Raw genomic sequence first — 55,781 nt, 5'->3', positions numbered from 1 at the left:
GCCGAGGGCGTCGAGCTCGCGACCGTGGCCTTCGGTCCCGAGGACTTCGCCGACGCGGACCTCCCCGGAACGGTCGACGCCGGCGCCGCTGACGCCGGCACCGCTGACGCCGGCACCGTCGACGCGGAGCCGGCCGACGACGACGACGCCGACGACGCGCAGGAGGGTGACGACGTCGACGGTGCGCCGCGACGTCGGCGTCGCCGCGGTGGTCGTGGCCGTCGCGGGCGCAACGAGGGCGGTCGGGACGGTGCCGAGGCACCGGTCGACGACGCGGACCCCGTCGAGGAGACCTCGGAGGACGCCGAGACCGACGAGGCTGCCGAGGGCGAGGACGAGAGCGGTTCGAGCCGCCGTCGTCGCCGTCGTCGCCGCGGTGGTCGGGGCGAGCCCGGCGAGGTGACGACCCGGACCCGCCCGCGCGAGCGCAGCCTCGCGGACGAGGTCACGGCGCTCAAGGGGTCGACGCGCCTCGAGGCCAAGCGCCAGCGCCGCCGCGAGGGTCGTGACGCCGGACGCCGCCGTCAGATCATCAGCGAGGCGGAGTTCCTCGCGCGCCGCGAGTCCGTCGAACGCTCGATGGTCGTGCGCGAGACGAACGGGCGCACGCAGATCGCCGTGCTCGAGGACGGCGTGCTCGTGGAGCACTACGTCTCGCAGCAGTCCCAGACGTCGATGGCCGGCAACGTCTACCTCGGTCGCGTGCAGAACGTGCTGCCGAGCATGGAGGCCGCGTTCATCGACGTCGGCAAGGGCCGCAACGCGGTGCTCTACGCGGGCGAGGTCAACTGGGACGCCGCGGGTCTCGAGGGGCAGCCGCGCCGGATCGAGCAGGCGCTCAAGTCCGGCGACCCGGTCCTCGTGCAGGTCACCAAGGACCCGATCGGCCACAAGGGCGCGCGCCTGACGTCGCAGATCACCCTCGCGGGCCGCTACCTCGTCTTCGTCCCGGGCGGCGGCATGACCGGCATCAGCCGCAAGCTGCCGGACACCGAGCGCAACCGCCTGAAGAAGATCCTCAAGGAGGTCGTGCCCGACGGCGCGGGCGTCATCGTGCGCACCGCGGCCGAGGGGGCGAGCGAGGACGAGCTGCGCGCCGACGTCGAGCGTCTGCGCGGTCAGTGGGAGTCCATCGAGGCCAAGGCGAAGAAGTCCTCGAGCGCCCCGGCGCTGCTCCAGGGTGAGCCCGACCTCGCGATCCGCGTGGTCCGGGACATCTTCAACGACGACTTTACGTCGCTCGTCGTGCAGGGCGACGGCGCGTGGACCGAGATCTCCTCGTACGTCGAGGAGCTCGCCCCGGACCTTCGCGAGCGCGTCTCGAGGTGGACGGGCACGCAGGACGTCTTCACCGTGCACCGCGTCGACGAGCAGCTCGCGAAGGGCATGGACCGCAAGGTCTGGCTCCCGTCGGGCGGTTCGCTCGTCATCGACCGCACCGAGGCGATGACGGTCGTGGACGTCAACACGGGCAAGTTCACGGGCTCGGGCGGCACGCTCGAGGAGACCGTGACGCGCAACAACCTCGAGGCCGCGGAGGAGATCGTCCGCCAGCTCCGGCTGCGCGACATCGGCGGCATCATCGTCATCGACTTCATCGACATGGTGCTCGAGTCGAACCGGGACCTCGTGCTGCGCCGGCTCGTCGAGTGCCTCGGCCGGGACCGGACGAAGCACCAGGTCGCGGAGGTCACGTCGCTCGGCCTCGTCCAGATGACGCGCAAGCGCGTCGGGCAGGGTCTCGTCGAGGCGTTCAGCGAGACGTGCGAGCACTGCCACGGCCGGGGGTTCATCGTGCACACGGACCCGATCGAGAAGTCGGGCGGGGGCAACGGCCAGGGCAACGGTGGCGGCGCTCCCGAGGGCAACGGCGACGCGAAGCAGCGCTCGCGCCGCAAGCGCGGGTCGGGGTCCGCCACGGAGCAGGGGACGTCCCAGGACGCCCCGATCACGCTGCCGCACGCGGGCGTCCCGGTGCTGCCGGAGGTCTCGTCGCAGGCGCGCGAGGCGGTCAAGGCGACGCTGGCCACCATCGCGGCCGCCGCGGCTCACGCGCACGACCACGCGCACGAGCACGACGGGATCCTGCCGGAGGGCGAGGTCGTCACGTCCGAGCACGAGCCCGAGCCCGAGCCCGAGCACGACCTGCCCGAGCCCGTCGATCCGGCGGCGCACGAGGCGACCGGCCCGGCCGACGACGCACCCGCGACCGACACCCCGGACGAGGCGGTCGAGGACCAGGCGTGACCGCGGTCCCGACGTACGGCGTCGGGCCCGGGGTGCGGCTGCGCGGGTGGACCCCGCGCGACCTCGCCGCGTTCCGCGAGTGGATGCGACCGCACCACGAGTGGCATCGGTGGGACGGGCCGTACTACCCGGTGCCCGACGACGCGGCGGCCGACGCGCTCGTCGCGCGCCTCACGGACGCCTCGGCGGCGGAGGCGCGCGACCCGCGCGGGCTGGCCGAGGACGGACTGCCGCCGCGTCGCGTCGTCGTCGCCGACGACGAGGACCGGCTCGTCGGGACCTGCTCCTGGTACTGGGAGTCCGCGGAGACGCAGTGGGCCCGGCTGGGCGTGACCGTCTTCGACCCTTCGCTCCGGGGTCGCGGCGTCGGGCGCGAGGCGCTGCGCGCGTGGACGACGTACCTGTTCTCGGTGACGGACTGGGTGCGGCTCGACCTCGCCACGTGGTCCGGGAACGGGGCCATGCTCGGGGTCGGCCACCGCCTCGGGTACGTCGAGGAGGGACGGTTCCGCCGTGCGCGCGTCGTGGACGGCGTCCGGTACGACGCGGTGGTCCTGGGGGTCCTCCGCGAGGAGTGGTCCCCCTCCTCGGGCGACGTTCCGCCGGAGGGCGCGAGCCTGGCATAGTGCCGCCATGGGTTACGACCTCACGGGCCGCCTCGTCGTCGGCGTCGCCTCGTCCGCACTGTTCGACCTGACCGACTCCGACCGCGTGTTCCGGACCGAGGGCGAGACCGCGTACCGCGCGTTCCAGGAGCAGCACCTCGGCGAACCGCTGCGACCCGGTGTCGCGTTCGGCTTCGTGCGGCGCCTGCTGGCCCTCAACGACCTCGCGGCGTCCGAGGACGACCCTCTGGTCGAGGTCATCGTCATGTCGCGCAACTCCCCGGAGACCGGGCTGCGCGTCATGCGGTCCGTGCGCCACCACGACCTCCCCATCACGCGCGCGGTGTTCCGCCAGGGCCACACGCCCTACGAGTTCATCCGCCCCCTCCACATGGACCTCTTCCTCTCGGCCGACGAGGCCTCGGTGCGCGACGCGGTCGCGCTCGGGCTCCCCGCGGGCTACGTGCTCGACCCGACGTTCGCCGACGAGCCGGGGGACGAGCTGCGCATCGCGTTCGACTTCGACGGCGTGCTCGCCGACGACTCGTCGGAGCAGCAGTTCCGCGGTGGGGACCTCGCGTCCTACCGTCGGCGCGAGGCGGCGCTGTCGGACGTGCCGCTCGGCGGCGGGCCGCTGCGGGACCTGGTCGTCGGCATCCACCGGCTGCAGGAGGTCGAGAGGGCGCGTCGCCGAGAGGACCCCTCGTACGACCCGCGCATCCACGTCGCGCTCGTCACGGCCCGGTCCGCGCCTGCGCACGAGCGTGCCGTGGCGACGCTCAAGTCGTGGGGCGTCTCCGTCGACGACGCGTTCTTCCTCGGTGGGATCGACAAGGCGGGGATCCTCGAGGTGCTCCGACCGCACATCTTCTTCGACGACCAGCGCGCGCAGGTCGAGTCCACCCGGCTCGCCGCGCCGAGCGTCCACGTCCCGTACGGGGCGCTGAACCGCGCAGCCGCCACACCCGACGGTGCCCTGCCCGGTCGTCCGGCTCTCCCGCCCGCGCCCGACGACGCGCGGACCGTCGCCACTCCGGCCCCGGGGGTCCCGGTCCCGCCGGCGTCGCCGTCCGGGAGCGGGGCGAGCGCTCCCGACCGCGCGCCCGAGGACCGGATGGAGGACGAACAGCCCGCGGAGGACCGGACCGCGGAGGAGCGCACCGCAAAGGACCAGCCTGCTGACGAGCAGCCTGCTGACCTCGCGCCGGGCCCTCTGCCCGTGCCGGGCGTCGTGCGGGTCTCCACGGTCGTCCCGCAGGCGCGGACCCTCGAGAGGTCGACCGGGACGAAGGAGCTGCCGCTCGTGACGCGGGTGCCCGAGCTCACCGTGCTCGGTGGCGCCCGGGACGAGGACGAGGCCGGGGAGTCGTCCCGGCGCGCACGTCGCGAGGAGGCCCGGCCGTCGAGCGGCGCGACGCCCGCGGACCCGCTGCCGGCGCCCAAGCCGCTCCCCGTCCGGCAGTCGCCGGGCCTCGCGCGGCACCGGTAGGCGGCCGTGGTGACCGGTCGGGTGGAGGTCGTGTCCGGACCCATGTTCGCTGGCAAGACCGAGGAGCTCCTGCGCCGGGTGCGCCGGGCACAGGTCGCCGGGCGGCGCGTGCTGCTCGTGGACCACGTCCTCGACACGCGGCGGGGGAGCGGCACGGTGAGCTCGCACTCCGGCCAGTCCCTCGCGTCGCGCACGGTCCACGACGCGCACGAGCTCGAGGCGGTCGCGCGGGCCGAGGGGCCGTGGGACCTCGTGGCCGTGGACGAGGCGCAGTTCTTCGGTCCCACCCTCGTCGACGTCGTCCAGCGGCTGGCCGACGACGGCTCGGTCGTCGTGGTCGCCGGGCTCGACGTGACCTACGACGCCCGTCCCTTCGAACCCTTGCCGGGCCTCTCGGCGCGCGCTGAACGCGTCGACCGGCTCACCGCGGTGTGCGCGGTGTGCGGCGAGGACGCGGCCTTCCACGTCCGCACCGGAGCCGTCGCGACGACACCCGCGGGCGACGCAGAGGGCGACGCCGGCGACGCGCTGGTCGCCGACGCGTCGCACGTCGGCGGGTCCGAGCGCTACGAGGCGCGGTGCCGGACGCACCTCGTCGTGGCGCCCTGGCGGCGCGGGACGGCGGCGCCGGAGGTGGTCCCCACGGCTCAGCCCGGCGCGTCGTCGGGCGGGTCCTCGACGAGCGGCACGAACGAGTAGGAGCCGTGCTCGCTCGTGCGGACGGCGCCGTCCGCGTCACGCACGACGAGGAGCATCGTGTGCCGGACCGGGACGACGAGCCGACCGCCCGGGGCGACCTGCTCGACGAGCGCGGTCGGGAGCGCCTGGGCCGCCGCCGAGACCAGCACGCGGTCGAAGGTCTCGCCGGGACGTCCCAGCACGCCGCGGCGCGCCGGCTCGAGCGAGGCCCACGGCACGTCGGCCCGCGCGACGTTGGCCGCTCCCCACGCGGCGATCCCCGGGTCGCGCTCGACCCCGACGACGCGGCCGCCGGGCCCGACGAGCCGGGCGAGGAGCGCCGTCGTCCATCCCGACCCGGCCCCGACGTCGAGCACGCGGGCGTCCCGGGGGACCTGCAGGAGGCGCAGCATGGCCGCGACCGTGGAGGGCTGCGAGCTCGTCTGGCCGCCGCCGATGGCGAGCGGGCGGTCCTGCTCGGCGAACCGTCGTTGCGCTCGGGGCAGGAACCCCCGCCGGTCGACGGTCGCCATCGCCTCGTCGACGGGGTCTCGAGGGGTCTCGGACCGGGAGCCCATGGGATCACCTCCGCTCCCGCAAGGCTGGCACGGCGTGGCCCGGCTCGCCGCTCGCGTGCCGAGGGCGGCGCGACCGCCCAGCTGCCCCTCGTCTGCCCGCCGCCTGTCCGCCGCCTGTCCGCCGCGGGGGCGCTCCCGGTGGCGGGCGGGTGCGCACGGCGGGACGCTCGGGTGGAGCGCGGGCGCGCACGGTGCCTGCCCGAGGGAGGGAACGACCATGGCCGGAACGGTGGCACGCGTCACGCAGATCAGCGCGCGGTCGGAGACGAGCTTCGAGGACGCGGTCCGCACGGGCGTGGAGCGGGCGAGCGAGACGCTGCGCAACGTCTCGGGCGCGTGGGTGAAGGAGCAGAAGGTCGAGACGCAGGACGGACGGATCGTCGCCTGGCAGGTCATGCTCGAGATCACCTTCGTCCTCGACTGAGCCTGCGGCCCGCTGTCCGCGGCGTGCGACCGGGCCGACGCCCGCGGCCTGCGACCGGCCCCGCGACCGGGGATCTGCGAGGGCGGCATTTGACCTGTCGGCCGCGGTTCCGTAGTCTTGAACGTCGGCGCGCCCAGGCGCGCCGGTCCCGTGTGCCCACGGACGGTTTCGCACTCGCACGCCGCGGCGTGCCCGAGTTTCCAAGACGTCTCACGCCGTGACGAGCACGCCAAGACTAGGAGAGATGAGCAGCAACGTGGTGTACGCGATCGTCAAGGCCGGTGGCCGCCAGGAAAAGGTCTCAGTCGGCGACATCGTCGTGGTGGACCGGGTGTCCGCCGGCGTCGGTGAGTCCCTCGAGCTGCCCGCCCTCCTGCTGGTGGACGGGGAGAAGGTGACCACCGACGCGGCGAAGCTCGCGAAGGTCAAGGTCACCGCCGAGGTCGTGCGGGACGAGAAGGGTCCGAAGATCACGATCCTGCGGTACAAGAACAAGACCGGTTACCGCCGTCGTCAGGGTCACCGTCAGCAGCTGACCCGCCTCAAGGTCACCGGCATCAAGTGATCTTCGCGGCGTGACGCAGCGGGCCGCACGGCCCCGCCGAACGCCGCCCGGCACCCTCCCTCTCGCACGAAAGCAGGTTCGTCATGGCACACAAGAAGGGCGCGAGCTCCTCGCGCAACGGTCGCGACTCGAACGCCCAGCGCCTCGGCGTCAAGCGCTTCGGTGGTCAGGTCGTCAAGTCGGGCGAGATCATCGTCCGCCAGCGCGGCACGCACTTCCACCCCGGTGAGAACGTCGGCCGCGGCAAGGACGACACGCTGTTCGCCCTCGCTGCCGGCGCCGTGCAGTTCGGCACGCGCCGTGGCCGCAAGGTCATCGACATCGTCACCGCCGAGGTCTGACGACCACCCGGCACGGCTTCACGCAGGAGGGGCGCACCGATGCGGTGCGCCCCTCCTGCCGTACCACCCGGCTCCACCCGGCGGTCGACGCCTCCGTCGCCGCCCGCGCTCCGCGCACCTGCGAGAGGATCTGATCATGGCCACGTTCGTCGATCGCGTCGTGCTGCACGTCTCCGGCGGTGACGGTGGCAACGGCTGCGCGTCGGTGCGCCGCGAGAAGTTCAAGCCTCTCGCCGGGCCGGACGGGGGGAACGGCGGCGATGGCGGGACCGTGCGCCTCGTCGTCGACCCGCAGACCACGACGCTCCTCGAGTACCACCACTCGCCGCACCGCCACGCGACGTCGGGCACCCAGGGCATGGGCGACGACCGCGACGGCGCGAACGGCGAGGACCTCGTGCTGCGCGTCCCCGACGGCACCGTGGTCAAGGACACCGACGGCACGGTGCTCGCCGACCTCGTCGGCGCGGGCGCGGAGTACGTGCTCGCCGAGGGCGGGCGCGGCGGGCTCGGCAACGCCGCGCTGTCGTCCCAGCGGCGCAAGGCGCCCGGGTTCGCGCTGCTCGGCGAGCCGGGCGACGAGCGCGACGTCGTGCTCGAGCTGAAGACGATCGCCGACGTCGCCCTCGTCGGCTACCCGAGCGCGGGCAAGTCCTCGCTCGTCGCCGCGATCTCCGCGGCCAAGCCGAAGATCGCGGACTACCCCTTCACGACGCTCGTGCCGAACCTCGGCGTCGTGCAGGCCGGCGGCGCGCGGTACACCGTCGCGGACGTCCCCGGGCTGATCCCCGGCGCCAGCGAGGGCAAGGGCCTGGGCCTGGAGTTCCTGCGCCACATCGAGCGCACCGCCGTGATCGTCCACGTGCTCGACTGCGCGACGCTCGAGCCGGGCCGTGACCCGATCAGCGACCTCGACGTGCTCGAGGCCGAGCTCGCGTCGTACGCGGGCGACCTGGAGATCGAGGGCGGGCGGGTGCCGCTCATGGAGCGTCCGCGGATCGTCGTGCTCAACAAGATCGACGTCCCCGAGGCGCGCGAGCTCGCCGAGCTCGTCAAGCCCGACCTCGAGGCCCGCGGTCTGCGCGTCCTCGAGATCTCGACGGCGAGCCACGAAGGCCTGCGCGCGCTCACCTACGCGCTCGCCGAGCTCGTCGAGAAGGCGCGTGCGGACGCGCCCGCGCCCGAGCCGACGCGCGTCGTCCTGCGGCCGAGGGCCGTGGACGAGGCGGGCTTCACCGTCACGCGCAAGGGCGGGGCGACCGACTACTGGTTCCAGGTGCGCGGCGCGAAGCCCGAGCGGTGGGTCCGCCAGACCGACTTCTCCAACGACGAGGCCGTGGGGTACCTCGCCGACCGGCTCGCCCGGATCGGCGTCGAGGAGAAGCTGTTCGCCGCGGGCGCCGTCGCGGGCGACGAGGTGCGCATCGGCAGCGACGTCAACGCGGTCGTCTTCGACTGGGAGCCCACGCTCATGACGGGCTCCGAGCTGCTCGGCGGCCCGCGCGGCTCCGACAACCGCCTGGACGAGAGCCTGCGCCCGACGCGGACCGAGAAGCGCCGCGAGCACCACGAGCGCATGGACGCCAAGGCCGAGGCGCGCCGCGAGCTGTGGACCGAGCGTCAGGCCGGCACCTGGACGGATCCCGACGCGGACTGACGAGCGCCGTGGGCAGGAGACGGGCCCGGTTCCGCCCACGGAACCGGGCCCATCTCCTGCCCCCGACGCGGGGTCGGCGTCCTGACTCGTGAAATCCCCAGCGCGCCCGGGGGTGCGGCCGCAATGATGGGGCGGTGAACGCCCTGTCCTCCCGGTCCCAGATCGCCACCGCCCACCGCGTCGTCGTGAAGATCGGCTCGTCGTCGCTCACGGGGGCGGACGGGCACCTCGACCTCGCCGCCCTGCGCGCGCTCGTCGACGTCCTCGCCGCCCGGCGCGCGGCCGGCGGCCAGGTCGTGCTCGTCACGTCCGGCGCGATCGCCGCGGGCCTGGGCCCGCTCGGCCTGACGACCCGCCCGCGCGACCTCGCGACGGCGCAGGCGACGGCGTCCGTCGGGCAGGGCATGCTCGTCGCCCGGTACACGGAGGCGTTCGCGACGCACGGGCTGCGCGTGGGCCAGGTGCTGCTCACCGCCGAGGACACCGTGCGCCGCGGCCACTACCGCAACGCCCAGCGGTCCCTCGAGCGGCTGCTCGACCTCGGTGTGGTCCCCGTCGTCAACGAGAACGACGCCGTGGCGACGGACGAGATCCGGTTCGGGGACAACGACCGGCTCGCGGCGCTCGTCTCGCACCTCGTGCGCGCCGACGCGATGGTGCTCCTCACCGACGTGGACGGGCTGTACGACGGGCCGCCGTCGCGACCCGGGACGCGGCGCATCGCGGAGGTGCGCTCGGCCGCGGACGTCGAGGGCGTCGAGGTGACGTCGCGGGGGAGCTCGGTCGGCACCGGGGGCATGGTGACCAAGCTGGAGTCCGTGACCATCGCGACCGGGACCGGGATCCCCGTGGTGCTCACGAAGGCCCAGAACGCGGCGGCCGCGCTCGCGGGGGACCCCGTGGGCACGTGGTTCGCGGCGACCGGGAAGCGCACGACCCGGCGCCGGCTGTGGCTCGCGCACGCCGCCCGCACGCGCGGGCGCCTCGTCCTGGACGACGGCGCGGTGCGGGCCGTGCAGGGCGGGCGGGCCTCGCTCCTGCCGGCCGGTGTCACCGCCGTCGAGGGGGAGTTCGACGCCGGCGACCCGGTCGAGCTCGTGACGTCCGACGGGCGCGTCGTCGCCCGCGGGCTGGTGGCCTTCGAGTCGCGCGACCTCCCCGGGCTGCTCGGCCGCACGACGGCCGACCTGCGCGAGGAGCTGGGGGAGGGCTACGACCGCGAGGTCGTGCACCGCGACGACCTCGTCCTGGTGCGCAAGCGCGCCCGCTGACGCCGCGCGGGCGCCGGGGACGGGCCCGTGGTCGGTGCCCGCGCGGCGGACGGTGCTCCCGCGACCCGGTCCGTCGGTCGTAGGCTCGGGACATGACGACCATCGAGGACACGGCCGCGGTCGCTCGCGGGGCCGCCGCCGCCGTCGAGAACGGCACCACCGACGTCGCCACCGCGGTCGAGGACGTCGCCCGCCGCGCCAAGACGGCGTCTCGCGCGCTCGCGACCGCGAACCGCGCGACGAAGGACGCGGCGCTGCTCGCGCTCGCCGACGCGCTGGTCGCCGCGACCGACGAGATCGTGGCGGCGAACGCCGACGACCTCGAGCGCGGTCGCGCGCACGGCATGGCACCCGGGCTGCTCGACCGGCTCGCCCTGACGCCGGAGCGCGTCGCCGCCATCGCGGACGCGCTGCGCGAGCTCGCGGGCCTGCCGGACCCCGTGGGCGAGGTCGTGCGCGGCTCGACGCTCCCCAACGGGCTGCGGCTGCGCCAGCTCCGCGTCCCGATGGGCGTCGTCGGGATGATCTACGAGGCGCGCCCGAACGTCACGGTCGACGCGGCGGGGCTCGCGCTGAAGAGCGGCAATGCGGTGATCCTGCGCGGCGGGTCGGCGGCCGCGAGCTCGAACGAGGTGATCGTCGCCGTCCTCGCGCGCGCGCTCGAGTCGCAGGGACTGCCGGGCGACCTCGTGCAGTCCATCGACGCCTACGGGCGGCCGGGTGCCGTAGCGCTCATGCACGCCCGCGGTCTCGTGGACGTCCTCGTGCCACGCGGCGGGGCGGACCTCATCCGGACCGTCGTGCAGGAGTCGACCGTCCCCGTCATCGAGACGGGCGTCGGGAACGTGCACGTCTACGTCGACGCGAGCGCCGACCGGGTCATGGCGCTCGAGATCCTGCTCAACGCCAAGACGCAGCGGGTCGGCGTGTGCAACGCGGCCGAGACGCTGCTCGTCCACGCCGACGCGGCCGACGCCTTCCTCCCGGTGGCGCTCGCGGCGCTCGGCGAGGCGGGCGTCGTCGTGCACGGCGACGAGCGCACGGCGGCGCTCGCGCCCGCCGGGCTCGAGGTCCTCCCGGCGACCGACGAGGACTGGGCGACGGAGTACCTCGCGCTGGAGATCGCGGTGCGGGTCGTCGACGACCTCGACGCCGCGATCGAGCACGTGCGCACGTGGACGTCGGGGCACACGGAGGCGATCGTCACGCGGGACCTGCAGGCGTCCGAGCGGTTCGTCGCGGAGCTCGACTCGGCCGCGATCATGGTGAACGCCTCCACGCGCTTCACGGACGGCGGGCAGCTCGGTCTGGGCGCCGAGATCGGCATCTCGACCCAGAAGCTGCACGCGCGCGGCCCCATGGGCCTCGCCGAGCTCACGACGACGAAATGGGTCGTGCACGGCGACGGTCACGTTCGTCCGTGACGGCCGCTGCGCCCGGAAGTACCCGGTACCGACCGGACCGGGCTCCCACGGGTCCGTGAGACACTGGTCGGCGACCGGAGCCCCTCCGGTCACCCGCAAGCATCCCAGCACGCACCGCCCGGACCCGTCCGGACGGTCGACCCCGTCCGGGGACGACTCTCGAGGAGGACGTCGTGATCCCAGCCGTCGTGAAGGCTGCCGAGGAAGGCGCCGAGGCCGCGTCGCACCTGCCCATCCCGCCGCTCGCCTACGGTCTGCTCGCGTTCGGAGGCCTCGTCGCGCTCCTTCTCGTGACCTACGCGTTCCGCAGCGTGGGCACGCGCCACTGACGGAGAGAACGGGATCCCGTGCCGCGTCCGACGACCGACCGATGAGCTCGCGCAGGCCCCGACTGGGGGTCATGGGCGGGACGTTCGACCCGATCCACCACGGACACCTGGTCGCCGCGAGCGAGGCCGCTGCGCGGTTCGACCTCGACGAGGTCGTCTTCGTCCCCACGGGCAACCCGTCGTTCAAGCAGCACCAGCAGGTCAGCCCGGCCGAGCACCGGTATCTCATGACGGTGATCGCGACCGCGTCGAACCCTCGCTTCACCGTGAGCAGGGTCGACGTCGACCGACCGGGCCTGACCTTCACCGTGGACACGCTGCGCGACCTGCGCGACGCGCGACCCGACGCCGAGCTCTTCTTCATCACCGGTGCGGACGCCATCGAGCAGATCCTGACCTGGAAGGATGCCGACGAGCTGTGGAAGATGGCACACTTCGTGGCTGTCACGCGCCCGGAGCACCGGCTGAGCGTCGAGGGCCTGCCTCCCGGCGTCGTCACGACGCTCGAGGTGCCGGCGCTCGCCATCTCGTCGACGGACTGCCGTCGACGCGCGGAGGCGGGCAAGCCGGTGTGGTACCTGGTGCCGGACGGCGTGGTCCAGTACATCGCCAAGCACGGTTTGTATCGAGGTCAGCACGATGAGTGACAACGGCAGCAACATGCAGCCCGTCCGCCCCCTGACGCGGCGCGAGATCCGTGAGCGCGAGCAGGCGGCCGCGGCACAGCGCACGGCGCAGGCGGGCGGCACGCCCCCGGAGCCCCCCGCCGCGTCGTCGGCCTCCTCCTGGGCCCCGGGCCCCGCCCCGAGACCGCCGCGGCGTACCCCCCTCCGCCGTCGCGGCGCACGCTGCGCGAGACGACGGGTGCGACGGACCATCCGTCCCAGCCCTCCGTCGTCCGGCCGCCCGCGGCGTCCGGCGGGATGCGCGGTCTCGACGAGACCGGTCGCCTGACCCCGGTCCAGGAGACCGCCGAGCGCGTCATGATCCGCCCGCCCGCGCCGACGCCGGCCGTCCCCACCCGGACGAGCTCGCGGCCGCCTGCCGGTGCTCCGCGTCCGACGGCGCCCGGTGCGAGCGGCCCCGTCCGCCCGCCGACCCCGACGGGCGACCCCTTCGCGACGTCCTCCGGACGGACGCCGGCACCCGGTGCGCCCGCGGCGACGCCGTTCGGGCAGGTGTCGGCGCCCGCGCCCTCGACGAACCTGCCGCCGACGAACCAGCCGCAGCGCATGTCCGCGTTCGCGAGCTCGACCGCGGCCGCGACGGCACCGCGCAGCCCGGAGCCTGCGCCGTCCCCGTCGCCCTGGGGCGAGACGCAGGTGCAGCCCGCTGCCCGGGAGCCCGTCGAGGCGCCCCCCGCCCGGCCGACGAGGCAGGCGACGCCACCTCCCGCCGAGCCCGTGGGTTCGGCGCTGCCCTGGGCGGCGATCACGTCGGGCGACGCCCCGGAGCCGGCGCGCGCCGTCGAGAAGCCCGGGTCACCGTTCGGGACCACCTCCGGCGCGCCCGCGGCGGTCACGCCCGCGGCGGCCCCCGCCGGGGACGACCTCTTCCCGCGCGTGAACGCCCGGTCGGCCGAGAGCGCCGACGACGAGGCCGATGACGACGACGAGCCGCGCGGCCCGTCGTACACCTGGCTGCACTACCTCATCCTCGTGGCGGTCGCCTTCGTGCTCGGGCTGCTCGTGTGGGAGCTCATCTCGCGCGACGACACCGCCCCGGCGGTCGACGACGCAGCGGCCGTCGTCGAGACGGTCGACCCCTCGGACCCGGCGTGGGACGCCGCCGGCGCTCTCGGCGCCGTCCGCTGACCCGCACACCCCACCGACGAACGGACAACACGTGACTGCTACCGAACGGGCCGTCGAGCTCGCCGTCACCGCGGCGCGCGCGGCGTCCGACCGCAAGGCCGAGGAGATCATCGCGCTCGACGTGAGCGAGCAGCTCGTCCTCACGGACGTGTTCCTCATCGCGTCCGGGACGAACGAGCGACAGGTGTCGGCCATCGTCGACGCCGTCGAGGAGGCCATGCACAAGGCCGGGGCGAAGCCCATCCGCCGCGAGGGGAAGCAGGAGGCCCGCTGGGTGCTCCTCGACTTCGGCGACGTCGTCGTGCACGTGCAGCACGCGGAGGACCGGGTCTACTACGCGCTCGAGCGTCTCTGGAAGGACTGCCCCGTGGTGGAGCTTCCCGAGGACGCCCGCGGGGGCGACGGGACGGTCGACGCGGCCGACGACACCACGGGCGGGAGCCGCTCCGAGGACGACGGCGCGATCCGCCTCTCGGGGGAGCCGCTCGCGTGACAGCGGGCACCGTCGTCCTCCTGCGGCACGCCCGAACGGCGTTCAACGCCGCGCTGCGGCTGCAGGGGCAGTCCGACATCCCGCTCGACGACGTCGGCCGCTGGCAGGCCGAGCAGGGCGCGAAGGCCCTCGCGACCGCGCACCGGGCCACGCGGGTCGTCACGTCGGACCTCGGACGTGCTGCCGACACCGCCCGTGCCTACGGCGCTGCCGTCGGCGTGGAGCCGACCTTCGACGCGCGCCTGCGCGAACGCAGCTTCGGCGAGTGGGAAGGGCTCACGGGCGACGAGATCGCCGAGCGCTGGCCCGAGCAGCACGCGGCCTGGCGGGCCGGCGAGGAGCCCACGCGCGCCGGGGCGGAGGCGAAGGTCGACGTCGCGGCGCGCATGCTCGCCGCCGTGACGGAGCACGCCGACGCGCTCGACCCCGAGGGCACGCTCGTGGTCGTCTCGCACGGCGCCGCGATCACGCTCGCCGTGACGGCGCTGCTCGGCCTCGACCCCGCCGGCTGGCGGGGGATCAGCGGCCTGCACAACGTGCACTGGTCGCACCTGCACCGCTCCGGGCCCGCCGCTGTGCCCGCGTGGCGCCTCGTCGCGCACAACGTCGGTGCGGGCTTCCCGCTCGACGAGTGGAACGCGGGGCCGGATTGGAACTTGGAGCCGGTTTCTGCGTAGACTAGCGACGCTCCGCAGGACGGGAAACCGGCCGGAGGAGCGTCTTACCTGGACCTTCGGGTCCTCGGGGCTGTGGCGCAGCTGGTAGCGCACCTGCATGGCATGCAGGGGGTCAGGGGTTCGAGTCCCCTCAGCTCCACCGAGAAGTCGTTGGTTCACCAGCGGCATCACCGGTCGACGTCAGGACCATTCCTCCGTCCGCTCCTGCGGACGTCGAGGGTCCGGGTCACGTCTCGGTTCGCGCCGGCGCGACCCGGCGCTGTGCAGCACTGCGAGCAGCGGTCGGCGGCGCGTCCTGCACCTGGAAGCCGTGGAGAGCGGCGGTCAAGGCGCGAGCCATGACGTCGCGGCGGCTGTCCGCGAGCGTAGGGTCCTGGGCTGCGAGCAGGCCGGCGGCCTCCACGGCGCCGATCGCGGCCCCGACCATCGGGGCAACGGTGACGAGGGGCGCGCCGGTGGCGCCGGCGATGCGGCTGGAGAGCCCGCGGGCGAGCTCGACCAGATGCCCGCCGAGCGCACGCGGGACCTGCCCTCTCGCAGCGAGACCGGCACGGGCCTCGGCGTGTCGAGCGACGTTCTCGTCGGTGGATGCCGCGTCGATCATGGCCAGCAGAGCCGCTCGAGCGCGTTCGACGGGGTACGGGGACTCCGTCTCGACGGCGACACGCCACGCGAGGGTGGTGAAGTCCTGCACGTGCGCGAAGAGCACGTCCTCCTTGGACGGGAAGTGCACGTAGAAGGTGCGCTCGGAGACCTTCGCTCCCCGCGCGATCTCCACCACCGTCGTCGCTGCGTAGCCCTTCACCTCGAAGAGGCTCGTGGCGCTGTCGAGGAGTGCCCGACGGGTGCGCTGCCGGCGCGCGTCGTTCCCGTCGGCGGCGCGCTGCGTCATGCCGCGACCCTACCGCGACGGCCCACTCTTTTGCAGATCTGCACTATGTGGCAAGGTGGCCCGCATGGTCTCCAGCTCCAGGACGTACGTCGTGACGGGTGCGGACTCGGGGCTGGGCGAGGCGGTGGCGGACCGCCTGTCGACCGACCACAGGGTCCTGCGGTGCGGTGTCGGCGCCCGTGCGGACGTCCGCGCCGACCTGACCACCCCCGAGGGCCGGGCACATCTCGTCTCGGCGGTCCGTTCGCTGAGCGGCGGTCGCGTGGACGGGGTCGTCGCTGCGGCCGGCACGGGAGCACCCCGATCGGAGACCGTCGCGCTCAACTACTTCGGCGTGGTCGCCGTCGTCACGGGGCTCCGCGATCTGTTGGCGGCGTCGGAGGTGCCCGCCGTGGCCGTCGTGTCGTCGTCCTCCACCCTCCACCGAGGCAGCCGGGCGCTCGTCCGTGCCTGCCTGAGCGGCGACGAGGACGCGGCGCTCGCGACGGCGCGTCGCCTGGTTCGGACGGGCCGCGGGAGCCAGCTGTACCGTTCGAGCAAGATCGCCCTCAACCACTGGGTGCGCTCTGCTGCCGTCTCCGCGGACTGGGCCGGAGAGGCGATCGTGCTCAACGCCGTGGCACCCGGGGTCGTCGCCACGGGGACCGTGATGCAGAGCTGGGAGCGAGAGCGCGCGCTGCTGCAGACGGCGCTGCCCCAGCCGCTCGGGATGCCGGGTCCCGTGGCGCCCGTCGCGGACCTCCTCGCGTACGCGGTCTCACCGACGAACCGGTTCATGACGGGGCAGGTCGTCTACTGCGACGGCGGCACCGACGCGCTCGTCCGCGCCACCCGGCCGCAGAGGGTCTTCCTGCGCTATCGGCCGACGCAGGTCGTGCGGATGCTGCGAGAGTCGCGGCGGATCGCCCGCGCACGATGAGCCGCCCCGGCGTCCAGGCAGGCTAGCAGCGTGCGGTTGCCGCCCGGTAGCTACGACGTGCTGACGTGCACGTGGTCGTAGTGGTTCGCGGTCACGCCGCCGCGGTCCTCCATCGCCCTCCAGGCGCCCGCAGGGTCGCCCGCCATCCACATCTGCTGCTGGTAGATGACGTAGGTGACCCCGAGGGAGCCGGCGTTGGCCTGCACGTAGCGGGCGATGTCCCAGCCGAGATCGCCGCTGATCATGATGTCGACCGCGCGCCCGGTGCCGTGGTCGCCGCTGTCACCCGGGCGCGGCCCGCCGTACGCGGTGACCTGCGGGAAGGCTGCGCACACCGACCGGTAGACCGCGGTCGCGTTGCTCTGCAGACCCGACTCGATCCCGGGGCTGACGGAGCAGGCGGCGCCGGAGGTCCCCGCAGCGCTCGCCGGCGCCGCAGCTGTCGGCTCGGTCTCGGAGAGGAAGCTGGAGCTGACCCACGCGACGGCACCCTCCCAGACCACCTGGTTCCACCCGTCCTGGGCGGTGCCGGTGACGTCGACCACGGTCGCGAGCGGAACCGTCGTGACGCGCTCGGCATCGGCCGACGGCCCGGTCCTGACGTTGACGGAGTCCGTGGTCCAGAGCTGACCGGTGACGGCGGGCAGCGGCGCGGGCGTGGGCGCGGGCTCCGGAGCGGGCTCGGCCGTCGGAGCGGGGACGACCTCGGGCGTGGGGGCGGGCGTCGGCGTGGGGGCGGGCGTCGGCGCCGCCTGGCGGGCCGACTCCCGGCGGCGCGTTCGCCGGAGCGGCTGGCGGCCGGCTGGTCGCGTCCTTCGGCGACCCCGGCGACGGGTGCGACCGCGGTGTCGTCGGCGTCCGCCGGCTGGGGTCCGGAGCCGAGAACTCCCGTTCCGAGGAGCGTGACCAGGGCGAGCGCCGGGAGCCGGAAGGAGCGCTTCGGGGCAGCGGGCGCTGCGTGGTGGCGGCCTCGTGACACGGTGCGCTCCGGGGGGTCGGTGGAGGGGACCGCGCCAGTGTAACCAAAACGTTATGGAAGCCGTCCAATCGCCGGCGGCTCGCTCGTCGTGGTCGATGACCCGCGCCCACCTCTTGACGGGCCCTGCGGAATGCGGTTACCGTGCGGGAAACCGGTTTCTCGCGTGTTCATCGCAGCGCACGCGCATCTCGACGAGGAGATCCATGACACCGTTCGGGCGGACCATCCGCACGTCGCTGGCGGCAGCGGTCGCAGCGGCACTCACCGCCACGTCCGCGCTGACGGCCGTCGCCGTCGGCCCGGGCACGGCGCTCGACGCGAGCGACCTCGCGCCGGGCGACTACGCCACCGTGGTCGACACCGGGACCGACTTCACGATCCACGCGACCGACGCCAAGAAGGTCACCGTCGACGCCACGGACCGTGTCTCCGACCGCGGGGACGTCTACTCCCAGCGCATCAAGCTCAACGGGTCCGGCGGTGCCGACGCTCGCTCCCTGCACTTCACCGTCGGCGCCGAGGACGCACCGACCCAGGTCGTGGTCAACGCCCGCAGCAGCGGCAGCAGCGACCGCGCGCTCGCCCTCTACGGCGCGACCGGAGAGGTCGCCCGCGTGCCCGCGCTCGCCGACGACGAGACGGTGCCCGTCGCGACCGCGACGATCGACATCGCCGTGCCCGGCGACTACTACCTCGCGTCCCCGAGCTCCGGGGTGAACGTCTTCTCGGCGCAGCTCGGTCCCGTGGACCTCGGTGATCGTGCGCCATGGGCCGAGGTGGCGGCCCCGACCGTCGACTCCGTCACCGTCGACCCGGCGGACCCGCGCACGCTGCTCGTGGGCTACACCGGCCTGCTCGGCACCGACGGCGGCGACGTCGCCCATGCCGCCCTCCACGACGCGACGGGCGCCGTCGTCGACCGGGCCATGACCGTCACCGACGGGGCTGCCGGCAGCATCGCGCTGACACCGCCCGCATCCGGCGACTACGAGGTCGAGGTCTCGATCACGCGCTACGGCGAGGACGCGCCGCTGACCTCGGCGCGGGTCGCGCACGCCGGATTCTCCCTCCCGCTCGTCGGTCCGGAGATCGCCTCCGCGCTGACCACCGCGGTCTCCGGCGGCCGGGGCACCGTGTCCACCGAGTGGTCCCCGAGCCCCGAGGCCGAGAGCTACTCCGTCCAGGTCAGCGACGACGGCGCCACGTGGGTCACCGCGGTCGACCGGGTCGTCGGCACCACGGCGGACGTGACCGGGCTCGCCACCGGTGCGACCTACCAGCTCCGCGCCGTCGCGCACCGCGGCGCCGAGTCCGCCGCGGGCGCGCCGTTCGAGGTCGCCGTCGCCACTGCCGTCGAGCGCTGGAAGTTCGCCGACATCGGCTCCAACGCCGGTTCGGGCGGCCAGGTGGTCGAGAACGCGGACGGCACCATCACCTTCGACGCGCGGGCCAGCTCGACCAAGCTCGCCTCGTCCGAGGACGGGTTCCAGTACTACTACACCGAGGTCGACCCGGCGACGGAGAACTTCACGCTCAGCGCCACCTTCCACGTGGACGACGCCGCCACGAAGGACAACCAGTCCGGTTTCGGCGTGCTCGCGGTCGACACGCTCGTGCCCGGGGAGTCGGCGGCCCGCTACTTCAACTCCGCCGGTGCGCTGATCACGCGCTACGGGGAGGGAACCGCGACGGTGCGGGACGGCACGCCCGGAGCAAGGTTCGTGCACGGCTACACCGGCGCCCCGGACGACAGCTCCGCGGGGACGCGGGACACCTCCGATGCCGTGGTCTTCGACGAGGGCTGGCGGGCGGACGCGACCGGTCCGAAGTTCGTCACGGGAGACGTCTTCGAGCTCTCGCTGCGCAGGTCGAACACCGGGTTCCACGCGATCTGGGAGCGCGACGGAGAGGTCCTGGAGGTCATCCAGTACGACCCCGAGATGCTGCTGCAGCAGGACTCGGAGCGCTTCTACGTCGGGATGGCGGTCGCCCGCAAGATCCAGGTGACGGTCACCGACTGGGAGCTCACCACGATCCACCCCGACGACGACGAGCCCGCCCAGGAGCCGCCGACGGAGTACGTGCCGGCCACGCTCGGCGTCGACGTCACCTCGACGACGCCGGAGCGGAGCCTCGACGTCCCGCTCGTGGCGAACATGTACGGCACCGGTCAGGTCCTCGACGCGGCGGGCGACGTCGTCGTCGACGACATCGCCCTCGCACCGGGCGAGCGTGCGCTGGCCACCGTCTCCCTCGAGGACGGGGTGAACGAGCTCACCGCCCGGTTGCTGCCCGACGCCGAGCAGCCCCACCTCGGGGAGCGCGAGCAGATCGAGTCCACCGACCCGGTCGACGTGCCCCTGACCGTCACGGTCGAGCGGTTCGGCGAGCCGGGGCAGTCGATCTGGGTCGCGCCGGACGGCTCGGCCGACGGCGCCGGCACCCGGGCCGACCCGCTCGACCTCCACACCGCGGTCGGGTTCGCGCAGGCCGGCCAGCAGATCGTCCTGACCGACGGCGTCTACATCCCGACGCGCAAGGTCGTCGCCGAGCGCGGCCGTGACGGCACCCCTGACGCGCCGATCACGCTCCTGTCCGAGCCCGGCACCAGGGCGACGCTGGACCTGTCGCAGTCGCCTGACGGCGGCCTCGTCCTGCGCGGCGACTGGTGGCACGTCTACGACCTCGAGATCACCGGCTCGCGCGACAAGGCGAAGCCGATGCTGATCGAGGGCCACCACAACGTCGTGGAGCGCGTGGAGTCGCACCACAACGCCGACACGGGCATCCAGATCTCGGGCCGCAGCGCCGAGCCGCCGTCGATGTGGCCGTCGCACAACCTCGTGGTCTCGTCGGTCGCGCACAACAACGCCGACGCCGGGGGCAACGACGCGGACGGCTTCGCCGCGAAGCTCACCGTCGGCGAGGGCAACGTGTTCCGGCACAGCATCGCCCACCACAACATCGACGACGGCTGGGACCTGTACGCGAAGTCGACCACCGGACCCATCGGGACCGTCGTCGTGGAGGACTCCGTCGCGTACGACAACGGCTGGCTCGAGGCGGACCCCTCGCGGACCGGTGAGGGCAACGGGTTCAAGCTCGGCGGCGAGTCGATCCCGGGCGACCACCTGCTGCGCAACTCGATCAGCTACGGCAACCTCGCCACCGGCGTGACGTCGAACTCCGGCCCGGACGTCCGGCTCGACGACGTCACCTCGGTCGCCAACGACCGCGGCGTCCGCCTGGAGACCAACGCGCCGTCGACCGCCTACGAGGCCCGCGGCGTCGTCTCGTGGCAGAACCCGGCCGTGGACGTGCTGGCCCTCGAGCAGGCCGACACGTCGCTGCTCACCGACCCGTCGAACCACTGGAACCTGGGTGGGGAGTCGGCGGTGGCCGATTCGTGGTTCGTCTCGCTGGACGTCGACGGCGTACGGCCCGAGCTCGCCCCCGACGGCTCGGTCGACATGTCGGGGCTGCTGGAGCTGACGGACGCCGCGCCGTCGGACGCGGGCGCGCGGTTCGCGCCCGTCGAGGAGCCGACCGTCATCGACGTGCTGCCCGAGGTCTCCGCCCCCGAGCCCGGGCCGAACCCCTGGTACGCGAGCACCGTGTACCAGCGCGGCGACCTGGTGCAGCACGACGGCGTCGTCTACGAGGCGCGGTGGTGGACCCGCGACCAGGAGCCGGGCGCGACGTCCTGGTTCGGCGCGTGGGCGGAGGTCGGCCCGGCCGCCGGGGCACCCGCCGTGGCCGAGTGTGCCGAGCCGTGGGACGCGTCCACGGTGTACCTCGGTGGCGACGTCGTGGCGCACGACGGGGTCAACCACCGGGCGCAGTGGTGGACCCGCGGGCAGGAGCCCGGAGCGAGCGTCTGGGGATCGTGGTCGGCCGTCGGACCGTGCGTCTGAGCGCGGCCCCGAGCTTTCCCCGACGACGCTGAGGGAGACGGCGATCGCAGAGGCCGGAGGTCGGGCCGGGACAGCATGCACGTGCTGCCTCGGCCCGACCTGCTCGCGCTCCTCAGCCCGCCGCGGTCCGCACGAGCCGGGCGATCTCCTGCTCGTTCGCGGCGTTCATCTCCGTGAGCGCGAACGACGTCGGCCACATCGTGCCGTCGTCGAGCCGTGCGTCGTCGTTGAAGCCGAGCGTCGCGTAGCGGGAGCCGAACTTCTCCGCGGGCTGGAAGAAGCACACGATCGGGCCGGGCTTGCTGCCCTTGCCCGGCAGGGCGTACGCCGGCTGGCCGTACCAGGTGCGCGGCACCAGGTGGGGCGCCTCGGCCCGCACGATCGAGTGGACGGCCTCGGCGAGGGCCCGGTCCGCGGCGGACATCTCGGCGAGCTTCTCGTGGACCGCCGCCTCGCCGTCGGTCGTCGCCCTGAGCTCCTTGGCGCGCTCCTTCATCGCCGCTCGCTCCTCGGCGGTGAACCCGTCGGCGCTCGTCGTCGTCGCAGCCTTCTGCGTGCCCGTCATCGGACGCTCCTTCTCGGTCGGTCGGTCGGTCGTGTCGATGCCTCGATGCTAGGAACGCGTGCGCCCGCACCGCTTCTCGAATCCTGACCGATAGCCCCGACCCCCCGTTCCTCGCCTCCGTCCGGTCACCCGCGCGCCCGTCAGGGCACGTGGTGTCCCGCGGCGCGGAAGAGCTCGGACCACTCGGCGCGCGTCAGCGGGACGTCGGAGCCCTGCGCCGCGCCGGCGACGCGGTCGGGGCTCGTCGTGCCGAGCACGACCTGCATCTGTGCGGGGTGCCGCGTGATCCACGCCGTGGCGATGGCGATCGGCGGCACGTCGTACTGCGCGGCGAGCCGGTCGATCACCGTGTTGAGCTCGGGGTGCTCGGGCGACCCGAGGAAGACGCCGTGGCCCGCGCCGCCCTGCAGCGGTGACCACGCCTGGACGGTGATGTCGTGCAGGCGGCAGTAGTCGAGCGTCCCGAGGTCGCGGCTGACCGACTGGTCGAGCGCCGCCATGTTGGACGCGACGCCCTGCGCGACGAGCGGCGCGTGCGGGATCGAGAGCTGCATCTGGTTGGCGACGATCGGCTGCTCGACGTACCGGCGCAGGAGCTCGATCTGGCCGGGCGTGTGGTTGGAGACGCCGAACGCGCGGACCTTGCCGGCGGCGTGGAGGTCGGAGAACGCGCGCGCGACCTCCTCGGGCTCCACGAGGGGGTCCGGGCGGTGCAGCAGGAGGATGTCGAGGTAGTCCGTGCCCAGCGCGTCGAGCGACCCGTGCACCGACCCGACGAGGTGGTCGTACGAGAAGTCGAAGTACGGTCCGTCGGGCACGATCCCGGCCTTGGACTGGATGACCCACTCCGCGCGCTCGGCGGGGGACAGGCGCGTCGCCTCCGCGAAGCGGCGCTCGCAGCCGTGCAGGTCGTCGCCGTAGATGTCGGCGTGGTCGAGGAACGTGATCCCTGCGTCTCGCGCAGAGTGCACGAGCGCGCGGACCTCGTCGTCCGTCTTGTCCTGGATGCGCATGAGCCCGAGCACGACGTTCGGGACCACGAGGTCCGTCCCGGGGAGGGTGAAGGTCTTCACGGTGGTGCTCCGTCCGTCGCCGGTCAGGCCGCCGAGAGCCGGGCGACCTCGTCGTCGGTCAGGACGAGGTCGGCGGCTCTGGCGGAGTCGCGGATGCTCTCGGGGCGCGAGGCCCCCGGGATGGGGATCACGACGGGTGCGAGCGCGAGCTCCCACGCGAGCGTGACCTGGTAGACGCTCACGTCGTGGGCGTCGGCGACCTCCTGGAACGCGGCGTGCGTGCTTCCGAGCTCGCCTGCGTTCGCGATCCCGCCCAGCGGGCTCCAGGGCAGGAACGCGACCCCGAGCGCCGCGCAGTGCTCGAGCTCGCCCTGGCTGGACCGGAACCGCGGCGAGAACTGGTTCTGCACGGACACCAGCCGGCCGCCGAGCACCTCGTTCGCGAGGTCGATCTGCGCGACGTCGGCGTTCGAGATACCGGCCATCTCGATGACGCCCTCGTCGAGGAGCTCCGCGAGCGCGCCGACCGAGTCCGCGTAGGGCACGGCCGGGTCCGGGCGGTGGAACTGGTAGAGCCCGATCGCGTCCACGCCGAGCCGGCGGGCCGACTCCTTCGCCGCGTGCTTGAGGTAGGTGGGATCGCCGTTCTTCGTCCATGTGCCGTCGCCGGGGCGCAGGTGACCGCCCTTCGTCGCGACGAGCACGGCCGACGTGTCGCCGCCGTACGACCGGAGGGCGCGAGCGATCAGCTCCTCGTTGTGGCCGACCTCGTCGGCGTGCAGGTGGTAGGCGTCGGCGGTGTCGATCAGGGTGACGCCCGCTTCGAGGGCGGCATGGATCGTCGCGACGGACCGGTCCTCGTCGGGGCGGCCCTCGATCGACATCGGCATGCCGCCGAGGCCGACCGCGGAGACGGTCCAGGATCCGAGAGTGCGCTGCTGCATGGAGAACTTCCTCGGGGTCGGGGGGTAGGAAGGGTGATCGCCCGTGCGGGAGGGAGCTCCCGGGACGTGCTCGTCGAGCCTAGGAACCGATAACCTAGAAGTCCAACAACTGTCGATCGTCAATTCCAGAAGAATGAGTGGTCAATGGATCTACGGCAGATGGAGTACCTCGTGGCGCTCGCGGACGAGCGCCAGTTCACCCGGGCCGCGGCGCTCACCGGCGTGTCCCAGTCGGGCCTGTCCGCCGCGATCCGCAGCCTCGAGGACGAGCTCGGGTCCAGCCTGTTCACGCGCACGACCCGCCGCGTCGAGCCGACCGAGGCCGGTCTCGCCCTGCTGCCGCACGCCCGCTCCATGCTCGCGCAGGCGGCCGCCGCTCGCGACGCGGTCGTCCGGTCGACGCACGCGCTCTCGGGGTCGCTGCACGTCGGGTCGGAGCAGTGCCTCGGGATCGTCGACGTGGCCGCGCTGCTCGAGCGCTTCCACCGGCGATTCCCTCTCGTCGAGATCCACTTCGTCCAGGCCGGTTCGCACGAGCTGGTCGCACGCGTGCGCGAGGGTGGTCTCGACGTCGCGTTCGTCGCCACGACCGAGCACCTCGGTTCTCTCTCCCAGACGGAGCTCGGCCGAGAGCCCGTCGTGCTCGTGTGCCCGCCCGAGCACCCCCTCGCGAGCCTGGGCCGGGTCGACTGGGCCGACCTCGTGGGCGAGGACTTCGTCGACCTGGACCCGTCGTGGGCGGCGCGTCCGGTGAACGACGCGGTCTGCGCGGAGCACGGCGCGCACCGCCGGGTCCGGTTCACGGTGAATGACGTGCACACGCTGCTCGACCTCGTCGAGCGCGGGCTCGGTGTCGCCATGGTGCCGCGGCACGTCGCCGCGAAGCCGCAGGCGGCGCGCCTCACGACGGTCCCGCTCCCCGAGACGGGCACGCCCGGCTGGGTCGTGTCGGTCGTGACCGGGCACCGGGGGACGGGAGCGTCGGCCGCGCCGCAGCTCCTGGAGCTGCTCGCGGACGCGCCCGCCTGCCGGGGTGCGGAGGCCGATGCACGGATCGCAGAGCCGACGGGCGACCCCGCGTGACCCGTCCCGTCGCGAGCCCCGCGAGCACCGGCGGGCCGTTGTTCCCCTTCCGCAGCGTCGTGCTCGGTGCGTTCGTCCCGACCCTCGTCCTGGAGATCGGCGTCGGCGCCATGCTGCCGGTCGTCGCCGTCACGGCGACCGGGCGAGGCGCGAGCCTCACGGTCGCCGGGCTCGTGACGGCGCTCCTGCCGCTCGGCAAGATCCTCTTCGACCTGCCCGCGGGGTCGCTCGCGACGCGGCTCGGCGACCGTGCGGCGATGCTGCTCGCGGGTGCCGTCGCCGTCGTCGCGTTCTCGACGGTCGCGCTGACGAGCGCGCTGTGGGGCCTCGCGGCGGGAGTTCTCGCCCTGGGGGCGTCGTCGGCCGTGTTCAACCTCGCGCGGCAGTCGTACCTCACGGAGATCACTCCGCCGCTGCGACGGGCGCGGGTCCTGTCCACGCTCGCCGGCGTGCACCGCATCGGGCTGTTCATCGGCCCGTTCGCGGGCGCAGCGGTCATCGCCGCGACGTCCGTGCGCGGCGCCTTCTGGCTCGGCGCGGTCTCGGCGCTCGTGGCGGTGGTCGTCGTCGCCGTCGTGCCTCCGGAGCGCGACGGCGACGACGCGCAGGGCCGGAGAGGGCGCGCCGTGCGCCCGCGCGTGAGCATCGCGCAGGTCGCGCGCGACCACCGGCGCCTGTTCGCCACGCTCGGGGTCGCGATCCTCCTCGTCGCCGCGGTGCGCGGCGCCCGGCAGACCGTGATCCCGCTCTGGGGCGAGCACCTCGGCCTCGACGCCGAGGTGACGTCGGTGATCTTCGGGATCTCCGGCGCCCTCGACATGCTGCTGTTCTACCCTGCGGGCAAGGTGATGGACCGGTTCGGCAGGCTGTGGGTCGCGGTCCCGTCCATGCTCACGATGGCCCTCGCCCTCGCGCTCGTCCCGGTCACGCACACTCCCGTGGCGCTCGCGGTCGTCGCGGCGCTCCTCGGCATCGGGAACGGCATGGGCTCGGGGATCGTCATGACGCTCGGGGCCGACGTCGCCCCGGCCGACGTGCGCCCGACCTTCCTCAGCGTGTGGCGACTGTTCCAGGACACGGGCGACGCGATCGGGCCGCTCGTGCTGGCCGCGGGCGCGGCGCTCGGGTCGCTCGCCGCGGGGATCTGGGCCGCCGCGGCTCTCGGCGGCGCCTCGACGGCGGCGCTCGTGCGCTGGGTGCCGCGGTACTCCGCGCTCGCCGACCTCACGGGCCGCGGCGAGCGGCGCCGCAGCGGCGACCGGGCGAGGGCGTGACCACGGAAATGGACGTGCGCTCGCGGCGTCCGCGGGCCTAGCGTCTCCCGCATGCCCGACGACCCGTCCCCCGACCCGTTCGACCACCAGGTCACCCAGGACGGTCGCGTGCGGGTCGCCCGAGGTGGCCGCGTCGTCGTCACGGTCGCGGGCGCCTCGGCGGACAGGTTGGCCGCCGCGCTCGGTCGCGCCGAGGCCCGGGGGGACGAGCGCGAGGTGCAGCTCCTCCTCGCGCGCGCGACGGGGAACTACCGGCGCGGCAACGAGAAGCGGTCGCACCGTCCGTGACCTCGATCCTGACCGCCGTGCGTGCCGGCGGAGAGCTGGTGTGACGCACGCCACGACGGCGAGCGGCCGGATCGTGTCACGACGGCGGGTGCCGGCGTGTCCTCATGGCACCGGCGCGACCACGTGCCGGACCGGAAGGAGCACCCCATGGCCCGCATCTCGCTGGACCCGCCCCGCACGCTGCTCAACCGCACGCTCGCCGCGCTGTCGCGCCGTCGGTACGGCGCGGTGCTCGACCCGTTGGCCGCCGTCGGGCACAACGCCCGTGTCGCGACGACCTACTGCGTGCTCGAGGCCGGCGTGGCGCGATGGCGCGCGCTCGACCCCACGCACGCCGCACTCGCCGTCATGGCGGCGGCCGTGGACATCGGCTGCTCGTGGTGCGTCGACTTCGGGTACTGGGAGTCCGAGCACGGCGACGTCGACCCTCGGCTGCTCCACGACGTCCCGGCGTGGCGCGACAGCGACGTCTACACCGCGACGCAGCGCCGGGTCCTGGAGTACGCCCAGGCGATGACGGCGACGCCGCCGACGGTCTCCGACGAGCTCGCGGCGGACCTGCGGGCCGACCTCGGCGACGCGGCGTTCGTCGAGCTCACGGCACTTGTCGCGGTGGAGAACCTGCGCAGCCGCGTCAACGCGGCGCTCGGTCTGACGAGCCAGGGGTTCGGCGACCGGTGCGCGGTGCCGCCCGCGGGGGCCCTGGGCGCCGCCGGTGGTCACGCGGCCGGTGGCTCCGGCAGGCTGGGGGAGTGAGCGACGACGGCGGGTGGCCCGGGCAGGACGGGAGCGACGCGCTCGTCGCGCCGTTCGCCCGCCACCGCCGGCTGCTCTTCACGGTCGCGTACGAGATGCTCGGCGCCGCTGCGGACGCCGAGGACGTGGTCCAGGAGACGTGGCTGCGCTGGTCCGCGGACGACCGCGACGACGTGGTGGACGCGCGCGCCTACCTCGTGCGCATCACCACGCGTCTCGCGCTCAACCGGCTGCGGACGCTGCGGACGCAGCGCGAGACGTACGTCGGGCCGTGGCTCCCCGACCCGCTGCTCACGACGCCCGACGCCGCGTTCCAGGTCGAGCGTTCCGACGACGTCTCGATGGCGATGCTCGTCGTGCTGGAGACGCTGAGCCCGCTCGAGCGCGCGGTCTTCGTGCTGCGCGAGGTGTTCGCGCTGGACCACGAGGAGGTCGCGCGCGTGCTCGACCGGACGCCCGAGGCCGTGCGTCAGACGGCTCACCGCGCGCGCGAGCACGTGCGTTCGCGACGTCCCCGCTTCACGGCCTCGGGCGACCAGCAGCACGAGGTCGTGCGGCGGTTCATGGAGTCCTGCGCGACCGGCGACCTGGACGCCGTGGTCGCGGCGCTCGCGCCGGACGTCGCCGTCGTGATGGACGGCGGCGGCCGGGTTCGCGCGGCGCTGCGTCCCGTCAGCGGCGTCGAGAAGGTCGCGCGCCTGCTCCTCGGGCTCGCGGCGAAGCCGGAGGTGCGTGAGCTGGCGTCAGAGCCGGCGGAGATCAACGGCGCGGTCGGGATCGTGTGGACGTCCGGCGGCGTGCCCGTCATGGCCGGGACGGTCGAGCTCGACGACGACCGCGTGGCGCGCGTGCTCGTGTTCCGCAACCCGGAGCGGCTCGCCGGGCTCCGCCGTCGCTGACCGCGCGGGCGACGCGGCACGGACGGTCGGGCGACGGCTCGACGCTCAGACGAGCGTGACGACCCCGAGGACGCCGACGGCCACGCCGAGCGCGAGCGACACGCCGATGAGCACGGCATGCACGGTGAGGAACCGCGTCGCGCGGCCGTCGGCGTCACGGGACCTCGGGTCCTTCGCGATGCGCTGCCAGAAGCGCGGCCAGATGACGAGGTTCCACACGCCCGTCAGGACGAGGACCAGGGACCAGGCGAGGGGGAGCTCCACGGTCCGAGCATGCCAGGCCGGACCGGCCGGTCGGCACCGCGGGCAGCGATCGACGGCGCACCGGCCGTGTGGCGTCGAGCACATCGACGCGACGCCGAGGTGAGGTTAGGCTCTCCTGCGATCGCCCCGGGCGGTGATCGGTCGTCCGGCAGCGTGCCGGGTACCGACCCGTGGAGGAACGAGGAGCCGACGGTGGCGAACTTCAAGATCGTCAAGCCTGCCGACGCGCACGTCCTGACGCTCGAGGTCGTCGGGTCGAAGCGCGTCAGCCCGCACGTCGTCCGGGTGACGCTCGGCGGCGAGGGCATGGACCACTTCACCCCGATGGGGTACGACCAGTGGTTCCGCCTCTTCCTCACGCGTCCAGACCAGGACGCGCTGAGCCTGCCGACACGCTCGTCGGGCCTGTGGTACGTCCAGTACCTCGCCACGCCCAGGGCGCGGCGGCCGTTCGTGCGCAGCTACACGGTGCGGGCGGTGCGGCCCGACCTGCGCGAGATGGACGTCGACTTCGTCGTCCACGGCGACGAGGGGCCGGCGTCACGCTTCGCACTGACCGCGGAGCCGGGGGAGCGCGTGGGTCTGCTCGACCAGGGCGTCGGGTACAACCCGCGCGTCGCGCACGACTGGACGCTCGTCGTCGCCGACGAGACCGGGCTGCCCGCCGTCGCCGGCATCTGCGAGTCCCTGCCCGACGACGCGCGGGGCCTCGCGATCGTCGAGGTGCCCGACCTGGCCGACGTCCAGGACTTCCGCGTCCCCGCCGGGGTCGAGCTGCGCTGGATCGCGCGGGCGGACGGTGCTCCGACCGCGGAGGTGCTTGCAGACGTGCCCTCCGCGGACGTGCCCGCCGCAGACGTGCCGGGTGCCGACGGCGGCCACGCTCTGCCCGGTCGGCTCGCGCTCGACGCGGTGCTCGCGGCCGAGCTGCCGTCAGCCCCCGTGTACGCGTACGCCGTCGGCGAGTCGTCGTTGGTGACCGGTGTCCGCCGACACCTCGTCAACGACCGCGGCGTACCCAAGACGCACGTCGACTTCGTCGGCTACTGGCGTCACGGGCACGCTGCGTCGTCCTGACGGCGATTCAGACCTTGCGCAGCTGCTTGAACATGGGGCAGTCGAACGGGTCGCGCGCCGACAGCCCGACCTCGTTGAGGTACCGGACCACGATCGCGTAGGACTGGGCGAGGCTCGTCTCCGTGTAGGGCAGCCCGAGGTTGCTGCAGTGCTCTCGCACGATGTCGCGCGCCCGCGCGAGGTGGGGCCGCGGCATGCTCGGGAACAGGTGGTGCTCGATCTGGAAGTTGAGACCGCCCATGAGGATGTTCATGAACCAGCCCCCGCGGATGTTCCGCGACGTGAGCACCTGCTTCGAGAGGAAGTCGATCTTGCTGTCCTCGGGGATGATCGCCATGCCCTTGTGGTTCGGCGCGAACGACGCCCCCATGTACACGCCGAACACGGCGAGCTGGACCCCGAGGAACGCGAACGCCATGCCCAGCGGGAGCGCCCAGAAGATCACGGCGACGTAGGTCGCGAGCCGCACGACGATGATCGCGAGCTCCGTCATCCGCGTGCGCAGGTCGGCACGCACGGCGTTGCCGGTGATGAGGCTGCGGAACGCGGTGACGTGGAGGTTGAGGCCCTCGAGGGTGAGGAGCGGGAAGAACAACCAGCCCTGGTAGCGGTTGATGAACGCCTTGATGCCGGTCGCCCGCCCGGCGTCCTCGCCGAGGAAGACGATGACGTCCGGGTCGATGTCGGGGTCCTTGCCACGTCGGTTCGGGTTCGCGTGGTGGCGCGTGTGCTTGTTCATCCACCACGAGTAGCTGATGCCCACGACCGCGTTGGCGAGGATCTTCCCGACCCGGTCGTTGACGGGACCCGAGGCGAAGACCTGGCGGTGCGAGGCCTCGTGCGCCACGAACGCGAACTGCGTGAAGATCAGGCCGAGTGCTGCGGCCATGAGGAGCTGGAACCACGAGTCACCCAGGAGGACGATGCCGGTGACGACGCCGCCCAGCGCGAGCGTCAGGAAGCCGAGCGTCCACAGGTAGTAGCCCTGCGCCCGCTCGAGGAGACCTGCGTCGCGCACGGTTCGCGAGAGGGCGGTGTAGGTGCTGGTGACGGCTGCGCCGTCGTCGGTCTTGGGTCGGGTGGCCCGGAAGCCCGGACGGACGGCGGCAGAAGTCATGTGCATCCTTGCAAGGGGATCGAGTCGACTTCCCAGCCGCGGAGTTGAGCGGGTGCTCGTGGTGCAGATGTGCCGATCCTACGGGACCGTAGGTTGTTCGCAATCGTCCACGGCGTGAAGAAGCCGCGAAGGCCTGTCAGGCGGCGTGGCGGAACGTGAGCCGGAACTCGGTCGGCGTGACCCCGACGGCCCGACGGAAGTGGTGGCGCAGCAGCGCCGCCGACCCGAAGCCGCACCGGCGCGCGACGTCCTCGAGGTCGGTCCGCGTCTCCTCGAGGAGCGTCTGGGCGTGGGCGACACGCTGGGCGGTGAGCCAGGCGAGCGGCGTCGTGCCCGTCTGGGCGACGAACGTCCGTGCGAACGTCCGCTCCGACGTGTGGGCGCGTCGGGCGAGGTCGCGAACCGTCAGCGGCTCGTCGAGATGCTCGGTCATCCAGTCGAGGAGCTCGGCGAACGAGTCCTCCTCGGCCTCCGGGACGGGGCGTTGGACGAACTGCCGCTGCCCGCCCTCGCGCTGGGGCGGGACCACCATGCGGCGCGCGATGACGTTCGCGACCCGGGACCCGAGCTCGCGCCGGACGAGGTGCAGGCACGCGTCGATCCCCGCGGCCGTCCCCGCGCTCGTGATGAGGTCGCCGTCGTCCACGAAGAGCACGTCGGGGTCGATGTCGAGCGTCGGGTGCCGCCTCCGCAGCTCGTCGGCGTGCATCCAGTGCGTCGTGACGCGGCGGCCGTCGATGACGCCGGCCGCGGCCAGGACGAACACGCCCGAGCACACGCTGAGCAGCGTCGCGCCGCGCGCCGAGGCGCGACGGATCGTGTCGAGCACCGCCTCGGGGTAGTGGCTGCCGATGCGGATGGCCGGGACCACGACGAGGTCGGCGTCGTCGACCGCGTCGAGGCCCAGCGCGGGGACGACCTGGGCACCCACCGAGGTGCGCACGGGCTCGCCCGCGACCGGACCGCAGACCCGGAAGTCGAAGCGCGGGACGCCCTGGTCGCTGCGGTCGAGGCCGAAGACCTCGCAGACGACGCCGAACTCGAACGGGGCCAGGCCGTCGCTCACGACGGCCGCGACGGTGCGGATCATGGCCCGACCGTACGCCGCTGGCAGGATCTTGTCGACACGCGTCGGTCCTGCCACTCGTCCGGCGCGGCGCGCCCGACGATGCTCGAGGCATGGACATCCTCTGGGGCGTGATCGCCCTCCTCGTCGTCGTCGGCTCGACGGTCGTGGCCCTCGCGGTGCGCCGCGAGGACCCGGCGCACCCCTGGTTCCCCGCAGGTTCCGGCGAGGTACCGGGCGCTCAGGAGCTCGACCGTCGCTGAGCCGCGCGCCGGGACCGCGCGCGTCGAGGCGTGGCGCGCCGGGACGCGGGACGGCCCGGACCTCCGTGGAGGGCCGGGCCGTCGTCGTCGGGGCGCCGTCGGGTCAGGCGCGCGTCGAGACGTCGAGGTCCGCGTCGCCGGTGAGCTGGTCGAGGCCCTCGAGCTCCTCGGCCTCCCACGGCGCCTGGCCGAGGCTCGGGATCATCGTCGCGAGCTCGGGACGCCACTTCGTGAAGCGGTTCGGGAAGCAGCGCTCGAGCAGGTCGATCATGGCCGGCACGGCGGTCGACGCGCCCGGAGACGCTCCGAGCAGGCCCGCGATCGACCCGTCGGCCGCGGCGATGACCTCGGTGCCGAACTCGAGGACGCCCTTGCCGTCCTGGTCCTTCTTGATGACCTGGACGCGCTGGCCCGCGGTGATGGTCTCCCAGTCCTTGGGGTGCGCCGTCGGCATGAAGCCCTGGAGCGCCGTGAACTTCGTCTCCGGGCTCGCGAGGAGCTGCCCGACGAGGTACTGCGTCAGGTCGAGGTTCTTGACGCCCGCGCCGACCATCGAGCCCAGGTTGTGCAGGCGCAGCGACGTGAACAGGCCCAGGTACTTGCCCTTCTTGAGGTACTTGGGGCTGAACCCGGCGTACGGGCCGAACATGAGATAGCTCTTGCCGTCGACGACGCGCGTGTCGAGGTGCGGGACGGACATCGGCGGGGAGCCCACGTCGGCCTTGCCGTAGACCTTCGCCTGGTGCTGCGCGACGAGCTCGGGGTCGTCGGTGCGCAGGAACTCGCCGCTGATCGGGAAGCCGCCGTAGCCCTTGGCCTCGGGGATGCCGGCCTTCTGCAGGAGCGGGAGCGCGCCGCCACCGGCGCCGACGAAGACGAAGCGCGCCTCGACGGTCGAGCGGCGCGCGGGCGCGTTCCACGACCGGTCCTTGACCGTGAGGCGCCAGCGACCGTCCTTGGTCTTCTTGAGGTTCTTCACCTCGTGCTCGAGGAAGAGCTGCGTGCCGCTCGCGACGAGGTGGTCCACGAGCTGCTGCGTGAGGGCGCCGAAGTCGACGTCGGTGCCGCTCGTCGCGCGCGTCGCGGCGATCGGCTCGTCGCCGTCGCGCTCCGCGACGAGGAGGGGGGCCCACTGCGCGACGACCGCGGGGTCGTCGGAGAACTCGAGCTCGCTGAACAGCGGGTGCTGGCGCAGCGTCTCGAAGCGGCGGCGCAGGTAGTCGACGTTCTCCGTGCCGCGCACGAAGGTCATGTGCGGGGTGCGGGAGATGAAGCTCGCCGGCTGCGGGAGGGCGCCCGTCGTGAGGAGGTGGTGCCAGAACTCGCGCGAGACCTCGAACTGCTCGTTGATCGTCACCGCCTTGGCGATGTCGATCGAGCCGTCGGGTCGCTCGGGGGTGTAGTTGAGCTCGCACAGGGCGGCATGGCCGGTCCCGGCGTTGTTCCAGGGGTTCGACGACTCCTGCGCGACGGCGTCCAGGCGCTCGTAGATGCGCACCGTCCAGGAGGGCTCCAGGACGTTGATGAGAGCTCCCAGGGTGGCACTCATGATGCCACCGCCGATGAGGGCTACGTCGATCTGGTCTGCGGTGCTTGCGGGGTTGCTCGCTCGACTCGACACGGTGCGATTCTACGCTTGTGACAGAGTGCACAAAGTGTGCGGTGCGTCACGGGCGTGCGTCACATTCCTCGGGGACCAAGGTCCCGGACGCCGAGGTAGTACCGCAGCTCGCCGAGGTAGCACCCCGGTCCTGCGCGGGTAGTACCTCGCGCGACCGCGGTACTACTTCGCGGCAGAGCGGTACTACTTCGCGCGACCCGGTACTGCTTCGCCCGACCGCGGTACTACGTCGCCGGCGGGGAGTACGGCGAGGGCCACGGGCCGATCTGCGGGAGGTCGACGCGCGTCCCGGCGCGCCACGCGTGCGGGACGGTCTCGGGCGTGCGGCCCGCGAGCCAGGCCGCGACGTCGAGCAGCGAACCGGTCACCGTGGTCTCGGTCTCGGTCTCGGTCTCGGTCTCGGTCTCGGTCTCGGTCCCGGACTGGGGCTGCGCCGCTGCCGGGTCGATCGCTACCTCGACGTCCTGGGGCAGTCGGACGGCGAGGAAGTCGAGCAGGTGCTCGGCGAGCGCCGGCGGCCACGTGCCGATCCCGATCCCCGCGTCGAGGTCGACGGCGTGGAGTCGGACCTCGCGCCACCACGCGACGAGCGCGTCGACGACGGTGCCGTCGCGGTAGGAGACGGCCGCGGCCCAGCCGGACGAGCCGGGGGCCGGCCACGCGGCCTCCAGCCGCTCGGCGAGCGCCGTGAGCGCCGCGACGTGCTCGACGACGGTGCGTCGCGCCCCGGTCTGGATACCGGCCTCGCGGCCTTGGGCGCCGCCGTCGTACACCTCGACCAGCTCGCCCGCCGCGGCACGCTCGGCCTGGCGTGCCATCGCCTCGCCGATCGCCGTGACGTGCGCGAGCACGTGGCTGCGCGACCAGCCGGGCAGGAGCGACGGCGCCGCCAGCGCGGCGGCGTCGAGCTCGTCCGCCGAGCGCGTGACGGCGGCGAGGGCTGTCCGCGCGTCGTCGCGGACGGCCTCGATGTCGGGCACGGCGCGGGCGTCGGGGCTGTCGGTCAGGGCCACAGGAGCTCCTTCGTCCAGCCGGGGGAGGGAGGGTCGTCGGGCGACGGAGGCGTCGCCGACGTGGTGTAGCGCAGGCGGGTCTGGCCGTCGCCCGGCGACGACGCCCAGAACTCGACCGTCGTGGCCTCGAGCGCGTACGCGGTCCAGGCGTCGAGCACGAGCTCCGGCTCGGTGCGCACGCGGGCGAGAGCCGCGTCCCACGCCGCGCGGTACTGCGCCCGCGAGGCGAGGGTCGTGCTCTGCTGCCCCGCGAGCGCCGTCGCGCGCGAGAAGTCGGACCGGGCGAGGAAGTCGGCCGCCGACACCTCGGCACCGAGCGGCACGACCGGGCCGCGCACGCGGACCTGCCTGCCGCGCTCGCGCCACAGGAACGTCAGCGCCGCGTTCGGGTTCTGCGCGAGCGCGATGCCCTTGGGGGAGTCGGAGCGCGTCGCGAAGGCCCACCCGCCCGGGCCGACGTCCTTGAGGATCAGGGTCCGGGCGTCGACGCGGCCGCCGGCGTCGGCGGTCGACAGGGTCGCGGCGTGGGGGGCGGGAACGCCGGCGTCGATCGCGTCCTGGAGCCAGTCGACGAACAGCGTCACGGGATCGTCGGGTGCCGCGTCCACGGCGAGACCGGGCAGGTCGGGGCCGAGCACGGGCAGGGCGCGGAGCCGGTCGCGCAGCGTCGGGCTGTCGGTCCTGTCGGTCCTGTCGGTGTTGTCGGTGCCGTCGGTGCCGTCGGTCATGCGTCCTCCGGGTCGTCTGGCGCGGGAGTGCTGGCGGTGAGGGGTCTGCCATCGGCGTCGAGGAGCGCGACGAACCCGCGGACCGCGCCGGCCATGGCGTCGGGGTCGTCGAGCGCGCGGGCGAGGACGTACCCGCCCTGCACGATCGCGACCGCGGCGAGCGCGCGGTCCCGGGCCGCGTCGGCGGGCAGCCCGTCCTCGCGCAGGACGGCGGTGACGAGGTCCACGAGGCCGACGAAGTAGGCCCGCACGTCGGCGGTGAGGGCGGCGTCGTCCATGACGGCCTGGTCGCTCACGAGCCGGCCGACCCTGCAGCCGGCGAGCGCGGGCCGGGGGCGCTCGAGGTAGCGGACGAGGCGGTCGCGAGCGGTGCCGGGGCGATCGAGGTCCCGGCGGGCGGCGTCGAGAGCGCCGCTCGTGGTCGCGTGCACCGCCGCGCTCGCGAGGTCGTGCTTCGACGGGAAGTGGTGGTAGAGGCTGCCCTGCCCCACTCCGCTCGCGTCGAGCACCTGTCGCGGGCTCGTCGCGCCCACCCCCTGTGCCCAGAAGAGGTCCTCCGCCGCGGCCACGAGGCGGTCCCGCGCGCTCGTCGAGATCATGCCCGCAGCATACCTACCTCAAGGTATGGCGTCGAGACGAGATGCAGACCCCCGCGCAGCGGGGGATCGTGGTGCGGTGACGGTGCCGCAGCGCGTGCTGGTGGTCGCGATCCTCGCGTCGTTCGTCTCGTTCCTCGACGGCTCGGTGGTCAACGTCGCGCTGCCCGCGATCTCCGACGAGCTCACGACCGGCCCTGTCACGGGGCTCGCGCTGCAGCAGTGGGTCGTCGACGCGTACATGATCACGCTCGGGTCGCTCATCCTCCTCGCCGGGTCGCTGTCGGACGTCCACGGCCGGCGCCGCGTCATGGCCGTCGGCCTCGTCGGCTTCGCGGTGACCTCCGTCGCGTGCGCGCTCGCGCCGGACGGGCTGTTCCTCGTCGTCGCGCGCGGCCTCCAGGGCGTCGCCGGGGCGCTGCTCGTCCCGAGCTCCCTCGCCATGATCATCTCCACGTTCGACGGCGAGCGGCAGTCCCGCGCCATCGGCTCCTGGACCGCGTGGACGAGCACGGCGTCGATCGTCGGGCCGCTGCTCGGCGGCGTCCTCGTCGACGCGTTCTCGTGGCGCTGGGTCTTCTGGATCAACGTGGTCCCCGTCGCGGCGACGCTGTGGCTCCTGCGCGGGATCCCGCGGAGCGCCGCCGAGGAGGGCTCCGCGGCGGGACGGCGGATCGACACGCTCGGCGCCACCCTCGCGGCCGTCGGCCTCGCCGGGACCGTGTTCGCGCTCATCGAGCAGGGCCGCTTCGGGTGGTCGAGCCCGGTGGTGTGGGGGCCGGCTCTCGTCGGCGTGGCGTGTCTCGTCACGTTCGTCGTCTGGGAGCTCCGTGCCCCGGACCCGATGCTCCCGCCGCGGCTGTTCAGGGTGCGCAACTTCGCCTGGGGCAACCTGGCGACGGCCGCGATCTACGGCGCGCTCTACTTCGGCGGGTTCGTCGTCACGGTGTTCCTCCAGCAGGTCGGCGGCTACAGCGCGACGCAGGCGGGTCTCGCCCAGGTGCCGATCACGCTGCTGCTGCTCGCGCTCTCGACCCGGTTCGGGGCGCTCGCGGGCCGCTACGGGCCACGCCTGTTCATGACGGTCGGGCCGGTCGTGGGTGGCGTGGGCTACCTGCTCCTGCTCACGACGACCGACGACGCCGTGTACGTCACCCAGGTCCTGCCGGGCATGGTGCTCTTCGGGCTGGGGCTCGCGATGACGGTCGCGCCCCTCACGTCCGCGATCCTCGGGTCCATCCCGGCGTCCGACGCCGGCATCGGGTCCGCAGCGAACAACGCCGTGTCGCGCGTGGCCGGGCTGGTCGTGATCGCGTTCGCCGGGGTGATCGTCGGCGGGGTCCTCGACCTCGACGGGTTCCACCGCTCGCTCGTCGTCACCGCGGCGCTGCTGTTCCTCGGCGGTGTGCTCAGCTGGGTCGGCATCCGCAACGAGCACGTGCGCGGCGGCTCGGCCCCGCGCGCGTGAACGGGGCGCTGCCGTGCCGCGGGAGCCGTGCAGCGGGACGACCCCGCCGAGCGAGCACGGCTCGGGAGACGATGCTCAGGAGACGACCTGGAGGTCGTGCGTCGAGGTGTTGAGGCGACGGGCGCCGTCGGGCGCGTCGGGAGGGAACGCGACGACGATGTCCTCGATCCGGACCCCGAACCGGCCCGGCAGGTAGACGCCCGGCTCGACGGAGAAGCACATGCCGGGCTCGATCGCCCGTTCCTCGCCCTCGACCATGTACGGCGGCTCGTGCGTCGTCGTGCCGATGCCGTGGCCCGTGCGGTGCACGAAGAACTCGCCGTAGCCCGCGTCGGTGATGACGGCACGGGCCGCGCGGTCGACGTCCTGGCACGTCGCGCCGGGACGCACCGCGTCGACCCCGGCCTGCTGCGCGCGACGCACGACGTCGTACACCTCGCGCTGCTCGGCGAGCGCGGCCTCGCCCGTGCCGTCCGGCGGGCCACCGGCGACCAGGACCGTGCGGCTCGTGTCCGACCCGTACCCGTCCCGCAGCCCGCCGAAGTCCAGGACGATCATGTCCCCGGGCTCGATGACGCGGTCGTCGGCCTCGTGGTGCGGGTCGGCGCCGTTCGGCCCCGAGCAGACGAGCGTGAAGTCGACCTGCTCGTGGCCGTGGTCGCGCAGGAAGCGGTCGAGGTCCGCGGCGACCTCGGTCTCTCGCCTGCCCGCGAACGGCACCTGCAGGACGTCGGCGAACGCGGCGTCGGCGGCGGCACCGGCGGCGGCGAGCCGCTCGATCTCGGCGGTGTCCTTGACCGCGCGCAGCATCGGCAGCGCGTGCGTGAACGCGACGAACCGCGCGTCCGGGAGCGTGCGCTGCAGGCCGAGCACGTGCAGCGCCCACGTCGAGTCGGAGACCGCGTACGACCCCGCGGGGTCCAGGAGCCGCGCGGCCGTCGAGTGCTCGTCGTCGCCGTCGCGCCACGGCACGACCTCCAGGCCGTCCGTCCCCGCGCCGCGCAGCAGGTCGCCGCGCTCCAGCAGCGGCACGACCACGGCAGCCTCCCCGGCGTCCGGGAGCGTCGCCGGGATCGCCAAGAGGGTGAGGCGCTCGGTGACCGTGGTCGGGGTGTACCCGGTGAAGTAGGCCAGCTCGGGGCCGGGGGACACGAGGAGGCCGGCGAGCCCGGCCGCGCGCGCCTGCTCCGCCGCGCGGACGCGCCGCGTCGCGTAGACCTCGGGTCCGAACGCGGTGGGGTGCGCGGGCGACGTCGGGCTGCTGCTCATGGGGCAAGCGTGGCACCAGGAGGACGTCCGGGCACGACGGCGCGTGGCAGGGTGTGGGCATGACCGGTGCCCGCAACCTCCTCGCCGCCCTCGACGCGTTCGACGGCCACTGGCAGCCGCACCGCGTGGCGAGCGTCAACGACGACGACGTCAAGGTCGTCAAGGTGCTCGGCGAGTTCGTCTGGCACACGCACCCCGAGACGGACGAGCTGTTCCTCGTGCTCGCGGGCGAGCTGACGGTCGACCTGCGCGAGGACGGCGTCGAGCGCCCTGTCGTCCTCGGGCCGCACGACGTGCTGGTCGTGCCGCGCGGCGTGGAGCACCGCCCCCGCGCCGCCGTCGAGACGGCCGTCGTGCTCGTCGAGCGGCAGGGCACCGTGAACACGGGCGACGCCGGCGGGGAGCTCACGTCGCCGGTCCGTGAGCTCCCCGACGCCTGATCCCGCGACGTCCGGTCCGTGAGGGCCGGTCCGTGAGGGCGCTCCGCGCTCGGTCAGACGCGGACGACGACCTTGCCGCGCACGTGTCCCGACGCGCTGAGCTCGTGCGCCGCGGCCGCGTCCGCGAGGTCGAAGACCTCGGCCACCTCGGGGCGCAGCACCCCCGCGTCGCCGAGCCGTGCGAGCTCGGCGAGGTCGGCGGAGTCGGGCCGGACCCAGACGTAGTGACCGCCGAGCTCGTCGCGCGCCCGGGCGTCGGTGATCGACGCGACCGTGCCGCCGTCGCGCAGGACGTCCGGGACGGAGTCGAGCGCGTCGCCGCCCACGTAGTCGAGAACGACGTCGACGCCCTCGGGAGCCAGCGCCCGGACGCGGTCCGCCAGACCGTCCCCGTACGTCACCGGCTCCGCGCCGAGCGAGCGCAGGAAGTCGTGGTTCTTCTCAGACGCGGTGCCGATCACGCGCGCGCCCACCGAGCGTGCGACCTGCACCGCGAAGGACCCGACACCACCGGCCGCCGCGTGCACGAGCACGGTCTGGCCGGGCTGGACGCCCGTGCGACGGATGGTCTGGTACGCCGTGAGACCGGCGAGCGGGACGGCAGCGGCCTCCTCGAACGACCAGGCCGCGGGCTTGTGCGCGAGGGTGCGCACCGGTGCCGCGACGAGCTCGGCGAACGTGCCGCCCGAGACCTCGCCGCCCACGACGTCCTTGCGCACGTAGCCGTACACCTCGTCGCCGACCTGGTACTCGGGGGTGTCGAGGCCGACCTGCTCGACGACGCCCGCGACGTCCCAGCCCGGCACCACCGGGAACGCCGCGTCCATGACCTGGTCGAGGTAGCCCTCGCGGACCTTCCAGTCGACAGGGTTGACGCTCGCGGCGCGCACGCGGACGAGCACGGAGTCCGGGCCCACCTTGGGCGTGGGGAGCTCCGTGAGCTCGAGGACGTCGGGACCGCCGTAGCGGGAGTACGTGATGGCTCGCATACGGGCGGCAACGGCGAGCCATCACGTTCGATTCCCGGAGGTCTCAGCCCTCGAGCGCGCTCGGGTCCATGTACAGGACCTCCCACTGGTGACCGTCCGGGTCCGCGAAGCTGCGCGAGTACATGAAGCCGCCCTCCTCCTGCGGGTCCTTGACCGCCGTCGCGCCCGCGGCGAACGCGGCGTCGGCGATGCGGTCGACGGCCTCCCGGCTCTCCACGCCGAGCGCGTTGATGACCTCGGTCGTCGAGGTGGCGTCCGCGATCGACTTGTTCGTGAACTGCTTGGCGAACTCCGCCGTGAGGAGCATCACGTAGATCGCGTCGCTGATGACGATCGACGACGCGTTCTCGTCCGTGAACTGCTCGTTCACCGAGTAACCGAGCGCGGTGTAGAACGCCTTGGACGCGTCGAGGTCCTTGACGGGCAGGTTGACGAAGATCTGGGTGCTCATGGCTCTCCTCGGGAGGGTGGGGCGATGGTCTCGAGGGGGTAGACGGTGACCCCGGGCAGAACTCATCGCCGCAGGTCGCGACCCCGCAGGGGTGTCGCAGAGGGGGACCGGTCGCTACGCTCCCGTCAGGACCAGGCAGAGCGTCCGCGCTCCTGACGGAAGGACCTCGGTGCCATGCCGGAGGACCTGCTCGGACGGGACGACGAGCTGCACCAGGTGGCGACGCTCGTGCGCGACGCGCGGAACGGCATCGCGGGTGCTCTGGTCGTCCACGGCGAGGCGGGCATCGGCAAGTCCGCTCTCCTCGCGGCGTCGACCGCCGAGCTCGACGGCGTCGGCGTCGTGCGCGTCGACGGGTACGAGGCGGAGTCCGGGATCGCCTACGCCGGTCTCCACCGTCTGACCGGCCCGTGGCACGCCCTCGTCGACGGACTCGCCGCGCCCTACCGCGACGCGCTGCGGTCGGTGCTCGGACGGCCCGACGGGACGGCGCCGGACCGCTTCCTCGTCGGGCTCGGCGTGCTCGAGCTCCTCTCGGCGGCCTCGCGTGAGCGACCGCTCGTGTGCGTCGTCGACGACGTGCACTGGCTCGACGCCGAGACGGTCGCGGTGCTCGCGTTCGTCGCGCGCCGCCTCGGGGCGGAGCCGGTCGCGCTGCTCATGGCGTCCCGCGACGACGACCGTCTCGACGACGTGCTCGCCGGAGTCCGGGTGCTGCCCCTGCGAGGGCTCGACCCGCTGTCCGGTGCGCGGCTCCTCGTCGCGAGCCTCGAGGGCGGCGTCGACCCGCTCGTCGTCGCGCGCGTGGTCAGGGCGACGGGCGGGAACCCGCTCGCCCTCGTCGACCTGGGGCACGAGCTCACCGCCCAGGAGCTCAGCGCGTCGGCCGTGGGCGAGGAGCCCGTCCCGGTCGGCCGGCACCTCGAGGCCCACTACCTCGCGCGGGTCCGGCGCACCTCGCCGGCCGTGCAGGAGTGGCTCCTCGTCGCCGCCGCCGAGGCGACGGGCACGGTGCGTCTGGTGTCGCAGGCGTGCGCGGCTCTCGGCGTCGACCCGCGCGCCGCCGACGAGGCGGAGGAGCACGGTCTCGTCGCCCTCGGCGCGACCGTGCGGTTCCGCCACCCGCTCCTGCGGGCCGCCGCCTACGGGGCCGCGTCCGGTCCGGACCGGCGCCGCGCCCACCGCGCGCTGTCCGAGGCAGCCGACGCGTGCGACCTGCCGGAGCTCGCGGCGTGGCACGCGTCGAAGGCGACCGTGGGCGAGGACGCCGCCGTCGCCGACCGGCTCGAGGCCGTCGCGACCGCCGCCGGCGCCCGGGGAGGCTTCGTCTCCCGCGCGCGCGTGCTCGCCCGCGCCGCCGAGCTGACGCCGCCCGGCCGGTCGCACGACCGCCGGGTCCTCGCGGCCGCGGAGGCGGCCGTCGCCGCCGGTGCGGCGCAGGTCGGAGCCACCCTGCTCGACGGGCTCCCGGTCGAGCGCCTCCCGCCGGTCGACCAGGCCCGGGTGACCGCGGTCCGGGTGTCGCAGGGCCTCTTCACGGGCGACCCCGACGTGCTCGCCCACGCGACCGCCGACCTCCTCCGGGCGGCGGACCAGCTCCGCGGCCACGAGCCGGACCGGGAACGGGAGGCGCTGGTCCGCGCGTTCGAGTACGCCCTGGTGGCCGAGCGCTCCCGCCGCGGGACGACCCTGCACGAGCTGGGCCGGCGTCTCGACGACGGCGCGGGGACCGGCGACGACGCGGCGTCCCGGGTGCTGCGCGCGCTGAGCGCCCTGGTGCTGCACGACCCCGAGGACGCCGTGCCCGCGCTGCGGCACGGCCTGGACTCGCTGCGAGGGCTCGAGGGGCCCGCCGTGCTCTCGTACGCCTCGGCGGGCGTGGCGCTCGCGACCGCCCTGTGGGACCTGCCGGCCCGCACGGCGTGGCTCGAGCAGGTGACCCAGGCGGCGCGCGACGCCGGCTCGCTCCAGATGGTCGACACTGGTCTGTGGATCTCCTCGCTCGCCGAGCTCAGCGGCGGCACCCCGAGGCGCGCCAGCCAGTTCGTCGAGCAGGTGCGCGAGCTGCGTCGCGCCATCGGCTACGACGGCGAGCAGGTGGTCAACGTCGCGTTCCTCGCCTGGACCGACGCCCCCCGGGCACAGGTCGAGGCCGTGGCGGCGGCCGCCGGGCAGGCGGGGTACGGCGGTGTCGAGTCGAGCGGGCGGGCGGCGCTCGCGGTGCGCGACCTCGCGCAGGGGCACTACCGCGACGCCTACGTCGCTCTGCGGTCGCTCGTGGACGATCCGTTCCTGCAGGTCACGCCGCTGCAGCTCCCGGACTTCGTCGAAGCGGCCGTCCGCAGCGGCCACGACGGCGAGGCGGAGCGCCACGTCGCACGGGTCGAGCGGATCGCGGACGCCACCGGGTCGCCCTGGGCGCGGGGTGTCGCCCTGCGGTGCCGAGCCCTCGTGGCCCCCGGGACGGGGTCGACGGACCTCCTCGACGCCTCGGCCGAGGCGCTCGACGAGGCCGGCGCGCCCGTCGAGGCGGCACGGTCGAGGCTCCTGCTGGGGGAGAGCCTGCGCCGCGAGCGACGTCGCGCCGAGGCGCGCGCGTGGCTGGGCCCGGCGCTCGCGGCATTCGAGGCCGCCGGAGCCGCGGCGTTCGCCGAGAGGGCGCGGACCGAGCTGGCGGCGACCGGCGAGGCGCCGGGACGGCGAGCCAGGACCGCGAGGCCGTCGCTCCTCACGCCGCGTGAGGAGACGATCGCCCGGCTCGCCGCGCGGGGGGAGACGAACGCCGAGATCGGGGCGACGCTGTTCATCAGCGCGAACACGGTCGACTACCACCTGCGCAAGGTGTTCCAGAAGCTCGGCGTCTCGTCCCGGCGACAGCTGCGCGAACGCTTCCCGCACGGCACGACCACCTGAGCCGGGCGGGGACCGGAGAGGCGGTCCGACGACCCGGGGTGCACGGGGACTACGTGCCGCACGTGGTCCGCGGAGAGCGGTGCCGAGCGAGGCTCGGATCGTCGGCACCACCCCGAGGAGGCAGCATGCCGTACGTCACGACCGAGGACGGAGCACGGATCTTCTACAAGGACTGGGGAGACGGCGGTACCCCGGTCGTCCTGAGCCACGGGTGGCCGCTCGACGCGGACGCCTGGGACGCCGCCGCGCTGTTCCTCGCCACGAACGGGCACCGCGTGGTCGCCCACGACCGGCGGGGGCACGGGCGGTCGACCCAGACGTGGCACGGGAACGAGATGGACACCTATGCCGACGACCTCGCCACGCTGATCGAGACGCTCGACCTGCGCGACGTGACGCTCGTCGGTCACTCGACGGGCGGCGGCGAGATCGTCCGGTACGTCGGGCGGCACGGCACCGCGCGCGTCGCCCGGCTCGTGCTGGTCTCGGCCGTGCCGCCGTTCATGCTCCGCACGGACGACAACCCCGAGGGCCTGCCCGTGGAGGTCTTCGACCAGATCCGTGCCGGCGAGGCCGCCGACCGTGCGCAGCTCTACCGCGACCTCGCCGACGGCCCGTTCTTCGGTCACAACCGCAACAACGACGTCGACCAGGGCTTCCGCGACGCGTTCTGGCTCCAGGGCATGACGACCGGCCACCGGGGCGCCTACGAGTGCATCGCGGCGTTCTCGGCCACCGACTTCCGCGACGACCTCGCGGCGGTCGACGTCCCCACGCTCGTGATCCACGGCGACGACGACCAGATCGTGCCCTTCGAGGTCGGCGGCAAGCGGTCCGCCGAGCTCGTCGACGGGGCCCGGCTGGTCGTCTACGAGGGCAGCCCGCACGCGCTCCCGGACACCGACCGCGACCGGCTGCACACCGACCTGCTCGACTTCATCGACTCCTGAGGAGAAGCACCATGACCGAGAGCACCACGTCCGGCGCAGGACCCGAGGGCGCCGCGCCCGGGCCTAACACCGTCGTCCTCGTCCACGGGCTCTGGATGACCCCGCGGAGCTGGGAGGGCTGGGTAGAGCACTACGAGGCGAAGGGGATGCGTGTCCTCACCCCGGGCTACCCGGGCTTCGAGATCGAGGTGGAGGCGCTGCGGGAGAACCCGCAGGTCATCGCCGACCTCACCGTCCCGGAGACCGTCGACCACCTCGCCGGGGTGATCGAGGCGCTCGACGCGCCGCCGATCATCATGGGCCACTCGTTCGGCGGGACGCTCACGCAGCTCCTGCTCGCTCGCGGGCTCGGTGCGGCCGCCGTCGTCGTCGACTCGGCGCCCACCGAGGGCGTGCGCGTCAACCCGCCGTCGCAGGCGCGCTCGCTCTTCCCGGCGCTGCGCAACCCCGCGAACCGGCACCGCGCGGTCGGGTTCACGCCGGAGGAGTTCCACTACGCGTTCACGAACACGCTCTCCGCGGAGGAGTCGCGCGCCGTGTGGGACCGGTACGCCATCCCGGCGCCGGGCTCGTGGGTCTGGGAGTACGGACTCATCGCGAACTTCAAGCCCGGCCACCAGGACACGTGGGTGGACTACTCCGCGGACCGTGCGCCCCTGCTGTTCATCGGCGGCGAGAAGGACCACATCATGCCGCCCTCGGTGAACCGGTCGAACGCCAAGCACTGGGAGAAGAGCCCGGCCGTCACCGAGTACTACGAGTTCGCCGGGCGCGACCACTGGACGTGCGCCGCGCCGGGGTGGGAGGCCGTCGCCGACCACGCGCTCGACTGGGCCCTCGAGCACGCCCGCACGACGGCGCCGCTCGCCTGACGCGTCGACAGCGCCCGAGGCGTGGACGGCGGCCCGAGGAGGACCGCCGTCCACGCGCCCGGTCCGTGCCGTCCCGCAGCGGGGACGCGTCAGACGAGCACGTCGCCGTCGCGCGCGACGACGCGGCCGCCGGCCACGACGAGCGCACGACGCGGGGCGCGCACGACGGCGTCGGGGACGTTCTCGGCGTCGACGAGCACGACGTCCGCGGGCGCGCCCACGACGAGGTCGTGCACGTCGCGCCCGACGAACCGGGCGGCGTCCGCCGTGGCGATCCGGGCCGCGGCGACGAGCTCGTCGTCGTGGCGGAACCGTGAGAGCCGCGCGAGCTGGGTCGTGAGGGCGAGCAGGTCGCCCGTGCCGTAGGGGGACCACAGGTCGCGGATCCCGTCGGTCCCGAGCCCGACGGCGACCCCGGCCTCGCGCAGCGCGTGCAGCGGCAGGGGAGCGGCGCCGATCGGGGCGACCGTGGTCATGGTGATGCCCGCCTCGCCCATCGCGGCGACGAGGTCCGCCTGGCGCGACGCGGGCAGCTGCCCGACCGCGAAGCCGTGCGCGACGTTGACCTTGCCCTGCAGGCCCGCGCGCAGCGTGCGGTCGATCATCAGCTCGACCTGGAACGCGCCGAGCTCGCCGCCGTCGTGCAGGTGCACGTCGATCCCGACGCCCCGGCGCTCCGCGATCGTGAAGAGCCCGTCGAGCTGGCCGACCGGGTCGCGGTCGATCGACGCCGGGTCGAGCCCGCCGACGTGCTCGGCGCCCGCCACGGCGGCCGCGTCGAGGAGGTCGAGCACGCCGGGTCGGCGCAGCACGCCGTCCTGGGGGAACGCGACGATCTCCGCGTGCACCGCACCGTCGAGCTCCGTGAGCGCCTCGCGCACGACCTCGATGCCGCGCAGCCCGAGCCCGAGGTCGACGTCGACGTGGGTGCGGATCGCCGTCGTGCCGTGCCGGACGAGCTCACGCAGCACGGTGAGCGTGACGTCCACGCCGGGGATGCCGAGCTCGTCGCGGTGCGCCCGCTCGTGCGCGATGCGACCCTGCGTCGTCGCCTCGCCGCCGTAGCTCACCCACGGCTTGCCCCACCAGCTCTTGTCCACGTGCGCGTGCGCGTTGACGAGGCCGGGGAGCGCGAGCAGGCCCCGTCCGTCCACGACGCCGTCGGCACCGCCCGGGTCGTCGGCGGGGCGTGCTGTGCCCGACGCCGCGGGCCCGGCCGGGTCGTGCGGCGTCACCGCGGAGATCCGGCCGTCGGCGACGTGCAGGTCGACACGCTCGCCGCCCCACGGGCGGACGTCGCGCAGCACGGTCAGGGATCGCGAGGGGGGCGCCGTCGGGGCGGTGCGGTCGGGGGTGCTCATCGGTCGGTTCCTTCCGGCAGCGGGACGACCACCTGGGGCCGCCCGGGGATCTGGATCTCGTACGTCTCGAGGGTCGTGAGGTCGACGACGGTCGCGCCGTCCCACGCCTCGGCCTGGGTGTACCCGCCGGCGAGGACGGCCCGGGGCGCGCCCGTCTCCGGGTCTGTCCACGTCGTCACGGTCTCGTGCCGGCGTGCGAGCGGCGCGACGCGCTCCTCGCCCGTCGCCGGGTCGAGCACCGCGACGTTCGGTCCGCCGGCCGCGTTCCCGAACGGTCCGTTGCCGACGACGACGACGCGGCCGTCGGGCGTGCGGGCGACCCCATGCTGGTGGCTGTCGGCCGAGGACGCGACGCTCGTCGTCGTACCGGTCGCCGGGTCGAGCCGGACGAGGACCCTGCCCTGGTAGGGCAGGAGGAGGGTGCCGTCGTCGTCGAGCACGGCGTAGTGCGGCTTCTCGAACGACGCGAGCCCGTCCTCGGTGCCGAACGGCGCGACCTCGATGCGCCGCGCCTCGAACGTCGTGGTGTCGACGACGTGCACGGAGAACTCGTCGTGGTCGACCGTGTAGACCTCGCTGCCGTCGGCCGAGACGAGCACGTCGAAGGGCCGCAGCCCGACGGGCGTGCTCGCGACCACCTCGCCCGATGCGAGGTCGATCGTCTCGAGCGTCGAGTCTTCGCCGCGGTGCACCGCGACGTGGACGCGCGCGCCGTCGGGAGAGACGGCGATGCCCATGCCGCCGCGGCGGTACTCGCCGTAGCCGACCCGGGACGGGGAGTCGCGATAGGGGACGAGGTCCGTGCGCACGAGCGCGTCGAGGTCGACCACGGCGACGCCCTGCGCAGTCGCGACGTATGCCGTGCGGCCGTGCGTCGCGACGCCCCACGGCGCCGGGCCGACGACGACGCGCGCGACGACCGCGCTGCCCTCGCGCACCGTCGGGTCGACGACCGCGAGCCCGTCGCTCTCCGCCTCGGTCGCGAGCAGGAGTCGCGGCTCCGCGCGGTCCGTCAGCTCCGTCGGTTCAGGGGCCGCGGCGGTGTCGGGCGCAGGCGTGGGCTCGTGGGGCGTGCTCGCGGGCGGGGACGTGGAGGCTGCTCCGGCCGGGTCTTCGGTCACGCTCCCGGTCGTGCTCCCCGTCGAGCACGCCGCGACCACCGTGAGCGCGACGGCGGCGAGGAACGTGCCGAGCGACGTGGTGAGGGCGGTGCTTCTGGCGGGGCCTCGGGTGGTGCGTCCGGCAGTGCTCGCAGCGGACGGACGGGACGACGACATCCACGGATGGTATACCATTTGCGATCGACGGCGACCGAGGCCGAGCCGATCCGGAGCGCCCGGGGACCGGCACCGACGGACCTCCGGGAGGATGGGACGCATGACCGCCGAGAGCACGGGCGCGGGACGCCCCGACGAGGGCGGCGCGCCGTCGGACGGCCCGTTCGAGCCGGAGGCCCGACGCGTCGAGCAGGTGCTGCGCGACCAGATCGTCGACGGCGCACGGGCTCCCGGCAGCCGCCTCGTCGAGCGCGACCTCGCCGCCGAGCTCGGCGTCAGCCGCGTCCCGGTGCGCGAGGCGCTGCGCGTCCTCGTCGCGGAAGGGCTCGTCACGCCCCGGCCGCGCTCGTGGGCCGTGGTGCGGACCTTCACCGCCGACGACGTCGAGCATCTCCTCGAGGTCCGGTCCGCGCTCGAGCAGCTGGCCGCGCGTCGGGCGGCGGAGCGGCACGACCCCGCTGCGCTGACCACTCTCGACGGCGCCCTCGACCGCCAGGCCGGTGCCGCCTCCCGCGGCGACGCGACCGCCGCCCGCCGCGCCGCCGCCGACTTCCACGAGGCCCTGCTCGCGGCGGCGGGCAACCCCATGCTCGACGAGATCACCGCCGTCACCGCGAGCCGCGTGCGCTGGCTCCTCGGCCAGCACGAGGACCTCGCCGAGATGGTCGACGAGCACCGCGCGCTCCTCGACGCCGTCCGAGCGCGCGACGCCGACGCCGCCGCGGAGCGTGCCGTCGCGCACCTGCGGACGTCGCGCGAGGCAGCGGCCCTGAGCCGCGCCGAACCCTGAGTCGACGTCAGGCGTCGTTCCCGTGGCGCCGCGGCTCGAGCACGACCACCGCCGTCTCGGTCGGCCGCCGGGCCGCGAAACCGTCGAGCTTCTCGTCCAGCGCGCGCCACTGCGCCCAGAGCCGGTCGCGCTCCGCACCACGCGCCGCACGGGCGTGCACGGCGCGCGTCTCGCCCTGGAGCACGACGGTCGTGTCGGGGAACGCCTGGAGGTTGAGCCACCACGCGGGCTCGGGTGCCGCCCAGCCGTTCATCGCGAGGGTCACGAGGTTCGGCCCGTCCTCGAGGTAGCCGACGATGACGGCGTGCTCCCGGCCCGAACGCCGCCCGACGGTGCGCAGCAGGAGGGTGCCCCACCGTGCGGGCCGAGGACGCCACAGCCCACGCCGCCCCCCGGTGACGCGGTAATAGGCCCGGTGCACCACCCACGCCGTCCGGACGAACCAGCGAGGAGGCACGCGGGGCGGTGGGCCGGTCTCCGGACCGTCGGTCGTCGTATCAGGCACGGTGCGCGTCTCCAGCGTCGAGAGTGACCACGGACGCGCCCACGGTCCCGTGCCCTGGTGCCGGAGTCAACGCCTCTCGTGCCCCGTCACGCCGGAGGCAGCTCGACCACGACGTCGTCCGGCGACTTGTCCCGCCGCCAGCCCTTCCACACCGGGTGACGTAGCTTGCCGAGGGGCGTGTCGCCGTCGGCCACGTCCTCGGCGCCGCCCTCGGGCCGCCCCGTCCAGTCCCCGTAGACGACCTCCGCCACCCGCCGCGGCGAGACCCACCGGGCGTCCCGGGCGTCCTCGCGCGGCACGCCGACCGCGGCGGGCGTCGTCCGCTCGATCTTCCCGAGCTCCACGACGAGCTCGCGGCGCTCGCCGTCCGTGAAGCCCGAGCCGACGCGGCCCACGTAGACCAGCCGGCCGTCGTCGGGCACGGCGAGCAGGAGGGACCCCATGAGGTGCGTGCGGTCCCCGTGGCCCGGCCGCCACCCCACCACGACGACCTCCTGCGAGCGGGCGTGCTTGAGCTTGAGCCACTGCTGCGAGCGCCGGCCGACGACGTACGTGCTGTCCCGCCGCTTCGCGACGACGCCCTCGAGCCCGAGCCGCTTCGACGTGCCCATCGCGGCGTCGAGGTCGCCGTCGAACGCGGGCGGCACGTGCACCGGCGCACGTGCCCCCGCCAGCAGCTCCTCGAGGATCTCCCGGCGCTCGTCGTAGGGCCGCTTCGCGTGCGACCGTCCGCCCGACTCGAGGACGTCGAACACCATGACGTCGACCTTCACCCTGCGCCGCGCGACGGCGACGTCCGCAGGCTTCGCGATGTTCGCGCGTTGCTGCAGCCGCCGGAAGCTCGGGCGCCCCTGGGCGTCGAGCGCGACGATCTCGCCGTCGAGCACCACGGGCAGCGCCTCCGCCGGGACCTGCTCGGCGAGCGCCTGCAGCTCGGGGTACGTGACCGTCATGTCCTTGCCCGACCGGCTGATCAGCCGCACCGATCCCGCGGAGACCTCGGCGAGCGTGCGGAACCCGTCCCACTTCATCTCGAACGCCCACGCGCCGGCGCCGTCGGCGAAGTCGGACGGGATCCCGGCAGTAGCGAGCATGGGCCGCCAGTCCGTGCGGGCTCGCGACGGCACGGTGACCGACGACGAAGCGGAGGACGAGGAGGGGGCGCCGGGTCGTGGCGGGTCTGGCGGGAGCGGCGAGGAACGAGCCGCGGAGGGTAGACCCGGCGCCCCCCGCTCGGCCGCCGCGCCCCCACCCCCGCGCGCGCCGTCCGCCGGCGCGCCCTTCGGGGCCATGAGGTGGATGAGCCAGCTGTTCTCCTCGTCCTTGCCGCCGCGGCCGCGCGTGTGGATGAGGGCGAGGCGGCGGGTGCCGTGCTGCTCGCCGTGGAGGGTGACGATGACCTCTTCGCCGTCGCGCCACTTCTCGAGCTCGTAGGTCCCCGCGTCCCAGATGGTCACCTCGCCCGCGCCGTACTCGCCCTTCGGGATGGATCCCTCGAACGCTCCGTAGGCGAGGGGGTGGTCCTCCGTCTGGACGGCGAGGTGGTTCTTCTTCGGGTCGGTCGGCTCGCCGCGCGGCAGCGCCCAGCTGACGAGGACGCCGTCGTGCTCGAGCCGGAAGTCCCAGTGCAGACGGCGCGCGTGGTGCTCCTGGATGACGAAGCTCATGCCGTCGCTCGTCGGGGGAGCGTCGGCGGGGACCGGCTCGGGGGTCTTGGCGGCGTCGCGCATCGACCGGTAGGGCGCCAACCTGTCGGCCCGGGCAGGTGTGCTCCCGCTGCCCGACGCCGGGGCACCCTTGCGCTCGAACGTCGCCATGCGCTCGGGCGTGGGCTCGAGGGCCGAGAGGTGGCCGGCCGTGAGGGCGGCGAGCGGGTCGCCGATCGTGCGCACGCGCTCGACGACCTCGTCCGCGTCGAGGTGTCGCAGGTCGGGGTCGTCGAGCTCGTCCCACGTGCGGGGCGCGGCGACCGTGGGGTGCTCGCGCCCGCGCAGCGAGTAGGGCGCGATGGTCGTCTTGTTGCCGTTGTTCTGGCTCCAGTCGACGAGCACCTTGCCGCCGCGCAGCGACTTCTTCATGTCGCTGACGACGAGGTCGGGGTGCTCGGCCTCCAGGTAGCGCGCGAGCTCGTGCGCGACGGCGGAGACGGCCGCGGCGTCCTGCTTGCCGTCGAGCGCGGCGTAGAGGTGGATGCCCTTGGAGCCGCTCGTCACCGGGTGGGGGTCCAGGCCCATGCCCTGGAGGATCTGCCGCGCGAGGCGGGCTACCTCCGCGCACTCGGGCAGCCCGGCGCCGGGACCGGGGTCGAGGTCGAGCACGAGGCGGTCCGGGTCGAGGTGGACGCCGGTGCGCCCGAACTGCCACTGCGGCACGTGCAGCTCGAGGGAACCGGTCTGCCCGAGCCACGTGAGCGTCGCGAGGTCGTTGACGAGCACGTAGTCGTTGACGCTGTGCTTGTGCTCGATGCGCCGCGTGCGCACCCACGAGGGGACGCCCTGACCGGCGTTCTTCTGGAAGAACACCTGGCCGTCGACGCCGTCGGGCCAGCGCTTGCGCGTCGCGGCGCGGTTCGCGCAGTGGGGGAGCATGACGTCGGCGACGGACGCGAGGTAGGCGAGGACGTCGGCCTTCGTCGTCCCGGTCGCGGGGTAGAGGACCTTGTCGAGGTTCGTCACCTTGAGCCGGTGGCCGTCGACGGTCACGGTCTGACCGGAGGAGCCGCTCGAGGAGGCGGACCGTGCGGGGGACATGAGGTCATCGTGGCGCGCGAGCCGGGCCCCCGCGCGTCGGGCCGTGGGCACGCGGGTCCGCGGAGGTCCGCGCGGGATGCGGGGGAGCCGCGAAGAGGTCGCGGACGGACTCCGCACGGTGGTCCGCGACGGGAACCGACGGCGCTCTGCGGTCGTGGGACAGTGGGAGAGGCGCGCCGCCGACGCGCCCGCGGGCGCAGCCCGCACCGGCGAGAGGACGCACGTGACGCACGAGACGACGGTCGACCGGCCACTGCCCGCGGACCTGGCTCCGCGCGTGCAGGAGCTCCGGCGCCTCATGATGACCTACAAGTTCGGCATCGACGAGGTGATGACGAAGATCACCGTGCTGCGCGACGAGTTCCGCCACATCCACGACTACAACCCCATCGAGCACGTGGGGTCGCGGCTCAAGTCGATCGACTCGATCCTGGCGAAGGCCCGGCGCAAGGGCATCCCCCTCACGCCCGAGGGCGTGCGCGAGAGCATGCTCGACGTCGCGGGTGTCCGCGTGACGTGCAGCTTCGTCTCGGACATCTACCGGGTGCGGGACATGCTCGCCGGGCAGGGCGACATGACCGTCCTCGAGGAGCGCGACTACATCGCCCACCCGAAGGGCAACGGGTACAAGAGCCTGCACCTCATCGTCCAGGTGCCCGTGTACCTCTCGGACCGGGTCGAGGACGTGGTCGTCGAGATCCAGCTGCGCACGATCGCCATGGACTTCTGGGCGAGCCTCGAGCACAAGATCTACTACAAGTATCAGCGCGAGGTCCCGAGCCACCTCACGGACGCCCTCAAGCTCGCCGCGGACGTCGCCGCGACGCTCGACACGACGATGGAGCGCATCCACGAGGAGGTCCGCGAGCTCGACGGCGTGCCGGAGCCGTCGGAGACGACTGACGCGCTCGTCTCGCCGCGCGAGATGCTCGAGTCGATCATGCGGACGGCGCAGGTCGCGGACGAGGCGTTCCACGAGCGACGTCGCGACGGCTGAGCACCACTGACCCGACCGGCCCGCCTGCGCCAGGCGGGCCGACCGGGCTCGTCGGGGCGTCGGGGGTCAGCCGCCGTGGTGCCCGTGCCCGGCGTCGTCCGGGCCGGCGCCCGGCATCCGACGAGGACCGCTCCCGGGCTCCGGGACGGCGTCGTCGTGCGCCGCGCTCTCGCGGGACGCCCCCTCGTGCGCGAGCCCCTCGTGCGCCGGGATCTCGCCCGCAGACCCGCCCGGCTCGACGACGACGAGCTGGCCCATCATGCCCTCGTCCTCGTGCCGCAGCATGTGGCAGTGGTACATGTACGGCACGTCGGGGTCGGTGTAGTCATCGAAGCGCAGGAGCAGGCGGTAGGTCCGGCTCGGCTCCAGGTAGATCGTGTCCTTGGGGCCCGTCAGCACCGCCGGCGGCGGATCGCCGTCGACGTCGAGGACGCGGAACTGCACGTCGTGCACGTGGAAGCTGTGCGGCACCGGGTGCGCGTTGCGCACCGTCCAGACCTCGGTGTCGCCCACGGTGACGGTCTCGTCGATACGGCCCATGTCCATCCGGCGGCCGTTGATCTCGCGGTCCGCGAGCTCGAAGGAGCGCTCGACCGCGGCGTCCTCGGCGTGCAGGGCATCGGTCGCGGCGTGGCTCGAGGGCTCCCACGCCGGCTCGGGTGACGGCGCGAGCACGTTCGCGGCCCGCAGCTCGAGCACGTCGAACGCCTCCTTGCCGCCCATCGCGAACGACGCGGCGACGCCCCCGAGGTCGGCGGGGGACGAGTGCAGCCGCGTGGTCTCGCCCGGCGCCATCGTGACGACCACCTCCGCGCGCTCGCCCGGCGCGAGCCGCACCTGGTCGAGCCGGACGCGCGCGTCGAGCAGCCCGCCGTCCGTCGCGACGAGGTCCATCGCCCGGTCGGCGAACCCGAGCTGGTACGTGCGTGCGGTCGAGCCGTTGAGCAGGCGCAGCCGCACGCGCTCCGTCGTCACGTCGTGGTACGCGCCCACCGTCCCGTTCGTCAGGACGACGTCGCCCAGGATCCCCGGTTCGCCGGCGCCGTCGAGGTCCAGCCGCCCGTCGTCGTCGAGCACCTTGTCCTGCACGACGACCGGGACGTCGTCCACGCCGTACTGCGACGGCAGCGAGGCTGCCGCCGACGCGTCGTCGTCGAGGAGGAACAACCCCGCGAGCCCGCGGTAGACGTGCTCCTCCGTCGCGCCGTGCGGGTGCGGGTGGTACCAGAGCGTCGCGGCGGGCTGGTCGATCGTCCACGTCGGTTGCCACGTCTCGCCGGGCGCGACCTCCTGGTGCGGTCCGCCGTCCATCGCGGCGGGCAGGTGCATGCCGTGCCAGTGGACGCTCGTCGGCTCGTCGAGGTCGTTCGTCACCTCGACCGCGACGCGCTCGCCCCGCGCGGCCCGCAGCGTCGGGCCGAGGTAGGAGCCGTCGAACCCCCAGGTCGGGGTCTCGACGCCGGGCAGGAACGACGTCGTGCCCTCCTGGGCGGTCAGGGAGAACATGCGCGTGCCGTCGACGACGCGCGACGGCGCGAGCGGCGGGATCGCAAGCGCGGTCGTGAACTCCTGCTCCTGGACGGGATGGACCGACGGCGCGAGGGCGCACCCGGCGAGCAGGCCCGACGCGGCGACCACGGCCGCGGTCGCGAGCGCCGCCCTCGGGCGACCGCCGCGGCGGCGCGATGGCCTCACCGGGTCACCCCGGCTCGCGCTCGCTGCACGGCCGCCGCGAGCGCGCCGGCCACGAAGCCCCAGAACGTGTCCAGGGCGAGCGCGGGCACGAGCGTCCAGGCCGCCCGGTCGCCGTCGAGCCCGACGAGCGCGGACACGACCGCCGCGACGACGCCGAACGTGAGGCCGGCGAGCGTGAGGGTGAGGACCGGGCGCGCGACGCGGCCGAGCCCGACGACGGCGACCCACACGAGCGCCGTGAGACCGAGGATGGTCAGCGCGCGCGGCGCGCCGCTGCCGAGGCCGAGCAGGCCGGTGAGCGGCCACAGGAGGGCCATCGAGCCGAGGCCGAGCACGGTGGGCCACGAGAGCCGACCGGTCGGCGGGGTGTCGTCGTCGGGGCGTGCAGGGTGTGCGGGGTGGGCGGCAGGGCTCGGAGATGTCATGGTCCCGACGATGCCGGGGGCGCCCGACCCGTCACATCGGGCCCCGGTCGGCTGTTTCCGCCGCGGCCCGTCGCAGTCCGGCGACGACCGGTGTCGCCCGGGGGCGACACCACCCTGAGACCGGGGGCTGATGCCTCGGGGTGCCCGGCTCCGTACGCTGGCGGCATGAGTGCGCCACAGCCCGCCTCGGTGCGCAGCCGGGCGGTCATCGCCGCGGGTGCGCGTCCCGGCGTCGACCCGCGCCTCACGGACGGCGTGCTCGCGGTCGCGATGACGCTCGCGATCGCCGTCGTCATCGCGGCGGACTTCGACGGACCGGGGGAGTCGGGGCCCCTCGCGTACGTCTTCGCGGTCGGCTTCGGGGCGCTCGTCGCGATCCGGCGTCTGGCCCCGCGCACGATGCTCGTGCTCACGGTGCTGGGGATCTTCGCCTACTACGCGCTCGGGCTGCCCGTGATCGGGATGGCCCTGCCGGCGGTGGCCGCGCTCTACTCGGCGGCGGAGCTCGGGCGGACGTGGTGGGCGGTCGGCTCCGGGGTGGTGCTCGTGGCCGTGGCCGCGTACTTCCGGGTGGCGGAGGGGCAGCCCGTCACCTACCTGTACGGGTACGAGCTCGTGACGAACGTCGCGCTCGTCGCGGCGGCGATCGCGCTCGGCGTCGCTGTCCGGCTCACGCGGGCCGCGCGCGAGCAGTCCGAACGGGTGCGCCTCCTCACCGCGGCGGAGCAGGCGCAGGCCGCCGACCGTCGGCTCGAGGCCGAGCGCG

54 protein-coding genes and 1 tRNA gene (2 of these 55 only partly in view) are annotated in these 55,781 nt (G+C 74.0%); 33 read left to right on the top strand and 22 right to left on the bottom strand.

What is annotated here, in order from left to right; all coding sequences use genetic code 11:
• The 4 genes in view from NFS20_RS10315 to NFS20_RS10300 are tightly spaced (at most 30 nt apart) and all read left to right on the top strand, a layout consistent with a single transcriptional unit that may run on beyond the window.
• Nucleotides 1–2,247, top strand: the 3' portion of a protein-coding gene (locus NFS20_RS10315) for an Rne/Rng family ribonuclease (protein WP_502800809.1). Its footprint begins 357 nt before the window's first position; the window shows 2,247 of its 2,604 coding nt (coding positions 358–2,604); its start codon lies beyond the left edge, outside the window; the stop codon is at nt 2,245–2,247.
• Nucleotides 2,244–2,873 carry a GNAT family N-acetyltransferase gene (locus NFS20_RS10310; protein WP_251151675.1) on the top strand — a complete coding sequence of 210 codons (630 nt, stop codon included), beginning with the start codon at nt 2,244–2,246 and terminating at the stop codon, nt 2,871–2,873. The genes NFS20_RS10315 and NFS20_RS10310 overlap by 4 nt, the downstream gene beginning before the upstream one ends.
• A gap of 7 nt (nt 2,874–2,880) precedes the next feature.
• Nucleotides 2,881–4,341: a 5'-nucleotidase gene (locus NFS20_RS10305; RefSeq protein WP_251151674.1), complete on the top strand. Its 1,461-nt coding sequence runs from the start codon at nt 2,881–2,883 to the stop codon at nt 4,339–4,341.
• A gap of 30 nt (nt 4,342–4,371) precedes the next feature.
• Entirely contained in the window at nt 4,372–5,040 is a 669-nt protein-coding gene (locus tag NFS20_RS10300; RefSeq protein WP_251151673.1) for a thymidine kinase, read from the top strand.
• Here the strand turns inward: NFS20_RS10300 and NFS20_RS10295 are convergent.
• Nucleotides 4,989–5,597, bottom strand: a complete 609-nt coding sequence (locus NFS20_RS10295) for a protein-L-isoaspartate O-methyltransferase family protein (protein ID WP_251151672.1) — start codon at nt 5,595–5,597, stop codon at nt 4,989–4,991. The genes NFS20_RS10300 and NFS20_RS10295 overlap by 52 nt on opposite strands.
• A 217-nt stretch (nt 5,598–5,814) precedes the next feature.
• On the opposite strand from NFS20_RS10295, the gene NFS20_RS10290 reads away from it, so the two are divergent.
• From NFS20_RS10290 to NFS20_RS10235, 12 genes are all read left to right on the top strand, one after another.
• On the top strand, nt 5,815–6,021 hold the full coding sequence (locus NFS20_RS10290; RefSeq protein WP_251151671.1) for a dodecin family protein: 207 nt from the start codon (nt 5,815–5,817) through the stop codon (nt 6,019–6,021).
• A gap of 256 nt (nt 6,022–6,277) precedes the next feature.
• Complete coding sequence (rplU, locus tag NFS20_RS10285) at nt 6,278–6,586, top strand: 50S ribosomal protein L21 (protein ID WP_251151886.1); 309 nt, start codon at nt 6,278–6,280, stop codon at nt 6,584–6,586.
• Nucleotides 6,587–6,669: 83 nt separating this feature from the next.
• Complete coding sequence (rpmA, locus tag NFS20_RS10280; protein WP_251151670.1) at nt 6,670–6,927, top strand: 50S ribosomal protein L27; 258 nt, start codon at nt 6,670–6,672, stop codon at nt 6,925–6,927.
• Nucleotides 6,928–7,063: 136 nt separating this feature from the next.
• Complete coding sequence (obgE, locus tag NFS20_RS10275) at nt 7,064–8,584, top strand: GTPase ObgE (RefSeq protein ID WP_251151669.1); 1,521 nt, start codon at nt 7,064–7,066, stop codon at nt 8,582–8,584.
• A gap of 143 nt (nt 8,585–8,727) precedes the next feature.
• Entirely contained in the window at nt 8,728–9,855 is a 1,128-nt protein-coding gene (proB, locus tag NFS20_RS10270; RefSeq protein WP_251151885.1) for a glutamate 5-kinase, read from the top strand.
• A gap of 92 nt (nt 9,856–9,947) precedes the next feature.
• Nucleotides 9,948–11,279 (top strand): glutamate-5-semialdehyde dehydrogenase, encoded by a 1,332-nt coding sequence (locus tag NFS20_RS10265; protein ID WP_251151668.1) that lies wholly within the window; start codon nt 9,948–9,950, stop codon nt 11,277–11,279.
• A 173-nt stretch (nt 11,280–11,452) separates the two neighbouring features.
• Entirely contained in the window at nt 11,453–11,608 is a 156-nt protein-coding gene (locus tag NFS20_RS10260) for a hypothetical protein (protein ID WP_251151667.1), read from the top strand.
• A gap of 41 nt (nt 11,609–11,649) precedes the next feature.
• Entirely contained in the window at nt 11,650–12,255 is a 606-nt protein-coding gene (nadD, locus tag NFS20_RS10255; protein ID WP_251151666.1) for a nicotinate-nucleotide adenylyltransferase, read from the top strand.
• Between the two features lie 276 nt (nt 12,256–12,531).
• Entirely contained in the window at nt 12,532–13,422 is an 891-nt protein-coding gene (locus tag NFS20_RS10250; RefSeq protein WP_251151665.1) for a hypothetical protein, read from the top strand.
• Between the two features lie 31 nt (nt 13,423–13,453).
• Complete coding sequence (gene rsfS, locus NFS20_RS10245; protein WP_251151664.1) at nt 13,454–13,915, top strand: ribosome silencing factor; 462 nt, start codon at nt 13,454–13,456, stop codon at nt 13,913–13,915.
• Nucleotides 13,912–14,592, top strand: coding sequence for a histidine phosphatase family protein (locus tag NFS20_RS10240; protein WP_251151663.1), 681 nt, complete (start codon nt 13,912–13,914; stop codon nt 14,590–14,592). The genes rsfS and NFS20_RS10240 overlap by 4 nt, the downstream gene beginning before the upstream one ends.
• A gap of 66 nt (nt 14,593–14,658) precedes the next feature.
• Nucleotides 14,659–14,731, top strand: a tRNA-Ala gene (locus NFS20_RS10235).
• 87 nt (nt 14,732–14,818) lie between these two features.
• Here the strand turns inward: NFS20_RS10235 and NFS20_RS10230 are convergent.
• Complete coding sequence (locus NFS20_RS10230; RefSeq protein ID WP_251151662.1) at nt 14,819–15,484, bottom strand: TetR/AcrR family transcriptional regulator; 666 nt, start codon at nt 15,482–15,484, stop codon at nt 14,819–14,821.
• 64 nt (nt 15,485–15,548) lie between these two features.
• On the opposite strand from NFS20_RS10230, the gene NFS20_RS10225 reads away from it, so the two are divergent.
• On the top strand, nt 15,549–16,403 hold the full coding sequence (locus NFS20_RS10225) for an SDR family oxidoreductase (protein WP_251151661.1): 855 nt from the start codon (nt 15,549–15,551) through the stop codon (nt 16,401–16,403).
• Between the two features lie 50 nt (nt 16,404–16,453).
• Here the strand turns inward: NFS20_RS10225 and NFS20_RS10220 are convergent, their stop codons facing one another.
• Complete coding sequence (locus NFS20_RS10220) at nt 16,454–17,050, bottom strand: SH3 domain-containing protein (protein WP_251151884.1); 597 nt, start codon at nt 17,048–17,050, stop codon at nt 16,454–16,456.
• A 535-nt stretch (nt 17,051–17,585) separates the two neighbouring features.
• On the opposite strand from NFS20_RS10220, the gene NFS20_RS10215 reads away from it, so the two are divergent.
• Nucleotides 17,586–21,296 (top strand): right-handed parallel beta-helix repeat-containing protein, encoded by a 3,711-nt coding sequence (locus NFS20_RS10215; RefSeq protein ID WP_251151660.1) that lies wholly within the window; start codon nt 17,586–17,588, stop codon nt 21,294–21,296.
• Nucleotides 21,297–21,408: 112 nt separating this feature from the next.
• Here the strand turns inward: NFS20_RS10215 and NFS20_RS10210 are convergent, their stop codons facing one another.
• From NFS20_RS10210 to NFS20_RS10200, 3 genes are all read right to left on the bottom strand, one after another.
• A complete protein-coding gene (locus tag NFS20_RS10210) occupies nt 21,409–21,861 on the bottom strand; it encodes an iron chaperone (RefSeq protein WP_251151659.1) in 453 nt (150 codons plus the stop codon).
• Between the two features lie 140 nt (nt 21,862–22,001).
• Nucleotides 22,002–22,934 (bottom strand): aldo/keto reductase, encoded by a 933-nt coding sequence (locus tag NFS20_RS10205; protein ID WP_251151658.1) that lies wholly within the window; start codon nt 22,932–22,934, stop codon nt 22,002–22,004.
• A gap of 23 nt (nt 22,935–22,957) precedes the next feature.
• The gene (locus NFS20_RS10200; RefSeq protein WP_251151657.1) at nt 22,958–23,818 is read right to left on the bottom strand and encodes an aldo/keto reductase; all 861 of its coding nucleotides are present in this window, start codon (nt 23,816–23,818) and stop codon (nt 22,958–22,960) included.
• A 144-nt stretch (nt 23,819–23,962) separates the two neighbouring features.
• On the opposite strand from NFS20_RS10200, the gene NFS20_RS10195 reads away from it, so the two are divergent.
• The 5 genes from NFS20_RS10195 (at nt 23,963) to NFS20_RS10175 (ending at nt 28,118) form a co-directional block, all read left to right on the top strand.
• On the top strand, nt 23,963–24,901 hold the full coding sequence (locus NFS20_RS10195) for a LysR family transcriptional regulator (protein WP_251151656.1): 939 nt from the start codon (nt 23,963–23,965) through the stop codon (nt 24,899–24,901).
• Entirely contained in the window at nt 24,898–26,175 is a 1,278-nt protein-coding gene (locus NFS20_RS10190; RefSeq protein WP_251151655.1) for an MFS transporter, read from the top strand. Before NFS20_RS10195 ends, NFS20_RS10190 begins: the two co-directional genes overlap by 4 nt.
• Before the next feature lie 51 nt (nt 26,176–26,226).
• A complete protein-coding gene (locus NFS20_RS10185; protein ID WP_251151654.1) occupies nt 26,227–26,463 on the top strand; it encodes a hypothetical protein in 237 nt (78 codons plus the stop codon).
• A 147-nt stretch (nt 26,464–26,610) separates the two neighbouring features.
• Nucleotides 26,611–27,219, top strand: coding sequence for a carboxymuconolactone decarboxylase family protein (locus tag NFS20_RS10180; RefSeq protein WP_251151653.1), 609 nt, complete (start codon nt 26,611–26,613; stop codon nt 27,217–27,219).
• Complete coding sequence (locus NFS20_RS10175) at nt 27,216–28,118, top strand: RNA polymerase sigma-70 factor (RefSeq protein WP_251151652.1); 903 nt, start codon at nt 27,216–27,218, stop codon at nt 28,116–28,118. The genes NFS20_RS10180 and NFS20_RS10175 overlap by 4 nt, the downstream gene beginning before the upstream one ends.
• Nucleotides 28,119–28,163: 45 nt before the next feature.
• Here the strand turns inward: NFS20_RS10175 and NFS20_RS10170 are convergent, their stop codons facing one another.
• Nucleotides 28,164–28,382: an SCO4848 family membrane protein gene (locus tag NFS20_RS10170; RefSeq protein WP_251151651.1), complete on the bottom strand. Its 219-nt coding sequence runs from the start codon at nt 28,380–28,382 to the stop codon at nt 28,164–28,166.
• A gap of 192 nt (nt 28,383–28,574) precedes the next feature.
• Here NFS20_RS10170 and NFS20_RS10165 point away from each other — a divergent pair, with 192 nt between their 5' ends.
• On the top strand, nt 28,575–29,459 hold the full coding sequence (locus NFS20_RS10165; protein ID WP_251151650.1) for a siderophore-interacting protein: 885 nt from the start codon (nt 28,575–28,577) through the stop codon (nt 29,457–29,459).
• Between the two features lie 7 nt (nt 29,460–29,466).
• Here the strand turns inward: NFS20_RS10165 and NFS20_RS10160 are convergent, their stop codons facing one another.
• Both NFS20_RS10160 and NFS20_RS10155 read right to left on the bottom strand, forming a co-directional pair.
• On the bottom strand, nt 29,467–30,576 hold the full coding sequence (locus NFS20_RS10160; protein ID WP_251151649.1) for a fatty acid desaturase family protein: 1,110 nt from the start codon (nt 30,574–30,576) through the stop codon (nt 29,467–29,469).
• Between the two features lie 136 nt (nt 30,577–30,712).
• Nucleotides 30,713–31,666, bottom strand: a complete 954-nt coding sequence (locus NFS20_RS10155) for a helix-turn-helix domain-containing protein (RefSeq protein WP_251151648.1) — start codon at nt 31,664–31,666, stop codon at nt 30,713–30,715.
• Between the two features lie 89 nt (nt 31,667–31,755).
• On the opposite strand from NFS20_RS10155, the gene NFS20_RS10150 reads away from it, so the two are divergent.
• The gene (locus tag NFS20_RS10150) at nt 31,756–31,905 is read left to right on the top strand and encodes a hypothetical protein (protein WP_251151647.1); all 150 of its coding nucleotides are present in this window, start codon (nt 31,756–31,758) and stop codon (nt 31,903–31,905) included.
• A 103-nt stretch (nt 31,906–32,008) separates the two neighbouring features.
• Here NFS20_RS10150 and mqo read toward each other — a convergent pair whose 3' ends face one another.
• The 4 genes from mqo to NFS20_RS10130 all read right to left on the bottom strand — a co-directional run bounded on the left by mqo (nt 32,009) and on the right by NFS20_RS10130 (nt 35,866).
• Entirely contained in the window at nt 32,009–33,526 is a 1,518-nt protein-coding gene (gene mqo, locus NFS20_RS10145) for a malate dehydrogenase (quinone) (protein WP_251151646.1), read from the bottom strand.
• A gap of 224 nt (nt 33,527–33,750) precedes the next feature.
• Nucleotides 33,751–34,539, bottom strand: a complete 789-nt coding sequence (locus NFS20_RS10140; RefSeq protein WP_251151645.1) for a maleylpyruvate isomerase family mycothiol-dependent enzyme — start codon at nt 34,537–34,539, stop codon at nt 33,751–33,753.
• A complete protein-coding gene (locus NFS20_RS10135; protein ID WP_251151644.1) occupies nt 34,530–35,267 on the bottom strand; it encodes a pyridoxine/pyridoxamine 5'-phosphate oxidase in 738 nt (245 codons plus the stop codon). The genes NFS20_RS10140 and NFS20_RS10135 overlap by 10 nt, the downstream gene beginning before the upstream one ends.
• Complete coding sequence (locus NFS20_RS10130) at nt 35,264–35,866, bottom strand: TetR/AcrR family transcriptional regulator (RefSeq protein WP_251151643.1); 603 nt, start codon at nt 35,864–35,866, stop codon at nt 35,264–35,266. Before NFS20_RS10130 ends, NFS20_RS10135 begins: the two co-directional genes overlap by 4 nt.
• A 76-nt stretch (nt 35,867–35,942) precedes the next feature.
• On the opposite strand from NFS20_RS10130, the gene NFS20_RS10125 reads away from it, so the two are divergent.
• Nucleotides 35,943–37,331: a DHA2 family efflux MFS transporter permease subunit gene (locus NFS20_RS10125; protein ID WP_251151642.1), complete on the top strand. Its 1,389-nt coding sequence runs from the start codon at nt 35,943–35,945 to the stop codon at nt 37,329–37,331.
• A 75-nt stretch (nt 37,332–37,406) separates the two neighbouring features.
• On the opposite strand, the gene NFS20_RS10120 is transcribed toward NFS20_RS10125, so the two are convergent.
• Nucleotides 37,407–38,600, bottom strand: a complete 1,194-nt coding sequence (locus NFS20_RS10120; protein WP_251151641.1) for an aminopeptidase P family protein — start codon at nt 38,598–38,600, stop codon at nt 37,407–37,409.
• A 59-nt stretch (nt 38,601–38,659) separates the two neighbouring features.
• On the opposite strand from NFS20_RS10120, the gene NFS20_RS10115 reads away from it, so the two are divergent.
• Nucleotides 38,660–39,040: a cupin domain-containing protein gene (locus tag NFS20_RS10115; protein WP_251151640.1), complete on the top strand. Its 381-nt coding sequence runs from the start codon at nt 38,660–38,662 to the stop codon at nt 39,038–39,040.
• Between the two features lie 53 nt (nt 39,041–39,093).
• On the opposite strand, the gene NFS20_RS10110 is transcribed toward NFS20_RS10115, so the two are convergent.
• Nucleotides 39,094–40,029, bottom strand: a complete 936-nt coding sequence (locus NFS20_RS10110; protein ID WP_251151639.1) for an NADP-dependent oxidoreductase — start codon at nt 40,027–40,029, stop codon at nt 39,094–39,096.
• A gap of 43 nt (nt 40,030–40,072) precedes the next feature.
• The gene (locus tag NFS20_RS10105; RefSeq protein WP_251151638.1) at nt 40,073–40,480 is read right to left on the bottom strand and encodes a VOC family protein; all 408 of its coding nucleotides are present in this window, start codon (nt 40,478–40,480) and stop codon (nt 40,073–40,075) included.
• A gap of 174 nt (nt 40,481–40,654) precedes the next feature.
• Here NFS20_RS10105 and NFS20_RS10100 point away from each other — a divergent pair, with 174 nt between their 5' ends.
• From NFS20_RS10100 to NFS20_RS10090, 3 genes are all read left to right on the top strand, one after another.
• Nucleotides 40,655–43,393 carry a helix-turn-helix transcriptional regulator gene (locus NFS20_RS10100; protein WP_251151637.1) on the top strand — a complete coding sequence of 913 codons (2,739 nt, stop codon included), beginning with the start codon at nt 40,655–40,657 and terminating at the stop codon, nt 43,391–43,393.
• A gap of 125 nt (nt 43,394–43,518) precedes the next feature.
• Nucleotides 43,519–44,343, top strand: coding sequence for an alpha/beta fold hydrolase (locus NFS20_RS10095; RefSeq protein ID WP_251151636.1), 825 nt, complete (start codon nt 43,519–43,521; stop codon nt 44,341–44,343).
• 11 nt (nt 44,344–44,354) lie between these two features.
• Nucleotides 44,355–45,215: an alpha/beta hydrolase gene (locus NFS20_RS10090; protein ID WP_251151635.1), complete on the top strand. Its 861-nt coding sequence runs from the start codon at nt 44,355–44,357 to the stop codon at nt 45,213–45,215.
• Nucleotides 45,216–45,304: 89 nt separating this feature from the next.
• Here the strand turns inward: NFS20_RS10090 and NFS20_RS10085 are convergent, their stop codons facing one another.
• A complete protein-coding gene (locus NFS20_RS10085; RefSeq protein ID WP_251151634.1) occupies nt 45,305–46,576 on the bottom strand; it encodes an amidohydrolase in 1,272 nt (423 codons plus the stop codon).
• Nucleotides 46,573–47,853 (bottom strand): YncE family protein, encoded by a 1,281-nt coding sequence (locus tag NFS20_RS10080; protein WP_251151633.1) that lies wholly within the window; start codon nt 47,851–47,853, stop codon nt 46,573–46,575. Before NFS20_RS10080 ends, NFS20_RS10085 begins: the two co-directional genes overlap by 4 nt.
• A gap of 100 nt (nt 47,854–47,953) precedes the next feature.
• Here NFS20_RS10080 and NFS20_RS10075 point away from each other — a divergent pair, with 100 nt between their 5' ends.
• Nucleotides 47,954–48,643 (top strand): GntR family transcriptional regulator, encoded by a 690-nt coding sequence (locus NFS20_RS10075; protein WP_251151632.1) that lies wholly within the window; start codon nt 47,954–47,956, stop codon nt 48,641–48,643.
• Between the two features lie 7 nt (nt 48,644–48,650).
• Here the strand turns inward: NFS20_RS10075 and NFS20_RS10070 are convergent, their stop codons facing one another.
• Together NFS20_RS10070 and NFS20_RS10065 are read right to left on the bottom strand one after the other, a co-directional pair.
• The gene (locus NFS20_RS10070) at nt 48,651–49,148 is read right to left on the bottom strand and encodes a nitroreductase/quinone reductase family protein (protein ID WP_251151631.1); all 498 of its coding nucleotides are present in this window, start codon (nt 49,146–49,148) and stop codon (nt 48,651–48,653) included.
• A gap of 86 nt (nt 49,149–49,234) precedes the next feature.
• Entirely contained in the window at nt 49,235–51,898 is a 2,664-nt protein-coding gene (locus tag NFS20_RS10065; protein WP_251151630.1) for an ATP-dependent DNA ligase, read from the bottom strand.
• Nucleotides 51,899–52,196: 298 nt separating this feature from the next.
• On the opposite strand from NFS20_RS10065, the gene NFS20_RS10060 reads away from it, so the two are divergent.
• Nucleotides 52,197–52,895, top strand: coding sequence for a GTP pyrophosphokinase (locus NFS20_RS10060; RefSeq protein WP_251151883.1), 699 nt, complete (start codon nt 52,197–52,199; stop codon nt 52,893–52,895).
• 66 nt (nt 52,896–52,961) lie between these two features.
• Here the strand turns inward: NFS20_RS10060 and NFS20_RS10055 are convergent, their stop codons facing one another.
• Together NFS20_RS10055 and NFS20_RS10050 are read right to left on the bottom strand one after the other, a co-directional pair.
• Entirely contained in the window at nt 52,962–54,590 is a 1,629-nt protein-coding gene (locus tag NFS20_RS10055) for a multicopper oxidase family protein (protein WP_251151629.1), read from the bottom strand.
• A complete protein-coding gene (locus NFS20_RS10050; protein ID WP_251151628.1) occupies nt 54,587–55,015 on the bottom strand; it encodes a hypothetical protein in 429 nt (142 codons plus the stop codon). The genes NFS20_RS10055 and NFS20_RS10050 overlap by 4 nt, the downstream gene beginning before the upstream one ends.
• A gap of 165 nt (nt 55,016–55,180) precedes the next feature.
• Here NFS20_RS10050 and NFS20_RS10045 point away from each other — a divergent pair, with 165 nt between their 5' ends.
• Nucleotides 55,181–55,781, top strand: partial view of a sensor histidine kinase gene (locus tag NFS20_RS10045; RefSeq protein ID WP_251151627.1) — the 5' portion only. 665 nt of this gene lie beyond the right edge of the window; 601 of the gene's 1,266 nt are visible here — the first part of the coding sequence; it begins with the start codon at nt 55,181–55,183; the stop codon falls past the right edge of the window.

The sequence above is a fragment of the Cellulosimicrobium sp. Marseille-Q4280 genome (genome assembly GCF_943181405.1).
Classification (GTDB): Bacteria; Actinomycetota; Actinomycetes; order Actinomycetales; family Cellulomonadaceae; genus Cellulosimicrobium.
This window is presented reverse-complemented; position numbering and strand designations above follow the sequence as displayed.

Coding starts and splice junctions, on each gene's coding strand:
- NFS20_RS10305 (WP_251151674.1), top strand. CDS start 2,881: ATGGGTTACGACCTCACGGGCCGCCTCGTCGTCGGCGTCGCCTCGTCC.
- NFS20_RS10290 (WP_251151671.1), top strand. CDS start 5,815: ATGGCCGGAACGGTGGCACGCGTCACGCAGATCAGCGCGCGGTCGGAG.
- rpmA (WP_251151670.1), top strand. CDS start 6,670: ATGGCACACAAGAAGGGCGCGAGCTCCTCGCGCAACGGTCGCGACTCG.
- NFS20_RS10080 (WP_251151633.1), bottom strand. CDS start 47,853: ATGTCGTCGTCCCGTCCGTCCGCTGCGAGCACTGCCGGACGCACCACC.
- NFS20_RS10115 (WP_251151640.1), top strand. CDS start 38,660: ATGACCGGTGCCCGCAACCTCCTCGCCGCCCTCGACGCGTTCGACGGC.
- NFS20_RS10265 (WP_251151668.1), top strand. CDS start 9,948: ATGACGACCATCGAGGACACGGCCGCGGTCGCTCGCGGGGCCGCCGCC.
- NFS20_RS10155 (WP_251151648.1), bottom strand. CDS start 31,666: ATGATCCGCACCGTCGCGGCCGTCGTGAGCGACGGCCTGGCCCCGTTC.
- NFS20_RS10060 (WP_251151883.1), top strand. CDS start 52,197: ATGATGACCTACAAGTTCGGCATCGACGAGGTGATGACGAAGATCACC.
- NFS20_RS10195 (WP_251151656.1), top strand. CDS start 23,963: ATGGATCTACGGCAGATGGAGTACCTCGTGGCGCTCGCGGACGAGCGC.
- NFS20_RS10095 (WP_251151636.1), top strand. CDS start 43,519: ATGCCGTACGTCACGACCGAGGACGGAGCACGGATCTTCTACAAGGAC.
- NFS20_RS10110 (WP_251151639.1), bottom strand. CDS start 40,029: ATGCGAGCCATCACGTACTCCCGCTACGGCGGTCCCGACGTCCTCGAG.
- NFS20_RS10135 (WP_251151644.1), bottom strand. CDS start 35,267: ATGACCGACGGCACCGACGGCACCGACAACACCGACAGGACCGACAGG.
- NFS20_RS10150 (WP_251151647.1), top strand. CDS start 31,756: ATGGACATCCTCTGGGGCGTGATCGCCCTCCTCGTCGTCGTCGGCTCG.
- NFS20_RS10180 (WP_251151653.1), top strand. CDS start 26,611: ATGGCCCGCATCTCGCTGGACCCGCCCCGCACGCTGCTCAACCGCACG.
- obgE (WP_251151669.1), top strand. CDS start 7,064: ATGGCCACGTTCGTCGATCGCGTCGTGCTGCACGTCTCCGGCGGTGAC.
- NFS20_RS10100 (WP_251151637.1), top strand. CDS start 40,655: ATGCCGGAGGACCTGCTCGGACGGGACGACGAGCTGCACCAGGTGGCG.
- NFS20_RS10210 (WP_251151659.1), bottom strand. CDS start 21,861: ATGACGGGCACGCAGAAGGCTGCGACGACGACGAGCGCCGACGGGTTC.
- NFS20_RS10075 (WP_251151632.1), top strand. CDS start 47,954: ATGACCGCCGAGAGCACGGGCGCGGGACGCCCCGACGAGGGCGGCGCG.
- NFS20_RS10295 (WP_251151672.1), bottom strand. CDS start 5,597: ATGGGCTCCCGGTCCGAGACCCCTCGAGACCCCGTCGACGAGGCGATG.
- NFS20_RS10200 (WP_251151657.1), bottom strand. CDS start 23,818: ATGCAGCAGCGCACTCTCGGATCCTGGACCGTCTCCGCGGTCGGCCTC.
- NFS20_RS10185 (WP_251151654.1), top strand. CDS start 26,227: ATGCCCGACGACCCGTCCCCCGACCCGTTCGACCACCAGGTCACCCAG.
- NFS20_RS10215 (WP_251151660.1), top strand. CDS start 17,586: ATGACACCGTTCGGGCGGACCATCCGCACGTCGCTGGCGGCAGCGGTC.
- NFS20_RS10250 (WP_251151665.1), top strand. CDS start 12,532: ATGCGCGGTCTCGACGAGACCGGTCGCCTGACCCCGGTCCAGGAGACC.
- NFS20_RS10225 (WP_251151661.1), top strand. CDS start 15,549: ATGGTCTCCAGCTCCAGGACGTACGTCGTGACGGGTGCGGACTCGGGG.
- NFS20_RS10130 (WP_251151643.1), bottom strand. CDS start 35,866: ATGATCTCGACGAGCGCGCGGGACCGCCTCGTGGCCGCGGCGGAGGAC.
- NFS20_RS10050 (WP_251151628.1), bottom strand. CDS start 55,015: ATGACATCTCCGAGCCCTGCCGCCCACCCCGCACACCCTGCACGCCCC.
- NFS20_RS10120 (WP_251151641.1), bottom strand. CDS start 38,600: ATGAGCAGCAGCCCGACGTCGCCCGCGCACCCCACCGCGTTCGGACCC.
- NFS20_RS10105 (WP_251151638.1), bottom strand. CDS start 40,480: ATGAGCACCCAGATCTTCGTCAACCTGCCCGTCAAGGACCTCGACGCG.
- NFS20_RS10085 (WP_251151634.1), bottom strand. CDS start 46,576: ATGAGCACCCCCGACCGCACCGCCCCGACGGCGCCCCCCTCGCGATCC.
- NFS20_RS10090 (WP_251151635.1), top strand. CDS start 44,355: ATGACCGAGAGCACCACGTCCGGCGCAGGACCCGAGGGCGCCGCGCCC.
- NFS20_RS10160 (WP_251151649.1), bottom strand. CDS start 30,576: ATGACTTCTGCCGCCGTCCGTCCGGGCTTCCGGGCCACCCGACCCAAG.
- nadD (WP_251151666.1), top strand. CDS start 11,650: ATGAGCTCGCGCAGGCCCCGACTGGGGGTCATGGGCGGGACGTTCGAC.
- NFS20_RS10065 (WP_251151630.1), bottom strand. CDS start 51,898: ATGTCCCCCGCACGGTCCGCCTCCTCGAGCGGCTCCTCCGGTCAGACC.
- NFS20_RS10230 (WP_251151662.1), bottom strand. CDS start 15,484: ATGACGCAGCGCGCCGCCGACGGGAACGACGCGCGCCGGCAGCGCACC.